The sequence below is a fragment of the Brenneria izbisi genome (assembly GCF_025840185.1).
GTDB classification, from domain to species: Bacteria; Pseudomonadota; Gammaproteobacteria; order Enterobacterales; family Enterobacteriaceae; genus Brenneria; species Brenneria izbisi.
The window spans coordinates 57,672-115,342 of sequence record NZ_JAMPJU010000012.1 but is presented as its reverse complement, the minus strand read 5'-3'; the positions used below and the strand labels follow the sequence as shown (position 1 = coordinate 115,342).

Genomic DNA, 57,671 nt, shown 5'->3' with positions numbered 1-57,671 from the left:
CGTCTATTTTGGTAGCGCGGGCAGTGATGAACTGTATGGCGGCAGCGGCAATGACCAGTTGTTTGGCGGTCAGGGCAACGATACTCTGGTTGGCGGCGATGGCGACGATATCCTGATTGGCGGTGCGGGGGCGGATACCTTTAAATGGCAGTCTGGCGACATTGGCCATGATGTGATCAAGGATTTCAACGCCAGCGAAGGTGACCGGATCGATTTGAGCGATCTGGTCGGCGAACTTGAAGAAGGAACCGATATCAGCCGTTACATTCGCATTCAGGATAACAACGGTTCGCCAACCATCGAAGTCAGTACGGAAGGTAATTTTACCGCGGATAACGGCGGCACGGTCGCGGTATCCATTACGCTTGATCAATACAATGGCGCACTGCCGTCGCTTGAGAGTTTGATCAGCAAACCAGAACATGCGGAAAGCTGATAGGGGCTGAGGTAAGCAGTCCCCGCCAGTCTGGGGTAATAGCAGTAAAAACGGGGCTTTCAAAGGATTCTGTCGGCTTCATGTTTCTTTAAGAACACTTAAAAAGGCCTCTGAATATGTTTTATATCCAGCGCGATAGTGATGGTTACCTGCTCAAGGTTGATGAGAGTCCTTTTCCCGAAATGAATGGCGAATTGCCTGACGATTCCGCAGAAGCACTGGAATGGCTCAACAGCCATGAGGTTACGCAGGCCAGTTTGCAGCAACTGCGCCAAAGCGATCTGGAAATGGTGCGTGTACTTGAGGATTTGATTCAGGTTTTGATGCAAAAAGGACTCATCAACATTACCGATTTCCCGCCAGCGGCTCAGCTTAAGTTGATCAGTCGTACTCAAGCGCGTGAAGCGTTGAACGGCAGTTTGAACAAATTGATTGGCGATGATGAAGACGGGATGTTCTGATGGTGACTGAGATAAGAGCGCGTTTTTTGCTGAGCGCGTTCCGACATCCTGCTTATTCCCCGGCAAGCGCGCCGGGGATTTTTTGCGGCTTTATTCTAAGGTTGACTGGCGCGCGGCTTCGCTATGGCGGCGGCTGGCACCGGTTCGCCTAGCAGACGGCCCATTGCGCCTTGCAACCCCATTTCCTGAAGAACGTTCAATTCTCCGACGGTTTCCACGCGTTCGGCAATCAGCGGCAGCGCAATACTGTTGGTGGCGCGATATAACGCTTCAATAAACATCTTTTTATCCGCTTCCTGATCGATATTGCGAATATAGCTGCCATCAACTTTCAGGTAGGCCAGTCCCCATTGGGATAAATTACCGATCATATTAAACCGACCGCCGAAGTGTTGCAGCCCCAATGTGCAGCCGTGTTCATTGAGCAGTTTGATTAATGCCTCAAGCTGTGCGGTGTCCGGCAACTGGTTTTCATCCAGTTCCAGGATCAGCCGTTGCGCCAGCGCGGGTTGATGTTTTAGCGGCGCAAGCAACTGTGCCATTAACGGCAGATCAAGAACGGTATTGCCGGACAGACTGAGCGCCAGATTGCCAGGGTATTGGCGTAAATACGCCAATACCTGTTGCAGCATGATCTGATCCAGACGGGTATGCCAGCCAAAGCGTTGCACCCAGGGAAGGAAACGCCCTGCGGCAATGCTGTTGCCTTGTTCATCCTTGATTCTTGCCAGCACTTTATGATGCAGGATCTGTTCAGGTGCAAGACAATCCACGACGGGTTGCAGGAATAGTTGTAAACGGCCTTGTTCGAGGATCGGATCCAGTCGGTTGAACCACATATGCCGATCGGCTTCCACCTGAGAGGAGAGCAGATGAGATTCATCAGACATGGTGGTGTCGGAATCGCTTTCGGCTCTGGTAAGCGCCTGATCGCCCTGAATCAGCAACGATGACGCAGAATCGCCGGCGCGAAATGGCACCATGGCGAATCTGGCTATCGGCGATACGTCAGTTTCTCCGGTGTGGTACAAGGTTTCGATATTGCGCGACAAGTCGCCAATCAGCGCGTAAGCTTCTTTATCCACCAGACCGGGACACAGCATGGCGAATTCCCCACCGCGGATACGCGCCAGAATACTTTCCGCTTCGCTATGCTGCTTTTGGATGTTACGCATAATCTGACCAATCGAAGCCAGCAGCGCATCGGTGCGCTGACCGCCCAGCCGTTGATTCATGCCAGAGAGATCCTGTATGCGGATCATAATAAGAAAACCGGGCGCGGTTTCTTCATCTTCGAGCTTGTCATTGAACTGCATATCGAAAGCACGACGATTGGCCAGCCCGGTCTGCGGATCCTGGTAGGCGTCCTGACGTAAGCGCTCGCTGCGTTCCGCTTCCTCTTCAAACAGGGTTTTGAGTTGGCTGACCATCTGGTTCATGGCTTGCGCCACCCGGCGGAATTCCGGGGTATTGGGTAGATTCGGCTGACTAAGGAATTCCCGGCGCGTAATCGCCAGCGATTGCTCAACAATATAATCCAGAGGACGAAGCTGGCGGCGCAGTAGAACGGCGCCGATCAATACTCCCAGCGAACCGCAGCCAAGCAACCACAGGAGCGTGGCTGAACTACTCTTCCACAAGCGGGTGACGGCGAACATGGGATGACTGACCACCTCCACCTTGGCCGCCTGTTCCCATCCCCGCATGATGATGGCTTCGCCCGCGCCGGGCTGGAGATTAACCAGCCGGACAAACCAGGCGGGGATATTCGGTATTTCCGGCGAAGATTGACGCGTCAGCATGATTTTACCGGTTTTTAAATCCCGAATACGTATGCTGGAGAAATAACCGCTGTCGAAAATGGAACTGACCATCAGTTCCACCATCGCCGGATCGTCAATATTGGGGGTCAGAGACAAGCCGAGTGCGGTCGCCGCATCCTGCGCGTGGGATTGCAGCTGGTTATTGGAGTGTTCACGGGAGTTTTCCAGACTGACGAAAAAACTTCCGCTGAAGATAATCAGCACGAACAGGCAGATGGCTATCAGTAATTGTTTGTATAGAGACATAGCCTCATCCTACTCCTCAATTGAAAATCCTTCGGCACGCATTTTGGTTAACAAATCCTGCCAGCGTGAAAGTCGTTTACTGTCGCCCACACGTTTATTGCCGTTTGCTCCCGGCAACCATACACCTGCGCCGTTGAAGGAATAGACCGGCAGCAAATCATCGCGCTGCGTCGCTGGTTGGATCTTATCCGTCAGATTATCCAGCACCAGCGGAATGGCGGTTGGCGTTGAATAATAGGTAAGCACCATATGAGCTTTATTCAGGCGTAATGCTTTAACGTAAGTAATGCGCAGTTTTTCGCCGGACACCCCTAGTTGACGCAGGGTAAAGTATTTGGCGATGGCGAAGTCTTCACAGTCCGCCGCGCCTTTACGCAGCGTTTGGATCGGGCTTGCCCAGTAGTCTTCCTGATTCCAGATGACGATATCATCCCGAAACAGCAAGTGGTCATTAAAAAAACGGTTTACGGTTTCCAGCAGCTTTTTTTCTTCGGTATTACGCGGCGTCGCCAGTAAGGTCTGCCATCCTTTAATCCGCGAGTCAGCGCCCGGCGGCATTGGGCCATAAAGTTTCTCGGTGCGTTGGGCGATAGTAACAAAGTTCCAGTCGGCGCGCAGGGAACCTGCCAGCAGAAACAGCAGACAGCAGATAAAAAATAGTTTGCAATAGGATGCTTTAGTCCCGTGATATCGCACTGATGTTTCTCTATTTGCCCACCGGGCATGTTTTCGCTGTGTAAAGACGGAATAAATTAAGTTATACAGACTGTTGCAGAGTAGCTTACTTTTATAATAGCAAAAAGAGATTACTATGATCGTCAGACAATGATCGCCAGAAACCGGCACAATAAAACCGACGAAAATGATGAGGTAAGCAGGATGAAGGCAGACGCAATGAATTCAGGCGATCTCCGTTTGGGCGCACTGGTATCTGAAACCCGTAACCCCGCCACGATGATGTTGGATACGTTGTCTACTCTGGACATGATGCGCGCGTTTAATCAGGAAGATCAGAAAGTGCCGGCAGCCGTTGGGCGGGTGTTGCCGGCGATTGCCGAGGCGGTCGATCGGGCAACAGATGCGCTTAAAGCAGGCGGTCGGCTGATTTATCTTGGCGCGGGAACCAGCGGACGGCTTGGCGTGCTGGATGCTTCTGAGTGTCCGCCGACTTTCGGTGTCCCGCATGGGCTGGTGATCGGTCTGATAGCGGGAGGGCCGGGCGCGCTGCTCAAGGCGGTGGAAGGCGCGGAGGATGATCCGCAATTAGGCGAAGCGGATCTGAACGCTCTTGACCTGACGCCTGATGATATGGTTATCGGGCTGGCGGCATCGGGCAGAACGCCTTATGTTATCGGCGCGCTGCGCTATGCCCGGCGCATGGGTTGCCGTACCGCGGCGATATCCTGCAATCCTGATTCACCGATTGCGCAGGAAGCGCAGATCGCGATTTCTCCTGTTGTCGGGCCGGAAGCGTTAACGGGTTCGACCCGGCTGAAATCGGGAACGGCGCAAAAACTGGTGCTGAATATGATTTCCACCGGCGTGATGGTAAAGCTGGGAAAGGTGTATCAGAATCTGATGGTGGATGTGAAAGCAACCAACGTCAAATTGCTTGATCGTGCCTGCCGCATTGTGATGGAAGCGACAGGAGCGCAGCCGGATATCGCGCGGCAGGCGCTATTGCAGACCGAAAACGAGGTCAAGCCGGCGATTCTGATGATCCTGAGCGGACTGGACGCGGAGCAGGCGCGTCAGCGGCTGGCGCAGCGTGGTGGTTATCTGCGCGAGGCGCTGATGGGCTGATTTTATGATGGCGTGGTTATTTGTCAGTTGAAAAAGTCTTTTTCTATGCTTTGACCAAGGAGTGATGTTGTGAGCGATAAGCGAAGTCCGCGAGTGGTGTTTTTTGATCTGGATGGCACGTTGCATCAGGAAGATATGTTTGGCAGCTTCCTGCGTTTTTTGCTCCGTCGCCTGCCGCTCAACAGCGTTCTGGTTATTCCGCTCCTGCCGGTGATTATTCTGGGATTGCTGCTACAGGGACGCGCCGTGCGCTGGCCGATGAGTTGGCTTTTGTGGGCGATAACCTTCGGGCGCAGCGAAGCCCATTTGAACAGCCTGGAAAAGCAGTTTGTCAGTGACTTCCGGCGTCAGGTTACGCCTTTTCCTGAAGTTCAGGCGCGGCTTACGACGTATCTACAGGATACGGATGCGCAGGTTTGGCTGGTCACCGGATCGCCCCAGCGTCTGGTCGAACAGGTTTATCATGATTCGCCTTTTCTGCCGGGGGTGCGACTAATGGGAAGCCAGATGACACGCCGTTATGGTGGCTGGGTGTTGACTTTGCGCTGTCTGGGGCGGGAGAAGGTTATTCAGATGGAGCGGCAACTCGGCGCGCCGCTAAAACTTTACAGCGGCTACAGCGACAGCAAACAGGATAACCCGCTGCTCTATTTTTGCGAGCACCGCTGGCGTGTGACGCCAAACGGCAGTCTGCAACAACTGGAGTAATACAACTGGCGTAATGTCCCTCCGGGTTGTCCCGGCTTATCCTATCGCTATAATGTTCGCCGCAACACGTTACCGAGAAGAGAACGAGGACATGGTGAGCCACGTACCGGATGATGAATATTGGATGCGCCATGCGCTGACGTTGGCACGGCGTGCTCAGGATGAAGGGGAAGTACCGGTCGGCGCGGTATTGGTTCTGGATAATCAGGCGATTGGCGAAGGTTGGAACCGTCCGATAGGGCATCACGACCCGACAGCCCATGCCGAGGTTATGGCGCTGCGTCAGGGGGGGCGGGTGTTGCAGAACTATCGCCTGTTGAACACCACGCTTTATGTAACGCTGGAGCCGTGCATCATGTGTGCGGGGGCGATGATCCACAGCCGCATTGGGCGGTTGGTTTATGGCGCGGCGGATGAAAAAACCGGTGCGGCGGGGTCACTGGTGGATATTCTGCGTCATCCGGGGATGAATCATCAGATCACCATTGAGGCAGGCCTGCTGGCCGATGAGTGTTCGGCCATGCTCAGCGCCTTTTTCCGTATGCGGCGTGATCAGCACAAAGCGCGTCGGGAAGCGGATAAAAAAGCCGCAGGTTAATCGCGGCTTATTCCGACAGTTTATCGGCTGGCACCGCCGGATAAGCCTGGGCAGCAAGTTGCTGTTGCTTCGCGTTGTGCTCTTTTTCCGTCAGATACCCTTCCAGACTTACCATATAGCGGCGAATATTCTCCACATAATTATAAGCCTGGTGTCCGCGTGCGTAGCCATAAGTGGTTTGCGTGTAGTAGCGCTTCTGACTCAGCATCGGCAGACGCATTTTTACGTCCACCCAACTGTCGGGATTGCCTTGCTGTTTTTCGGTCAGCTTTCTGGCATCCAGCAAATGCGCGTATCCCATATTGTATGACGCCAGCGCAAACCAGATTTTCTCATCTTCAGGAATGGTGTCCGGCATCTTTTGCATCATATGGGACATATATTGAGCGCCGCCACGAATGCTCTGTTCAGGATCAAGGCGATCGGTCACGTCGAGACTTTCAGCCGTATTCCTGGTTAACATCATAAGGCCGCGAACGCCGGTCGGCGAGGTGGCCAGCGGATTCCAGTGCGATTCCTGATAGGAGATGGCCGCCAGCAATTTCCAGTCGATTTCGGTCGCATACTTTTCAAACAGCGGCCTGAATGCGGGTAGTGTTTCATCAATCGCGTTCAGAAATGTCGTGGTGTCCACGTAATCAAATTCACCAACATGGCCGAGGTACTTTTCCTCCAGACGAGCGAGCGTACCGTCTTCAACCATCTGGCTGAAAAAATCCAGCAGCGCCGCTGAAAGACTATCGTCATGGGAGCGCCGCATATACCAGGTGACCGGTTCTTCATCACTCAGATCGAAGGCGACGGCAAGTTGCGGATGGATACGTTGCATTAACCCGATAGTCACGGAATCGGCGATGGTGTAGTCCAGATTGCCGTCCGCAACCTGTTTCAACAGATCATTCGAGGTCAGTTCAGAGGCCGGCTCCCAGTCGAGTTGGGGATATTTTTCGTCTTTCAGTTCGCGCAGGGTGGCGATGTGGGCCGAGCCTGAAGTGACGGCCAGTCGCCCCGGCAGTTTTTCCATATTCCGGGGACGCGGCTTGCCCAGCCGATACACTAGTTGCTGTGAGACGGAATAATAAGAAGGGCCGACGCGGAAACGTCCCAGCCGTTCGTGGTTATATATCAAGCCGGCCGCCAGCAAATCCGCGTTATTATTATCCAGATCGTCAAACAGTTCATCCAGATTTTTACGCGCAGACACCACTAGTCTGACGTCGAGATAATCGGCGAAACGTTTTGCCAGTTCATAATCCAGACCGGCGGGATTGCCGTTATTGGTGTAGTAAGTCAGCGGGGAGTTGATGGTGCTGATGCGCAACTCCCCGCGTGAAAGAATCTGTTTAATCTGCGTATCCTGGCTGCTGCGCCAGGGGATCGACGGCCATAAGGCCAGCGCCAGCAGTAACGTGATAATCCCGATAAAAAAATAGTTTAATTTTAGAGGCTTCAAATAATTGTCTCTCAGCGGCTGAAGAGCCTGTCTGTCTGTAACGGCAGTTTTTTCAACGCGGGCGATTTATTCCGCCCGCCACCCTGTGGGCCGTCGCAAGCGACGTTAAAAACCGCGTCTGGCGTTTTTTTGTACATAAAGTCGCAGAGTCGGGGCATTTTGCGCAACAAAACGCCAGTGTGCAACTTTTATTGATTTGCTTAATGATTAACCGTGCTCGCCGTGCGATGTTCAATAATAGCCACGCAAACGGTTTCGTCCGGGGGCAGGATTCTCTATAATGACGCGCGTTTCCCCCCTGTAGCGCCCAACGACCGCACTATTAGTAAGTGCATCGAAGACGAGAGAACTTTAGATTATGGAAATACTGCGTGGTTCACCTGCTTTGTCGGCTTTTCGTATTAATAAATTGCTGGCCCGCTGCAAAGAGCACTTTTTGCCGGTTAGCGATATCTATGCCGAATACGTGCATTTTGCCGATGTCAGCGCGTCGTTGAACAACGATGAACAGGCCAAACTCACCCGTTTGCTGAAGTACGGTCCTTCTCTCGCTGAACACGAGCCGCAAGGCCGACTGTTGTTGGTGACGCCACGTCCCGGCACCATTTCTCCCTGGTCTTCCAAAGCGACCGATATCGCGCACAACTGTGGATTGAACAAGGTACTGCGTCTTGAGCGTGGCCTGGCATTCTATATCCATGCGCCAACGTTGAATGAGGCGCAATGGCGGCAATTGGGCGCTCTGCTGCATGACCGTATGATGGAAAGCGTATTTGACGATATGCGGCAGGCTGAGCAACTGTTTTCTCATCATCAGCCCGCGCCATTGAAACGTGTTGAAATCTTGTTACAGGGACGCCAGGCGCTGGAAGCGGCAAATATTCGTCTGGGGCTGGCATTGGCGGAAGACGAGATTGATTATTTGTTGGAGGCGTTCAAAAAGCTCGGTCGCAACCCGACGGATATTGAACTGTATATGTTCGCGCAGGCGAACTCCGAGCACTGCCGCCACAAAATTTTTAATGCTGACTGGGTGATTGATGGCGTTGAACAGCAGAAATCGCTGTTCAAGATGATCAAGAACACCTTTGAGCATACGCCGGACCATGTGTTGTCGGCTTACAAGGATAATGCCGCGGTGATGGAAGGTTCCGCCGTGGGCCGCTTCTATACCGATACGCATGGTCAATACGATTACCATCAGGAAGAGACGCATATCCTGATGAAAGTGGAAACGCATAACCATCCGACGGCGATTTCCCCGTGGCCGGGCGCGGCGACAGGTTCCGGCGGCGAGATCCGTGATGAAGGCGCAACCGGGCGGGGCGCCAAACCGAAAGCCGGGCTGGTGGGTTTCTCCGTTTCCAACCTGCGTATCCCTGGTTTTATTCAACCGTGGGAAACGGAAGAATTCGGCAAGCCCGATCGCATTGTCAGCGCGCTGGATATCATGACCGAAGGGCCGCTGGGCGGCGCGGCGTTCAACAATGAGTTCGGCCGTCCCGCGCTGACGGGGTATTTCCGTACCTATGAAGAGCGTGTCGATAGCCATAATGGTTGCGAACTGCGCGGCTACCATAAGCCAATCATGCTGGCGGGGGGGATCGGTAATATCCGTGCCGATCACGTCAGGAAAGGCGAGATCGGCGTCGGCGCCAAGCTGATCGTCTTGGGCGGGCCGTCCATGAATATCGGTCTGGGCGGTGGGGCGGCCTCATCAATGGCGTCCGGCCAGTCCGATGCCGATCTGGATTTTGCCTCTGTTCAGCGGGATAACCCGGAAATGGAGCGCCGTTGTCAGGAAGTGATCGATCGCTGCTGGCAATTGGGTGAAGCGAACCCGATTCTGTTTATCCACGATGTGGGCGCGGGCGGATTATCCAATGCCATGCCGGAACTGGTGAGCGATGGCGGACGCGGCGGACGTTTTGAGTTGCGCGACATCCTGAATGATGAACCGGGTATGAGTCCGCTGGAAGTGTGGTGCAATGAATCGCAAGAGCGTTATGTGCTGGCTGTCGCGCCGGAGCAACTGGCCTGTTTCGATGACATCTGCCGCCGTGAGCGCGCCCCTTATGCAGTGATCGGCGAAGCGACGGAAGAATTACACCTGACGCTCAATGACCGTCATTTTAACAATCAGCCGATCGATCTGCCGCTGGATGTTTTACTGGGCAAAACGCCGAAAATGCTGCGTGATGTTGAACGTAAGCAGGTGGCAGGCACGCCGCTCAATCGTGAGGGTATTTATCTGGCCGAAGCGGTGGAGCGTGTGCTGCATTTGCCGGTAGTGGCGGAAAAAACCTTCCTGATTACCATCGGCGACCGCACTGTAACCGGGATGGTCGCGCGTGACCAAATGGTCGGGCCGTGGCAGGTGCCGGTGGCGGATTGCGCGGTCACCACCGCCAGCCTGGACAGCTACCACGGCGAAGCGATGTCGATTGGCGAACGCGCGCCTGTTGCGCTGCGTGATTTCGCCGCTTCCGCGCGTCTGGCGGTGGGCGAAGCCCTGACCAATATTGCCGCGACCCATATTGGCCCTCTGACTCGCGTGAAATTGTCTGCAAACTGGATGGCGGCGGCAGGGCATCCCGGTGAAGATGCCGGTCTTTATGACGCGGTGAAAGCCATTGGCGAAGAGCTCTGTCCAACGCTGGGGCTGACCATACCGGTCGGCAAGGACTCCATGTCGATGAAGACGCGCTGGCAGGAGGGCGGAGAAGAACGCGCCATGACATCGCCGATGTCGCTGGTGATCTCGGCGTTTGCCAGGGTGGAAGATGTGCGCCGTACGGTCACTCCGCAATTGCGTGTTGGGCAGGATAATGCCTTGTTGCTGATAGATCTGGGCGCCGGCCACAAGGCGCTGGGCGCCACGGCGCTGGCTCAGGTTTATCGCCAGTTGGGGCGAACAACCGCGGATGTCCGCAACGCGACGCAACTGGCCGGCTTCTTTAATGCCATCCAGCAATTGGTCGCGGACAACGTCCTGCTGGCGTATCACGACCGCTCTGACGGCGGTTTGCTGGCGACGCTGGCGGAGATGGCGTTCGCCGGACACTGTGGCATGAACGTCGATATCGCCACGCAGGGTGAAGACGTCCTGGCGACCTTGTTTAATGAAGAACTAGGCGCGGTGATTCAGATCCCCGCGTCACGTCGCGCCGAGGCGGAAAGCGTCCTGGCTCTGCATGGTCTGGCGGAATGCGTTCACTATCTCGGTCAGGCTGAAACCGGTTCCCGCTTCATGATTAAATGCGGCGAAGACGTGGTATACCACGAGAACCGCATCACGATGCGTAACTGGTGGGCGGAAACCACCTGGCAGATGCAGCGCCTGCGTGATAACCCGCAATGCGCCGATCAAGAGCACTCCGCCAAACAGGATGATAACGATCCAGGCCTGAATGTGGCGTTGACTTTTGATCTCCAGGAGGATATCGCCGCGCCGTATATTGCCCGTCAGGTTCGTCCTAAAGTCGCGATATTGCGCGAGCAGGGCGTCAACTCCCATGTGGAAATGGCGGCGGCCTTCCATCGTGCGGGCTTTGATGCCATTGATATTCATATGAGCGATTTGCTGGCTGGACGCCGTGATCTGCAAGACTTCCAGGCGCTGGTGGCTTGCGGCGGCTTTTCGTATGGCGACGTGCTGGGCGCGGGTGAAGGCTGGGCGAAATCCATTCTGTTTAATTCACGCGTGCGTGATGAATTTGCCGCGTTCTTCCAGCGTCCGCAGACGCTGGCGCTGGGCGTGTGTAACGGCTGCCAGATGATGTCGAACCTACGTGAACTGATTCCGGGCGCCGACTTGTGGCCGCGATTTGTTCGCAATAAATCTGATCGCTTTGAGGCCCGCTTCAGTCTGGTTGAAGTTGAAAAGAGTCCGTCGCTGTTCATGAATGACATGGCCGGTTCACGTATGCCTATTGCGGTTTCTCATGGCGAAGGCCGTGTTGAGGTTCGTGATGATGCTCACCTGAGCGCGCTGGAACAGCACCACCTGGTCGCCTTGCGTTATGTGAATAACTACGGGCAGGTGACGGAAAATTATCCAGCCAACCCGAATGGTTCGCCAAACGGCATCACCGCGCTAACCAGCGCCGATGGTCGCGCAACCGTAATGATGCCGCACCCGGAACGTGTATTCCGCACGGTCAGCAATTCCTGGCACCCGCAAGAGTGGGGCGAGGATAGCCCGTGGATGCGTATGTTCCGCAATGCGCGCAGACAACTGGGGTGAGCGTGGGTTAATCATAACGTCGGTTGATCATAAAAAGGAGCTTCGGCTCCTTTTTATGATCTGCGATTAATGCGTGTAACGGCGAAATAAGCAATAAAATCCAGCTGTTGATGAAACTGTCGTGTTTTTGCGACAAACGTAATAATCGATGTCGCTAATTGATGACACTTAACCTTATGATTTATATAGGCAGAGATGAATTGCAGCAAAGCTGTCGGTTTTTGACGACATAAATGGCGGCTTTTAGTGGGAAGGCGAGCGTCATCTACAGATTTTAAGCAAGCCGAAATAAATAAATGATTAAAAATCATTGTATTAAAAATTTTATTGAAAACTGGCATGAACTCTGCATAATACACAGCGTTGCTCATTCAACTGGTTATGATTGCACTGCCGACGGGCAGAATTCTCGCTCATAACACCCGGAATGACGCCAAAAGAAAGGGTGCCTATCGTCCACCAGACCGATAATATTTTATCAAGCATCGGACGACACGTTGAGTGAGGCACCGCCTATTCAGTTACGCGGCCAGCGGGAGCGATTCTTCTGGCCGCGTAATGCTAATGTCAGATCGCCGCGCGCTCCTTTCCCGTTGATGAACATCCTGATTATTCCCGGTGATAGTTATTCCTGTTGATAAAAACGTTCCTGACGTTTTTATCGGATTCAGTTAGCATCAAGTATGGGTTGGCAGGTAGCGAGATGATTTCTTTGAAACGATGGCGTTTGTTTCCGCGTTCTCTGCGGCAGCTGGTTATCATGGCTTTTTTACTGGTGCTGCTGCCTTTATTAGTGTTGGCTTATCAGGCTTATCAAAGTCTGGATACGCTGAGTGAACAGGCGGCGGAGATTAACCGCACCACCTTGAGGGACGCTCGACGCAGCGAAGCGATGACCAGCGTCGCGCTGGCGATGGAGCGCAGCTATCGTCAGTATTGCGTACTGGACGATCAAACGCTGGCGACGCTGTATCAAAATCAGCGTAAGCAATATTCTCAAATCCTCGATGCTCATGCGCCGGTTCTGCCGGATCAACGCGACTATCAAACATTGCGTCAGTATTTAACCCAACTTGCGGAGTTGCGCTGCGATAATAGCGGCCCGGATCACAATGCCTCCGGGCTGCTGGAACGCTTTTCCCAGGCGAACGGACAGATGGTGCAGATGACGCGCGACGTGGTGTTTTCCCGCGGTCAACAGCTACAACAGGCGATTGCCGAACGTGGACAGTTCTTTGGCTGGCAGGCGCTGTTGCTTTTTCTGGTCAGCGTAATACTGGTTATGTTGTTTACCCGGATGATTATCGGCCCGGTCAATGGGGTCGAGCGCATGATTAATCGCTTGGGCGAGGGCCGCTCGTTGGGGAATACCAGTACCTTTAAAGGGCCGCGTGAAATTCGATCGCTGGCGCAGCGTATCATCTGGTTGAGTGAACGGCTCTCCTGGCTGGAGTCGCAACGTCATGAATTTCTGCGTCACATCTCCCATGAGTTGAAAACGCCGCTGGCCAGCCTGCGTGAAGGCGCAGAGTTATTGGCCGATGAGGTGGCGGGGCCATTGACCGCCGATCAAAAAGAGGTGGTTGCTATTCTGGACAGTAGCAGCCGACACCTACTGCAATTGATCGATCAACTGTTGGACTACAACCGTAAGCTCGCTGATACCCCCACGGAAATGGAATCGGTGGAGATTGAGGAAATCGTCGAGATTGTGGTGTCGTCCCATAGCCTGCCCGCACGGGCAAAAATGCTGCATACCGAGGTCAAACTGGATATTGAGCACTGCTGGGCGGAAACCACGCTCTTGATGCGTGTGCTTGATAATCTCTATTCCAATGCGGTGCACTATGGTAAGGAATCCGGTAACATTTGGATCGCGAGTCGTCAGAGTGGTAATCGGGTACAGATTGATGTTGCGAATAACGGCACGCCTATCCCTGATGCGGAGCGCGGCATGATTTTTGAACCTTTTTATCAGGGAAGTCATCAGCGCAAAGGCGCCGTCAAAGGCAGCGGTCTGGGGTTAAGCATTGCCCGTGATTGTATTCGCCGTATGCAGGGCGAACTCAGCCTGATCACCGTTGACTATGCTGATGTCTGTTTTCGTATTGAATTGCCTTTAACGTCTGAGAATAAATAATGAATGCATGGTTTGCCCGTCCTTGTCCGCAGCGCATTCTGTCTGTTGTGTCTTCGCGCCGCGTGCTAAAAGCCGTGGTGGTGTTATCCCCGTTGCTGCTGGCTGCCTGTAATAGCCATGTAAACCGCGGCATATCGTTGCTGGACAAGGACAGCCCGACGCCGAAAGAGCAGGTGACCGATTACCGCATCGCACAATGTGAGCGCCTGTGGCAAGTGGACGATCGTGAAGCGATGAATAATGCGCTCTACTGGCTGCGTGCAATGGATTGCGCCGGACGTTTGACGCCCTTTCAGGCGCGCGAAGAAGCGCTGCGGTTGGAGGAAGGGCGTTGGGAGAATGCCTTCAAGCAGGGGATTCTGCTGGACAACGCCGGCATAACCCAGACAGAACGGCATCAGATGCTGGAACAACTCAATCTGTACCGTCTGGATTTTCCGTCGTCATTGAGATCATTGGTGAAAACCTGGCGCGATCGACAAACCCTGTTGCTGGCGTTGTCTGATGAACGCTTGCGTTATAAACGCTTGCAGGAATCCAGCGATAAGCAATTGGATACCTTGCGCATCCAGCAAAATCATCTGCAATATCAACTGGAAACCACCACCCGGAAATTGGAGAACCTGACGGATATTGAGCGTCAGCTTTCATCTCGTAAACAACTATCGGGCGAGTTGCCGGGAAATGATGTCGAATACCGTAGTAATTTGGGTATAAACCGTAAAACTCGCGGCGCCGCGCAAAACTCAACGGTCACGCCGACCAAAGCAGAAGATACTTATTCACCGCCGGTGGAACCAGAAAGCACGAATAAGGAGCCGAACACCCCATGACAGCCCGTAAACCGGCGAATTTATTGCTGGTGGATGATGATCCCAGCTTATTGAAGCTGTTGGGAATGCGTCTGACCAGCGAAGGCTACGGCGTGATGACGGCGGAAAGCGGTCATGAAGCGTTAAAACTGCTGACCAGAGAACAATTTGATCTGGTTATCAGCGATCTGCGCATGGATGAGATGGACGGCATGGCGCTGTTTTCGGAAATTCAGCGCTATCAACCCGGTATGCCGGTCATAATTCTGACGGCGCACGGTTCGATCCCGGATGCTGTGGCGGCAACGCAACAAGGCGTATTCAGTTTTCTTACCAAGCCGGTTGATCGTGATGCGTTGTATAAGGCGATTGATGAAGCAATGGCGCTTTCCGCGCCAGCGGGCGATGAAAGCTGGCGTGAAAACATCGTCACGCGCAGCCCGCTGATGCTACGTCTGCTGGAACAGGCCAGCATGGTGGCGCAGTCAGATGTCAGCGTGTTGATTAACGGCCAGAGCGGAACCGGAAAAGAGGTGCTGGCGCAGGCGATTCACGCTGCCAGCCCGCGAGCGAAAAAGGCCTTCATCGCCATTAACTGCGGCGCATTGCCGGAACCATTGCTTGAGTCGGAACTGTTCGGTCATGCGAAAGGCGCGTTTACGGGCGCCGTCAGCAGCCGTGAAGGACTTTTTCAGGCGGCGGAAGGCGGAACGCTGTTTCTGGATGAAATCGGCGATATGCCGCTGTCGTTGCAGGTTAAACTGCTGCGTGTGCTACAGGAGCGCAAGGTTCGTCCGCTGGGCAGTAACCGCGATCTGGATATTAATGTGCGGATCATTTCCGCGACTCACCGTGATTTGCCAAAAGCGATGGAGAAAGGCGAGTTTCGTGAGGATCTGTACTATCGCCTGAATGTGGTGAATATGAAATTACCTGCCCTGTATGAACGGGCTGAGGATATCCCGCTGCTGGCTAATCATCTGTTGCGTGAGTCGGCAACCCGGCATAAACCCTTTGTGCGCACTTTCTCAACGGATGCCATGAAACGGTTGATGACGGCGAGTTGGCCGGGTAACGTGAGGCAATTGGTTAACGTAATTGAACAGTGTGTGGCGTTGACCAGCGCGCCGGTTATCAGTGAAGCGCTGGTTGAGCAGGCGCTGGAAGGTGAAAATACGGCGTTGCCGACGTTTGTCGAGGCTCGCCATCAGTTCGAGTTGAATTACTTGCGCAAACTGTTGCAGATAGCGAAAGGCAATGTCACGCAGGCCGCGCGGATGGCGGGTCGTAACCGGACGGAATTTTATAAACTGTTGGGGCGTCATGAGTTAGACGCTAACGATTTTAAGGAATAATGCTAATAGCTTGTCAGACGGGAATCTGACAAGTTGATTGTTCGCTGATGCCCGGCTTTGGCCGCAACATAGGTAATAAAAAGGTTCTTCGATGAAAAAAATTGATGCGATTATCAAGCCGTTCAAACTGGACGATGTACGTGAAGCGTTAGCTGAAGTGGGCATCACAGGGATGACGGTAACGGAAGTAAAAGGTTTTGGTCGTCAGAAAGGCCACACGGAACTGTATCGTGGCGCTGAGTACATGGTTGATTTTTTGCCCAAAGTGAAAATTGAGATCGTGGTTGCCGATGATATCGTTGATACCTGTGTGGAAACGATCATGCAGACGGCGCAGACCGGCAAAATTGGCGACGGTAAAATCTTTGTCTTTGATGTGGCGCGGGTGGTGCGTATCCGTACCGGTGAAGAAGACGAAGAAGCGATTTAATCACCGGGACGTGGATTGACGACGCGTTGCGTCTGATCGCGCGCGTCTTCTGCAACGGCGTTGTCTGCAAGCCAGTTCTCTTCGGGCTGGCTTGTTTGTTTCCTTATTTTGACTGGTGTTCGCTGACCAGGTTGTCGGCCAGCGTTTGCAACTCAGGTGCTTGCCGAATGGCTTCGGCGACGATTTTCGCAACGGCGATCGCCCCTTTTTTCTGGAAGTGCGTGGTATCCGGGGTGGTCAGGCTGCCCGTCTGATTGCGATAGAAAGGATATTTCTTCGGGTCCGCCGCCAGCCAGTATTGTTTCCAGTGATTACTGCCTCCCTGGTTCGCCAGCGCAAGCGTGGCGGGTTCGATATCCAGCAGAATGACGTTATTGGCCGTTGCCGTGTTTTTGATGGTTTGGCTGTAGTCGCCGACAAAGGCATATCCGCCTTCGCTATTTTGCCGCGTAAAGTGGCTGTGTACCGCGGGTATGCCTTTTTTACCCTCCGCCGTGCGTACACGCGCGGTGGGGGTCAGCAGTACGGGCGTCATTTGATACTGGCGGGCAAAATTGAGGTAACGTTCCAGTGATGTCTGGAATGACATATCCGGTTTACCATGCGTAGCCTGACGTTCACCTTGCGCATTGTTGGGATAGGTGCACAGGTTGGCGACATCGGCAGCGCCGCGTACCGGTCTGGCGCTGTTGCAGTTTTGGTCGTTATGTCCCATTTGGATGAACAGGAAATCACCCGCTTTCATCAGCGGTTGTATCTGGCGGAACCAGCCTTCATGGAAATAATCGCGTGAACTGCGACCAGAGCGGGCGGCATTGACGATTTTTACCCCGCTATTCTTTCTGAACTGTTGTTCGAAAACCTGTCCCCAGCCCATGCGCGGGAAACGGGCTTTTTCATAGGTTGCCGCAGTAGAATCGCCAACGATAAAAATACGGATTTTGGCCTTTTGCATCTCATCCAGACGCTGGCGGGCGAACTTGTAATCCAATGGTTCATAATTGCCCTGAGCGTTCAGACCGACGATCGGGCGAAAATTGCTATCGGTCAGCACCGTATGCCCGGAATAACCGGTGTTGTTGTCATAATTACGGTTATGATTAATGACCTTGATGATATTGGTCAGGGCTTCCTGCTGGGTGGATGGATAGGTCATCGGATCAAATCGTGCGGGGGCGGCGATACCCGCCTGCTTCAATGCCGCGTTAAACCCGGCGTGAAAAACGTCGTAAGCCTTTTCCCATGCCGCGGTATCCAGTGTCGGCGACGCGCCATCATCAGCCAGTTGTTGCGGTCCGATATAGCCTGCTGCGACGGCGACATCGGAAAGGATACGATCGGTTAACGGATTGATGTTGACGATATTCTCTTTGCCCGATTGTAATGATGGCGCCAATGCTGTCAGACAGATCGCTCGTGGAAGGTAATTAATCAAGCAATTATTGCCGCCGGATTCGATGGCCGACAGCCGCAATGGGGCCGTTAACATTGAAACGTCGAGGTGATAATTCCCTTGCTCATCCGTTTGCGTTTGCCTGCGCTGCCCTTGCTGATCCCGGATAATGATGGTGGCGGGGAGATGGATTTCACGGTGCGTCAGACGGCCCATGAGGGTGGTGTTTTCGCCCAGACTGGCGCTGGGCATGGCCGCAATGTCGGCGGACGGGTTGGCGTGACGGGCGGCATCGGGTAATTTGGCGTGGACCATCATCCAGGGAGAGGAAAACAGGATGGCGCAGGCCATCTCCGTGGAAAAACGTTTTAGCATGGTTAAACATATCCCTTGTCGTATGAGTGGAAAAAGTGTTGAAAACGGGTTGCGCCTATTGTCGAACAGATCGCGTGGATTTTTATAGATTCAGTCATTTAAAAAGTGCTGTTTTTTATTTTTTACTCATCTGCAACGGCATGGTCGGAAAATGCGGGCTGACGAGTCAATATGAAAAACATACAGCTTGAAATGAAGAAATCTCTGCTTCCCGTTGCGGGTCATAAATCCTCTCAAGCCTTGTGCCGCCTGTGGCTAATCGTTTGCGTAAAAACCTCTGTCAAGGCCTATCTTCAACAGCAATAAACGGTTTACACTATAGGCCAGTACCCAAACGGGTGATTGTTTCCCAGTATATTTAAGTTAGCTGAGTCAGGAGATGCGGATGTTAAAGCGTGAAATGAACATTGCCGATTATGATGCCGAACTGTGGCAAGCAATGGAGCAGGAAGTGGTGCGTCAGGAAGAGCATATTGAACTGATTGCGTCCGAAAACTATACCAGCCCGCGCGTCATGCAGGCGCAAGGTTCTCAACTCACTAACAAATATGCTGAAGGCTATCCGGGTAAACGCTATTACGGCGGTTGCGAGTATGTGGATGTGGTTGAGCAACTGGCTATCGATCGCGCCAAAGCGCTGTTCGGCGCGGATTATGCCAATGTCCAGCCTCACTCTGGTTCTCAGGCTAACTTTGCCGTCTATACCGCGCTGTTGCAGCCGGGCGATACCATTCTGGGTATGAACCTGGCGCACGGCGGCCACCTGACTCACGGTTCCCCGGTTAACCTGTCTGGTAAACTCTACAACGTGATCCCTTACGGCATTGATGAAAGCGGCAAGATCGATTACGAAGAAATGGCGCAACTGGCCCGCACCCACAAGCCAAAAATGATCATTGGCGGTTTCTCTGCTTACTCTGGTGTGGTGGACTGGGCAAAAATGCGTGAAATCGCCGACAGCATCGGCGCTTATCTGTTTGTTGATATGGCGCACGTCGCCGGTCTGGTTGCCGCAGACGTGTACCCGAATCCGGTTCCTCATGCCCACATCGTGACCACCACCACCCACAAAACGTTGGCAGGCCCGCGCGGTGGTCTGATTCTGGCGCAAGGCGGCGACGAGGAACTGTATAAAAAACTGAACTCCGCGGTATTCCCTGGTGGTCAGGGCGGCCCGCTGATGCATGTTATCGCCGGTAAAGCCGTCGCGCTGAAAGAAGCGATGGAGCCTGAATTCAAGGTTTACCAGCAGCAAGTGGCGAAAAACGCCAAAGCGATGGTCGAGGTATTCCTGTCGCGTGGTTATAACGTGGTTTCCGGCGGCACCAGCAACCACTTGTTCCTGTTGGATCTGGTGAGCAAAAATATCACCGGTAAAGAAGCGGACGCCGCATTGGGCCGTGCCAATATCACGGTTAATAAAAACAGCGTGCCTAACGATCCGAAGAGTCCGTTCGTGACTTCTGGCGTACGTATCGGTACGCCAGCCGCCACGCGCCGAGGTTTTAAAGAAGCGGAAGTGCGTGAACTGGCTGGTTGGATCTGTGATGTGCTGGATAACATCAACGACGAAGCCACGATTGAGCGCGTTAAACAAAAAGTGCTGGATGTCTGCGCCCGTTTCCCGGTTTACGCTTAATCTCAATCTTGCCCCTGATATCGTTTTTAGCTGAGAAAGTGTTTTGGCTTTCTTCCAGACGCCAGCCAACGTGCTGGCGTTTTTCATCATTTTTATCAATCCCGTTAGCGCGGTCATTGAAGGATGAATAACGCGTTGCGCCAGCGTATGTACTCTGCCAGAGTAGCCTGCGGGAAAGGGGAGGCGTCATGGTTCTGCAATCAACGCGTTGGCTGGCGTTAAGTTATTTCACCTACTTTTTTTGTTATGGCATTTTTCTGCCGTTCTGGGGCAGGTGGTTAAAAGGCGAAGGCTTGTCCGCGGAGTCGATTGGCATATTGCTGGGAGCAGGGCTGGTCGCTCGTTTTGTCGGCAGTCTGGTGATTACACCCAGCGTCAAAGATCCGTCGAAGCTGATTACGGCGCTGCGAGCGTTGGCGCTGGCGGCGTTGGCGTTTTTCGTCGGGTTCTGGCTGGGCAATGCCTGGCTATGGCTGATGTTGGTCATGATCGGTTTCAACCTGTTTTTTGCGCCGCTGGTGCCGCTAACCGATGCGCTGGCCGCAACCTGGCAGCGCCAAATTGTGATGGATTACGGCAAGGTACGCGTCTGGGGTTCGATTGCTTTCGTTATTGCCTCCGCGGTGACCGGCGAATTGGTGGCGGTCTGGGGGCATACGGCAATTCTGGCGATCCTGAGCGCGGGCCTGCTTGCCATGTTGCTGGGGTTGCTGTTGCGCCCCAGCGTGATGCCGCAAGCGGCGACCGCTTCAACCTTGTCCGCAACGGTGACGCCGTGGAAAGCCCTGCTCAGTGAACCGGCGGTATGGCGCTTCCTGGTCTGCGTTTCGCTTTTGCAGGGCGCGCACGCGGCCTATTATGGTTTCAGCGTGATTTATTGGCTGGATTCCGGCTATTCCGCCTCAATCATCGGCTATTTGTGGTCATTGGGCGTGGTAGCGGAGATTGTCATCTTTATTTTCAGCCAGCGTTTGTTCGGGCGCTGGAACGCCAGACAACTGTTGCTGCTCTCTGCCGTGTGCGGCGTGGTGCGCTGGGGATTGATGGGCGCGACCGTGGCGCTGCCGTGGTTGATAGTGATGCAGATATTGCATTGCGCGACCTTCACTGTATGTCATCTGGCGGCGATGCGTTTTATCGCGGCGCGCACCGGCGGCGACGTGCTGCGCTTGCAGGCCGTATATTCCTCACTGGCGATGGGCGGCAGCATTGCCGTCATGACGATGGTATCCGGCTTCCTGTTTGAGTCTTTGCAGGGAGGAACATTCTGGGTGATGGCGCTGTTGGCTGTTCCGGCGTTGTTTATTCGTCCCACTCTCAGCCACAGCACCACCTGAAACAGGGGGACGTCCATAAACGCGATCTATTTTTGTTTGTATACGTTATGTGTACTACGTCGTGGGTTCGCTGACCAGCCCATCGATAATCACCTGCGCGACGCCCTGCGAGCAGCGCTCGATGCGTCCTCGCACGCCGTAAACCGCAGACAGGCTTTCCGGGCTGATCACGTCGGCGGGAGCGCCGTCCGCGATCAGGTTGCCGTTTTGCAGCATCAAGACATGATCGCCGTGACGTAACGCGATGTTGATGTCATGCACCACGACAACGGTAATGATATTCCGCTTACGGGTTTCCTTGCGCACCAGATCCATCACATGGAACTGGTAGTTGAGATCCAACGCGCTGAGCGGTTCATCCAGTAGCAATAACGAGGGTTGACGAATCAACGATTGCGCCAGTCCCACCAGCTGCTTTTGTCCGCCGGACAGCTGATCAAGGTAGCTCAAGGCCAGATGTTCAATACCCAGTTGTCGTAACAGTGTCATGACTTCGGCCTGCTGAACCGCGGTATGCAGGCCGCCGGAGGCGCGCTGCGCGACGATAATCGATTCCAGTACATGCAGATGTACGCCCGCTGGCAGCGATTGCGGCAGATAAACCACTTTTTCGGCCCGTTGCGCGAAAGGCAACTGCATCAGGTTGCTGTCATCCAGCCACAGTTCGCCTTCGCACGGATTCAGCCCGGCCATCGCGCGCAGCAAGGTCGATTTACCGCTGCCGTTGGGACCCAGCAGAATGGTGATTTTCCCGCGAGGCAACAGTGGAACTGACAGATCGCGAATAACCTGATGTTTAGGATAGCCCGCGCGAAAGTGCGAAAGTCGTAATCCTTGCTGGCTCATACATTTCCCCTATGGCGCAGAATAATACTCAGGAAGAACGGCACCCCGACCAGTGAGGTGACGATACCGACCGGAATGATCACGCCGGGGATCAGGTTCTTCGAGGCGACAGAGGCCAGCGACAGCACCAACGCGCCGGTCAGCGCGCTCGCTGGCAGGTAAAAGCGATGATCTTCACCAAATATCATGCGCGCAATGTGCGGCGCGACCAGACCGATAAACCCGATGGGGCCGACAAACGCCACTGAGATAGCCGACAGAATGCTGATGCGCAGCAAGCTCGCCAAACGCAAACGCCGCACGTTGATGCCAAAGCTGACGGCGCGATCTTCACCTAATCGCAAGGCGGTGAGTTTCCACGAACTCATCAGCGACAGCGGCATGACCACGACGAGCACCAGCAACAGGATGCCCAGCTTCTCCCACGATGCCCGCGCCAGACTGCCCATCGTCCAGAACACCAGACCTTGCAGCGTATCTTCGTTGGCAACGAACTGAAGCATGGAAACCAACGCATTGAACGTGAACACCAGTGCGATACCGAACAGCACCACACCGGACGTGGCGACCTGCGTCCAGCGGGTGATAGCGTCAAGCAGTAGGGCGGCGAGCAGGGCGAACAGAAACGCATTGGCGGAGATAAACCACTGATCGGGAATACCGGGGAAGCCAATTCCTAATACGATGGCCAGCGCCGCGCCGAACGCTGCGGCAGAGGAAACGCCCAGCGTAAACGGGCTGGCCAGCGGATTATTCAGGATGGTTTGCATCTCCGCCCCGGCCAGCCCCAGCGCCATGCCGACAACCACCGCCATCAGCGCGTAAGGCAGGCGAATATCCCAGACGATAACGCGCGTCCCGGCATCCACGCTGGCCGGATCGGTCAGCGCCTGCCAGAGCGCATCCAGCTTCAACCCTGAGGGACCCATCGTGAAATCCAGCAATAGCGAGCCGATGATTACCAGCAGCAGCATTGTCATGATACTCACGCGGCGTCGGATGATGCCGCGATAGTTGTCCATTACAGCGCTGTCATCCAGAGCGGTAGGTTCAGTGGTTGTACTCATTAATGCTTACTCACCTTCTTTCCAGGCAAAGATAAAATCATTATCAGGCAGCGAGGTAAAGTTTTTGATGATATGACGATAGCTATCGTCAGGATTCAGATCGGCGAATGTCTGCGGATAAATGGCTTTCGCCAGATATTCCATCCCGACAATGTTGTAAGGATGGTTGTAGAACGGATGATAGACGCCAAATACCTGTTTTTGCTTCACCGCGGGGATTTGGTTCACCCCCTGGCGAGACACCAGTTTCTGTGTTTTTGCGGCAATGTCGGATTTATCGGCATTGTAGCCCAGCGGCAGCGTAATGCTGGTGCTGGAGTTGCGTTTGGCGCCGGTCATGATGTAAACGTCGGGTTTCATGCTGATGAGTTTTTCCAGCGAAACATAGCCGTTGGCGCCTGGCAGTAGTTCTGAACCAATATTATTGGCGCCCACCGCTTCGACCATGCCGCCCCAACCGTTGTGCGCATGGCTGAAGCAGCAACTTTCCGAGCGTCCGGCCCAGGCTTCAACAAATACATTGGCTTTTTTGGTAAGCGTTGCGGTTTTCTGCTGAATAGCGGCCAGATGCTGGCGATAGAATGTGGTGTAGGCTTTGGCGTTGTCTTCTTTATCCAATACTTTGCCCAGCAAATCGACGCTATCCGCGGTATTTTTCATCGGATTAACTTCTGAGTCGATAAAGATGACCGGAATACTGAGCGCCTTGAGTTTATCCAACACGCCGTTATCAGTCAGTGACGGCTTAGCGCGTAATTGCGCCACCATCAAATCCGGTTGTTTGGACAGTAAGGTTTCCAGTTCAATCGCGCCGTTATCGCCGGATTTCATATCCAGCACGTTTTCAGCCTGCGGCCATTTGCCTTTCAGCATGTTCCAGGTCGCGATATCGGATTTTTTGGGAATGTTGTTCCAGGCGACCAGACGTTGAAACGGATTCTCCCGATCCAACAGCGCCAGGGTCATGATGTCCCGCCCGTCTTGTATCACGATACGCTGAGGACGCTGTTTTACTTCGACTTGCCGTCCATCCATATCGGTGACGGTTAAAGGATACTGAGTGGCGTAACTGGCGAATGAAACGCATAGCGCCGTGGCCAGCAACAACGATGTGAAAGGTTTTTTAAACATAATCATTTCCTGAACGTCTCTCCATTGAAGGAAAATGATTTTAATAACTATTATCAACACAGGGTAGTGCGGATAAGAGCATTAATGGGCAATTCGGTAATGCGTAACTAAAAAAACAACACGCCAGCCCAAGGCTGGCGTGGAGGTCTAAGATATTGTCAGAAAATGTATCAGCGTTTCAGCGCATCGCTCAGTTCATCACGCATCGTTGCCAGCAGACATTTCACGACGCGTGGGTTGCCCGCCACCAGATTACCCGAAGTAAGGTAATTATGACCGCCGACAAAATCGGTCACGACGCCGCCGGCTTCACGCACCAACAGTTCGCCGCCAGCGAAATCCCAGGGTTTAAGACCGATTTCAAAGAACCCGTCAACACGACCGGCGGCGACATAGGCCAGATCAAGCGCCGCGGAGCCGGTGCGACGGAAATCCGCGCACTGCGTAAACAACGCGGCGACAATGTTGAGATAGCTTTTGGCATGTTGCTTCGCTTTGAATGGGAATCCGGTAGCCAGCACGGTGCCATCCAGATCGCGTGCGTTGCTGCTGCGCAGACGATAACCATTCAACTGCGCGCCTTGACCACGGGTGGCGGTGAACAGTTCGTTTCGCATCGGATCATAAACAACGGCAACTTCGGTGCGGCCTTTAATGCGCACTGCAATGGAAACAGCGAAATGGGGGAGACGCTTAATAAAGTTGGTGGTGCCATCCAGTGGATCGATAACCCATTGTACAGCCTGATCTTCGCCAACCAACTCACCGCATTCTTCACCAATAATGGTGTGTTGCGGATAAGATTTACGGATGACTTCAATGATCAGACGTTCTGCATCCCGATCGACGTTGGTGACAAAATCGTTGCTGCCTTTTTGACTGGCTTCCACGGCGTCAGGGGTTTCGTAATTTTTAGCAATTAAATTACCGCCTTTACGCGCAGCGCGTATAGCGATGTTGAGCATCGGATGCATGGTATCGTCCACTAGAATGTTAAAGAACAGAAAGCGGCGCGTATTATAGCAGGGGAAAAGGAAAATATCTAAGTCTGTGTTAGAATATTCCGATTTCCTTTTCGCATGATAGAGTTCGCATGTTAGACAATATTCGCATTGTTCTGGTTGAAACATCCCACACTGGCAATATGGGTTCCGTTGCCAGAGCGATGAAAACCATGGGATTAAGCAAGCTGTATCTGGTTAATCCGCTGGTAAAACCCGATTCCCAAGCCATCGCGCTGGCGGCGGGCGCCAGCGATGTTATTGGCGACGCCGCGCTGGTGGATACGCTGGATCAGGCGCTTGAAGGGTGTAGTCTGGTGGTGGGAACCAGCGCCCGTTCCCGTACCTTGCCCTGGCCGATGCTGGAACCGCGCGAGTGCGGCGTGCGCGCCGCGCAGGAAGCCGAGCATGCGCCGGTGGCGCTGGTTTTCGGTCGTGAGCGCGTCGGTTTGACGAATGACGAATTGCAGAAATGCCATTATCATGTCGCTATCCCGGCCAACCCTGAATACAGTTCGTTAAATCTGGCGATGGCTGTGCAGATTCTGGCTTATGAAGTGCGGGTCGCCCATCTGGATCGTCTTGCCGCCGGTAAGGAAGTCCACGGCGAGACGCCTTATCCGCGGGTGGATGATCTGGAGCGTTTTTATCAGCACCTTGAAAAGACATTGATGGAAACCGGTTTTATCCGGCAGGCGCATCAGGGGCAGGTGATGAACAAATTGCGTCGGTTGTTTACGCGGGCCAGGCCGGAAAGTCAGGAACTGAATATTCTGCGCGGGATATTGAGTTCGATTCAAAAGAATAACGATGCGTAATGGATGAATAATACTTGAGTGAATTACTTGGTTAAATAGTTGACTGTAACACTCGGGAATGTCAGACTCAGGCTATGTTCTGCCAATACATGTTTTCATAATACATGTTTTATCTACAGGTATCACTATCATGAGATTGACATCTAAAGGCCGTTATGCGGTTACCGCCATGCTTGATGTGGCGCTGCATTCTAAAGAAGGCCCGGTTCCGTTGGCTGACATTTCCGAGCGTCAGGGTATTTCACTTTCCTATTTGGAACAATTATTTTCACGCCTGCGTAAAAACGGTCTGGTCGCCAGCGTGCGTGGTCCGGGCGGCGGTTATTTGCTGGGCAAAAACGCTGATGAAATCGCGGTAGGCATGGTGATCTCGGCGGTAGATGAATCTGTTGACGCCACGCGTTGTCAGGGGCGTGAAAGTTGTCAGGGCGGCGATCGTTGTCTGACTCATACGCTGTGGCGTGATCTGAGCGACCGTATTACTGACTTTCTGAACAATATTACGTTGGACGAACTGGTCAACAATAAAGAAGTGCTGGATGTAGCGGACAGACAGGACACCGCCGATAGCCGTCGCACCGCCAACGGCCGGATTCAGGACACGATCAACGTGAATCTGCGCGCCTGAACATTCATTAGCGCTGGCGGATCGTTCGATCCGCCAAATTAAACCTTCCCGCCAGTCATTTTTTGTCATTGATTTTCAACAGCGCATGGCGTTGAACCGCAAGGCTGCGGGTAAACAGTCTGCCAATAAAACAAGACGCTTTGCACGTTTTGAAGTGATGTACGGAGTTTATGAGCAATGAAGTTACCGATTTATCTGGACTATTCAGCAACGACGCCGGTTGATCCGCGGGTAGCTGAAAAAATGATGCAATGCCTGACCCTGGACGGAACGTTCGGCAACCCCGCTTCCCGTTCCCACCGTTTCGGTTGGCAGGCGGAAGAAGCCGTCGATATCGCCCGTAATCAGATTGCTGAACTGGTGGGGGCCGACCCGCGAGAGATTGTCTTTACCTCCGGCGCGACAGAGTCGGATAACCTGGCGATTAAAGGCGCCGCCAACTTCTATCAGAAGAAAGGCAAACACATCATCACCAGCAAGACAGAACACAAAGCCGTGCTGGATACCTGCCGCCAGTTAGAGCGCGAAGGGTTCGACGTCACCTATCTGGCGCCGCAAAGCAACGGTATTATCGACCTGAAAGAACTGGCAGCCGCGATGCGTGATGACACCATTCTGATTTCCATCATGCATGTGAACAATGAAATCGGGGTGGTGCAGGATATCGCGACCATCGGCGAAATGTGCCGTGGCCGCGGGATCATCTTTCATGTCGATGCCACCCAGAGCGTGGGTAAATTGCCCATCGATCTGAGTCAGTTAAAAGTGGATCTGATGTCTTTCTCCGGCCATAAAATTTATGGACCGAAAGGCATCGGCGCGCTGTACGTTCGCCGCAAACCCCGTATTCGTATCGAAGCGCAGATGCACGGCGGCGGCCACGAGCGCGGTATGCGCTCCGGCACCTTGCCCGTTCATCAAATCGTCGGCATGGGTGAAGCGTACCGTATCGCTAAAGAAGAAATGGATGTGGAAGTGGCGCGCCTGCGCACGCTGCGCGATCGTCTGTGGCACGGGATAAATGATATTGAAGAAGTTTATCTGAATGGTGATATTGAACAGGGCGCGCCGAATATCCTCAACGTCAGTTTCAACTATGTTGAAGGTGAATCGCTGATTATGGCGCTCAAGGATCTGGCCGTTTCGTCCGGCTCCGCCTGTACCTCCGCCAGTCTTGAACCCTCTTATGTGTTACGTGCGTTGGGTATGAATGATGAACTGGCGCATAGTTCGATCCGTTTCTCTCTGGGACGTTTTACTACAGAAGAAGAGATCGACTACACCATCGAGTTGGTGCGTAAATCCATTGGCCGTCTGCGCGAGCTTTCTCCGCTGTGGGAAATGTTCAAGCAAGGCGTGGATATCAGCAGCATCGAATGGGCGCATCATTAATTCGCAGGAGAGGGGACGACGATTATGGCTTACAGCGAAAAAGTAATAGATCACTACGAAAATCCACGCAACGTTGGTTCATTTGATAACGCCGATCCCAGCATTGGCAGCGGCATGGTGGGCGCGCCTGCCTGCGGCGATGTGATGAAGTTGCAGATCAAGGTCAACGACGCCGGGATCATCGAAGACGCCCGCTTCAAGACTTATGGCTGCGGCTCCGCCATTGCGTCCAGTTCGCTGGTGACGGAGTGGGTAAAAGGCAAATCGCTTAACGAAGCGGAATCGATTAAAAACACGCAAATTGCGGAAGAGCTTGAACTCCCGCCGGTGAAAATTCACTGTTCCATTCTGGCGGAAGATGCCATTAAAGCCGCGATTGCCGATTACAAAAGTAAACGCGAAGCGAAATAGCTTGCCAGCTTAACAATGCCGAGGTTGTTGTATGTCGATTTCTCTGAGCGACAGCGCCGCACAGCGAGTTAATGCATTTATGTCCAACCGGGGTAAAGGCATTGGCCTGCGCCTGGGCGTGCGGACATCCGGTTGTTCCGGTATGGCGTATGTGCTGGAATTTGTTGATGATGTGAATGCGGATGACGTGGTATTCGAAGACAAAGGCGTCAAGGTTATTATTGATGGTAAAAGCCTGGTCTACCTGGACGGCGCCGAACTGGATTTCGTCAAGGAAGGGCTGAATGAAGGCTTCAAATTCAATAACCCCAACGTTTCAAGCGCATGCGGCTGCGGCGAAAGCTTTAACGTCTGACCAGCCAGTAAATGCGCTTTCCCTATTTCTTCCGGCGATTGGCCGGGAGAAACGGCGGCAAATCATCGTAATGACCCGGAAACCCTAGAGCACGTTTTATGGATTACTTTACTTTGTTCGGGCTGCCTGGTCGCTATGATGTGGATAGCGGTCTGCTGGTTTCCCGTTTTCAGGAACTGCAACGCCAGTTCCACCCGGATCGCTTTGCGACCCAGCCCGAAAGAGCGCGTATGCTGGCATTACAGCAGGCCGCCACCATCAATAGCGCCTATCAGACCCTGAAACATCCGCTGAAACGCGCGGAGTATATGTTATCTTTGCACGGTTTTGATTTAAGTAATGAGCAGCATACGTTACAGGACACCGCTTTTCTGATGGAACAGCTTGAGATGCGTGAGGAACTGGATGCCATTGCGCGCCGTGCCGATGTTGAAGCGGCGCTGGCTGAATTTGCCGGACGGTTACAGGCGATGCTCGCTAAACGGAGTGAGCAAATGCGTAACGAACTGGATAATGAGGCGTGGAATGATGCGGCTGACACCGTGCGTAAGCTGCGTTTTTTAGACAAGCTCCAGCAGCAGGTTGAACAACTCGAAGAACAATTGCTGGACAGTTAAGTGTTTAATTCGGCTGGGAGCGCCTTTCCCGCCAGCCAATTGATGGAAGCTCAATATGGCCTTATTACAAATTAGCGAACCCGGCCTCAGCGCGGCGCCGCATCAGCGGCGTCTGGCTGTCGGCATCGATCTGGGCACCACCCATTCTCTGGTTGCCGCCGTGCGCAGCGGCGCGGCGCAAACGCTGGCCGATCACGCGGGCCGCGATCTCCTGCCGTCCGTGGTCCATTACCGTGCCGAAGGGCATGCGGTAGGCTGGGAGGCGCGAGAAAATGCCGCCCTCGACCCAGCGAACACCATCAGTTCCGTCAAACGGATGATGGGCCGTTCGTTAGCGGATATTCAGCAGCGCTATCCCCATTTACCTTACCAATACCGCGCCAGCGATAACGGTTTGCCATTGATTCAGACCAGCGGCGGCGAATTGAACCCGGTGCGCGTGTCGGCCGATATCCTGTCGGCGCTGGCGCAACGTGCGCAGCAAGCGTTAGGCGGCATACCGGACGGCGTGGTGATTACGGTTCCGGCCTATTTCGACGATGCGCAGCGTCAAGGCACTAAAGACGCTGCTCGTCTGGCCGGTCTGCATGTCTTGCGTTTGCTCAATGAGCCAACCGCCGCGGCGATCGCTTATGGATTGGATTCCGCTCAGGAAGGGGTTATCGCCGTTTACGACCTGGGTGGCGGAACCTTTGATATTTCTGTGCTACGTCTGAGCCGCGGCGTGTTTGAAGTGCTGGCGACGGGCGGCGATTCCGCGCTGGGCGGCGATGATTTCGACAATCTGTTGGTCGAGTGGCTGCGCGGGCAGGCGGGTATCACCGCGCGTGACGATCACCAGTTACAACATGCGTTGCGTGAAGCGGCGATCCAGACCAAGATCGCATTGAGTCGCGCGGATTCGGCATCAATAGATGTTGCCGGTTGGCAGGGGGAGATAACCCGCGGCCAGTTCAATGGGCTGATTGCCGCGTTGGTGAAACGTACGCTGCTGGCTTGTCGTCGCACGTTGAGGGATGCCGGTGTGACGCCGAATGAAATACAGGAAGTCGTCATGGTTGGCGGTTCAACCCGCGTGCCGCTGGTGCGTGAACAGGTGGGCGAGTTCTTTGGCAGAGCGCCGCTGACCACCATCGACCCGGATAAGGTGGTGGCGATTGGCGCGGCAATCCAGGCGGATATTTTGGTGGGCAACAAACCGGATAGCGACATGCTGCTGCTGGATGTCATTCCGTTGTCGCTGGGTTTGGAAACCATGGGCGGACTGGTTGAGAAAATTATCCCGCGCAACACCACCATTCCGGTCGCCAGAGCACAGGAGTTCACTACTTTTAAAGACGGTCAGAACGGGATGATGATCCACGTTGTGCAGGGTGAACGCGAACTGGTGCAGGATTGCCGTTCTCTTGGACGTTTTACCCTGCGTGGTCTGCCGCCGTTACCCGCTGGCGGCGCACATATCCGCGTGACGTTTCAGGTGGATGCCGATGGTCTGCTCAACGTGACCGCAATGGAAAAATCGACCGGGATTGAAGCGGCCATACAGGTCAAACCGTCTTACGGACTGAGTGATGGTGAAATTGCGTCCATGATCACAGATGCCATGCGGAATGCACAGGACGATGTGGGCGCCAGAATGTTGGCGGAACAGCAAGTTGAGGCGGCGCGAGTGTTGGAAAGTCTTAACAGCGCGCTGGCGGCGGATGCCGACTTGCTGACTGATAATGAAAAAGCGTCAATTATCGCGGCAGCCGAAAACCTCGGACAACGGATGTCGGAAACCGACGCCGCGGCGATTGACGCCGCTATTAAAAACGTCGATCAACAAACCCAGGAATTCGCCGCCCGCCGCATGGATGCCTCTATTCGCCGTGCGTTGGCGGGCCATTCCGTGGACGAGGTGTAAACATGCCTAAGATTGTCTTTCTGCCGCATCAGGATCTGTGTCCTGAAGGGGCGGTGTTGGAAGCTGAGCGCGGGGAAAGTATTCTGAACGTCGCACTGCGCAACGGTATTGAAATTGAGCATGCCTGCGAGAAATCCTGCGCCTGTACGACTTGCCATTGCATCATCCGCGAAGGATTCGATGCGCTGGCGGAGAGTACGGAAGATGAAGATGATATGCTGGATAAAGCCTGGGGGCTGGAGCCGGAAAGCCGTTTAGGGTGTCAGGCGCGGGTAGCCGACGACGATCTGGTGGTGGAGATCCCGCGTTATACGATTAACCACGCTCGCGAACATTAATGGCAGGAGGCTTGCTATGGGATTGAAATGGACGGATAGCCGGGCGATCGGCGAAGCGCTTTACGATCAGTTTCCCGCGCTCGATCCAAAAACGGTGCGTTTTACCGATATGCACCAGTGGATCTGCGATCTGGAAGCGTTTGATGATGATCCTGGCGCATCCAATGAAAAAATTCTGGAGGCGATTCTGCTGGTCTGGTTAGACGAAGCGGAATAGTCATTGCTATGACGGGCTGCCCTGGGCGGCCCGCTCTATTTTTGTGCGATGACCCGCACATCGGGTTATCGGAAAAAACAGTCTGGAGCCGAATTATGACAAGCGAAGCGATGCTGATTTCACTCTCCACCCAACCTGCGGATGCGCGCTGGGGAGAGAAAGCGTCATTAAGTATGAATGAACACGGTTTTACCATTCATCTGAATGGGAAAGCTCCGTTGGCGACCATCCAACGCGCGGCCCGTAAAATTGACGGTCAGGGCATCAGGCACGTCAAACTGGTCGGTGTTGGTTGGGATCTGGCGAACAGTTGGGCATTCTGGCAAGGCTATCGTGCGCCGAAAGGCCCGCGGACGGTGGAATGGGCGGAACTGAATGAGGCTGACCGGAAAGAACTGGATGACCGCCTGAAGATTATTGACTGGGTGCGCGATACCATCAATCTGCCGGCGGAAGATCTGGGGCCTGAGCAACTGGCGACCCGTGCGATCGATCTGCTGTGTGATGTTGATTGCGATGCGGTCAGTTATCGCATCACCAAAGGCGATGATCTGCGCACGCAAAACTATGCCGGTATTTATACCGTTGGCCGGGGTTCCGATCGTGCGCCGGTACTGTTGGCGCTGGACTACAACCCGACCGGCAATCCCGATGCGCCGGTGTTCGCCTGTCTGGTGGGCAAGGGCATCACCTTTGATACCGGGGGCTACAGTCTGAAACCCAGCGGCTTTATGGATTCCATGAAATCGGACATGGGGGGCGCGGCGACCGTGGTGGGCGCGCTGGCGCTGGCCGCCTCGCGTGGGTTGAAGCAGCGGGTGAAGCTGTATCTGTGCTGTGCGGATAATATGGTCAGCGGTAATGCGTTCAAGCTGGGCGACATTATTCGTTACCGCAACGGCAAAAGCGTGGAAGTCATGAACACCGATGCGGAAGGGCGTCTGGTGCTGGCCGACGGCCTGATTGATGCGTCTGAACAGCATCCACAGTGGATCATTGATTGCGCCACGCTGACCGGTGCGGCAAAAACCGCATTGGGCAATGATTACCATGCCCTGTTCAGCTTTGATGATGAACTGGCGGCGGCATTACAGGCCAGCGCGAAACAGGAAGGCGAACCGTTCTGGCGTCTGCCGCTGGAAGAGTTCCACCGCAGTCAGCTACCTTCCAATTTTGCGGATTTGAATAATGTCGCCGGGGCCGCGCACAGCGCAGGCGCGAGTACGGCAGCGGCGTTTTTATCGCATTTTGTGAAGAATTATCAGCAAGGCTGGCTGCACATCGACTGTTCCGCCACCTACCGCAAGGGCGCGGTGGAGCAATGGTCACCGGGCGCCACCGGGCTGGGCGTTCGGACGCTGGCGAATTTGCTGTTGAGCAAAGCTGAATAGTCAGGATTCAGTTATCATTGCTGGAATGTGCTGTTTAGCGAAATCGGACCAGCCGTCTGGTTTTTAACGCAATCATGGGTTGAGGATAGCTATGGATTTTTCACCACAAAATAAACTGGAAGAGGTGCTGGTACTGGCCGCAACCGAGCCTGCGCATCGGCCTGAGTTTTTCAGCGAATTAATGGAGGCCACTGTCTTCGTTTTAGGCAGCAGCGATGAAAGTGAAGCGCGTGGTGAAAAGATCCTGCATGCGGGCAGCAACGTACAGATTCAGCATTGGGAAAAAGCCGACGGTTCTTCCGCTATTCCTTTTTTCTCGTCGCTGGCCGCCTTGCAACAAGTGATCACCGAAGAACAATCCTTTCTGGCATTACCAGCCCGTTCACTGTTTGAGATTACGTTGGGCGCTACCTTGTTTCTCAACCCCAAACTGCCGTATGGAAAAGAGTTTCTGCCGCAGGAAGTGGAGCACATGCTGTCCGGCGAAGGTAACGGATTTGTCGAGCAGCGCATCGTTGAAGAAGATACTCAGGTGGTGATTGGTCAGCCCGCCGAGATGCCGGTGCAAATGATTGATTCGCTTACCCAGTTGTTCACCAAATATCGGCATGTGCGCCGCGCATTTTTGGCGCAAATCCAGGAGCCGGATGAAAAAGCGCCGCATCTGCTCATCGGGATTGAAGCCGATCAACAGGTGGAAGAAATTATCCGTGCCGCAGGCAGCGTCGCCAGCGATACCTCACCGGATGAACGTCCGGTTGATCTTTGTGTGGTTAATGAAAATGAGCCAGGCATCAGTCACTACCTGCTCAAACATACCACGCCGTTTTATGAGCGCAAATGGGGCAGTTTCCTGCGCGATTTCAAGGATACCGGTCGCGCCTGAACCGGGTTTCGGCGCAGCGGCGGGTGATCAATCCGCCGTTGTCGCCTGGAGCAATAAGAGATCGATCAACATCACCAGATTCGATTCAAACGAACTGATCTCTCCCGCCTCAGCCGCATAATGCACCGCATCGTCATAGAGCCGGAAATGCAGATCGGCCTGCTCGCCTAATGAATTCAGCGATGCTCTGGTGAACGCAATCACCTTCATGCCGATATTGCGGGCAACTCGCGCCTTGTCCAGCACCTGCTCGGTTTCGCCACTACGGGAAATGGCGATGAACACCTGATATTTCGGTGCATTGTTGAGAAAAATGCCTTTGCTATCGCCCAACCCGGAAGAAAACGCGTCTTTACCCAAAACCTGAAGCTTTTTCGCCAGATATTCGGCAAACAGGTGGGAGAAACCAGCGCCATAGAGGAAAAAATGGCTTTCCTGACGCAAAATCTGGCTGAATGCGAGCATCTCTTGCGCGCTGATATAGGAAAAGGTGTGTCGGTAATTATCAACAAAGTGCTGAAACGCCGCCGGAAGGTGATTAACGGCAAAAGGTTCGGCCATTGGCGGCAAATGCGGCTGCGCCGTCAGTAATTGTTTACAGTGATAAATAAATTCGCTGTAACCGCTGAACCCGATTTTCTGACACAACCGCATGATGGTGGCGGTAGAAACATAGGTTTGTTGCGCCAGTTCGCGTACGGTAATTTTCCCCACCAGGGAAGCGTGTTCCGCGACAAAGGCCAGCACGCGATATTCCGCGCGCGTCAACGACTGACCACGTTGCATCAGCGATGCCAGTCGGTTATCCATAAGGTGCTCCTGAACCGTTGACGACAGCCGGGGAATCAATCAAGCGTGATGGGCAGGTCATTGCGGCTGCCCCAATCGCTCCATGCGCCATCGTAAAGCGTCACATTGGCGACATTCAGTACGTGCAACGCCAGAATAACCACGCAGGCGGTGACGCCGGAACCGCAACTGGCAACGACCGGACGACTGAAATCCACCCCATGCTTGTGCAGAATGGCGGCGAGTTCGACATTCGGTTTCAGCGCGCCGTTGGCGACCAGATCACCCCAGGGTACATTCAGGCTGCCGGGAATATGTCCGCGATGCAGGCCGGGACGCGGTTCGTCCATTTCACCATTAAAGCGGGCGGCAGGACGGGCATCAATAATCTGCGCGGAGTGATCACGGCTGATAGCCAACACCTCATCACGTTGACGGATCGCCTTTTCATTCGCTCTGGCGTCGAAAACCGCAGGCGCTCGCTCGACAGTGCCTTGTTCCAGCGGCAGGTTTTGATTTTTCCAGCCAGCCAGTCCGCCGGCGAGGATTGAGATCTTCTCAACGCCAAAGGTGTGCAGCATCCACCAGGCGCGCGGTGCCGAGAACAGATTGCCCTCATCGTAGATGACCAGGTGTTGCTGATGGCTGACGCCCAGCCCGCTCATGGCGCGGGAAAAATCATCGCTGTCCGGCATCATATGCGGCAGGTCGGTACGGTGATCGGACAAGGTTTCAATATTAAAAAATACCGCGCCGGGGATATGACCGGCGCGGTATTCCGCGTGGATATCGCGCGTCGTCTCGCCCGGCGGCAACATTCTGGCGTCAAGGAGCGTGATCGTGCTGTCGTCAAGGTGCTCGGCAAGCCAGGCGGCAGAAACAAACCATTCGTTAGAAACCAATGATGCAGAAGAAGATGCTGACATAATTCCCCCCAGGCAGGGCTGACGGTCAGTCAGTCCCGATGTAAAACCGTGGAGGCATTGTCAGCGATTTCTTCTGTTCCGACAAGTACGCGCTTACTGCGCGACGCCGTCTGTATAGGCTTGTTTTAGCTGCGGCCAGTATTCACGGTTAGCCTCAATCATATCGTCCAGAATCGCCTTCGCATGCTGCATGGTGGGTACTGTGCGGTTCAGGGTGAAGGCTTGCAACGCTTTTTCATAACTGCCTTCCAGCGTCGCCTCAACCAGCAGTTGTTCCGAGGCCAGTTGCTGTTCCAACAGCGCTCGATGGAACTGAGGCGCATTACCCATACGAACCGGTTCCGGCCCTTGCGCGGTAATGTAGGCGGGGACTTCCACCATGGCATCATAAGGCAGATTGGCTATCGCCCCTTTGTTTTCCACCATCACCAGATGGCGCTGGCGCAGATCGAAGGCGAGTGAGCAGGCGACGTCAACGATAAACTCACCATGTACGCCAACATGGAAGGCGTCTGACAGCACGCCGGTTTCCTGGTAGCGGGCCGCCGCCGCAAAGAGTTTCTTCTCGCGTCCGTCCATTACTTCATTGGCGCGGGTGTAGTCGGGGTTCTGATGTTCGACAATCTGATTCGGCATCAGGTAATACTGCAAATACGGGTTTGGCACAAACTCAGGGAAATGATCCATGATCGGCTTGATGTTGCGCCAGGTCTTAACCCAGGACGGATCGGCATGCTGCGGATCGGTATCGGCTGCGTCGGCGGTCAGCAAGCCGTAGCGGGCGATATGTTCGCGCAGTTCGGGCAGGCGATCGACGCCATCGACCAGCACGCGGGTAAACCAGCCAAAGTGGTTGAGGCCGAAATAATCCACCGTGATGTCGTGGCGGTCAACACCCAGCACCGCGGCGATATTACGCATCGCGGCGACCGGCATGTCACAGATATTCAGTACGCGAGCGTTGGGGCGCAGGCGACGAATACCTTCGGCCACGATAGCCGCCGGATTCGAATAATTGACGATCCAGGCGTCCTGATGAGCGTAACGCGCCACCAGATCGATCAGTTCGACCATCGGTAGAATGGTGCGTAAGCCGTAAGCCAATCCGCCGGGGCCGCAGGTTTCCTGTCCGACCACGCCGTGGCGTAGAGGAATTTTCTCATCCTGCTCGCGCATTTTGTATTGACCGACGCGCATCTGGGCGAACACAAAGTGCGCGCCGCTAAACGCGGTTTCCACATCGGTGGTGACGGTGAATCTAATCTCGCGGCTATGATCGCGGATGACTTTTTCGACCACGGGCGCAATGGTTTCCTGTCGCTGACCGTCAATGTCGTACAGACGGATTTCCGCCAGCGGAAAATCCGCGAGACGCACCATCAGACTTTTTACGATGCCCGGCGTATAGGTACTGCCGCCGCCGGCAATAGTCAGAATGAATGGGGGGTTCGTCATGGTCAATCTCCTGTTAAAGCGCGTTTTCAACTGCTTCGCGTATGGTTTTGACGTGAAGTCCGTATACCACCTGCACATTGTTACCCTGACGGATAACGGCTTTGGCGCCGGTGGTTTTGAGTTGTTGGTCATCAACTATCGTTGGGTCCAGCACGGTTACCCGCAGACGGGTGTAACAGTTATCCACTACTTCAATATTCGGTTTGCCGCCCAGTCCGGCAATGATGGTTGAGCCGACGAGGTGAGCATCGTTTTTGACCTGCTGCTGTGCTTTTGCCTGATATTCCGTTTTGGAGTACAACCGGGTGTCTTCTTCACTGGCTTCGCGTCCCGGCGTCGGCATATCGAAATAGAGGATCAGGAAACGGAAGACAAGGAAGTAAATTACCGACATGGTCAACCCGACGACGATGTACATCGGCCAATTGGATTTCTCAATGCCCAGCGGCAGATTATAAAGCAGGAAGTCAATGACGCCGTTGGCGCCAATGGCATGAACGCCCAGCACATAGAACAGCATCATGCCCAGGCCGGTCAGCACGGCGTGAACCACAAACAGCAACGGCGCGACGAACAGAAAAGAGAATTCCAGTGGTTCGGTTACGCCAAGCAGGAAAGAGGCAAAGGCGGCAGGGATCAGAATCGCTTTGGCCGCCATGCGTTTTTCTGGTTTGGCGGTCACATACATTGCCAGCGCCGCCGCGGTCAGACCGAACATTTTACTGATGCCGCGCGCATCCCATGCCACCGTCGGGCTAAGTTGTTTGACGCTTTGGCAAGCCATCTCAGCAAAGTAGATATTACGTGCGCCTTGATACAGGTTGCCGCACACCTCGGCCATCCCCCCCAGTTCGGTATACAGGAACGGGGTGTAGACCAGATGATGCAAACCGGTTGGGATCAGAATGCGTTCAAGAAAACCATAGATAGCGACGCCAAAGGGACCGGCGCCTTTAATAGCAAACGCCAGTTGGCTGATCCCCTGCTGAGCGAACGGCCAGATGGCGCTCATGACGAAACCGAGAGCAATGGCCAGCGGGATAACCAGAATGGCGACGAAGCAGTGACCGGAATAGATCGCCATCACGCCGTCGAATTGTTTGCCGGAATAGCGGTTATAAAGATAACCAGCCAGCGCGCCGATCAGAATACCGGCGAAAACGCCCATCTCAAGGACTTGAACGCCGAGCGCCATGCCTTGTCCGGCTGCGCGCATTTCGGCGACCGGCGCCAGTTTTCCTTGAAGCTGAAGGGTAATGTTCATCGCATTGATGAAGATGATAAACATCACCAGACCGATAAGCGCCGCGTAGCCCTTATCGCGTTTTGCCAGCCCGATAGGAATGCCGACAGCAAAAACCAGCGCCAGATTCGCCAGAATAGCAACCGCGGATTTGGAAACCAGTTGACCAAACCCCTGAATCAACGGGTGGTTAAGAAAAGGAATATATCCGGCCAGATTACCGTTGCCGAACACATTGCCAAAAGCGATGAACAGCCCGACAATCGGTAATATCAGCACCGGCCCGTACAGAGATTTACCAAAATTCTGTAATGCATTGACCGCGTTTTTCATTATCAGCCCTCTTGGTGGCCATTATTAGGGGGTACAGCGCAAGGCTAACAGCGCATGAAGTGTAATATCCAGTTATCTTATTGTTTTAAAAACAAATAACGCATAACGTTACAAGTAACGTTCAGAATTGTGATCGCCGCTGATTTGTTACATGATGTGCATGTTCCCGATTGAAACCGCACCGGACGTCAGCAATATCGATAGTGAGGTAGGGCAAAAGCTAATATTTTTTTAACAAAATGTTATTCCGCCGATAGGCAATAGCGCTTGCTGCCCCTATAATCTGCGCCACTTTCACTGGCTGGGAGTATCATTCCTCCAATCCGGCTGCTATCTGATAGTTATTTAATGAGGTCTATATGACGGTAGAACGTACCTTTTCCATCGTAAAACCCAATGCTGTCGCCAAGAATGCGATTGGGGCCATTTATGCACGTTTTGAAAGCGCGGGGTTTAAAATTGTTGCCGCCAAAATGCTGCAACTGACCCGTGAGCAGGCTGAAGGCTTTTATGCTGAGCATCAGGGAAAACCGTTTTTTGACGGCCTGGTCGAGTTCATGATTTCCGGCCCGATCATGGTTCAGGTACTGGAAGGTGAAAATGCGGTGCAGCGCAATCGTGACATCATGGGCGCCACCAACCCGGCGAACGCGCTGGCCGGTACGCTGCGTGCCGATTATGCCGACAGTTTTACTGAAAACGCCGTGCATGGTTCTGATTCCCTTGAGTCCGCTCAACGTGAAATCGCCTATTTCTTCAGCGCCGATGAAATTTGTCCGCGTAACCGGTAAACGCCGGCGCGAGGCCGCCGGGTGTTGGTTTGACGTTCGGCGCATAAAAAGTGCGGCGATGGTGGCTTCCCTGTTTTAAACTTTGTACAATGCCGCGCCCCGGATAAGCTTGCGCTTGTCCGGGGCGTTTCTTTATTATCCTTCTTTAGCGCCATAACGTGTAATAACGAGGCCTGGGTTCCTATGTCTGAACAAATCGTGTCTGAAAAAAACTTGTCTGAGCAAATCGTGTCCGAATTTTCACCGGCGTCTGCCGTCGCCTCTCAACCTGCCAAAACCAGTGCGGAAAAAGTCAATCTGCTGGATCTTAACCGTCAGCAAATGCGGGAGTTTTTTGCCTCGCTGGGAGAGAAACCTTTCCGCGCCGATCAGGTGATGAAGTGGATTTATCACTATTGTTGTGATGATTTCACCCAGATGACGGATATCAACAAAGCTTTCCGCGGCAAGTTACAGGAAGTCGCTGAGATCCGTGCGCCCGAAGTGGTGGACGAACAACGCTCGTCTGACGGCACCATCAAGTGGGCGATACTGGTCGGTGGTCAGCGTGTCGAGACGGTCTATATTCCCGAAGAAGATCGCGCCACGCTGTGTGTCTCTTCCCAGGTCGGCTGTGCGCTGGAGTGTAAATTCTGTTCCACCGCGCAGCAGGGTTTTAACCGCAACCTGCGGGTATCTGAAATCATCGGTCAGGTATGGCGGGCGGCCAAAATCATCGGCGCGTTCAAAGTTACCGGCCAGCGTCCCATCACCAACGTGGTGATGATGGGCATGGGCGAACCCTTGCTCAACCTGACCAATGTGGTGCCGGCGATGGAGATCATGCTGGATGATTTCGGTTTTGGTCTGTCGAAACGTCGCGTCACGCTGTCAACGTCCGGGGTGGTGCCGGCGCTGGACAAACTGGGCGACATGATCGACGTCGCGCTGGCGATCTCCCTGCACGCGCCAAACGATGAAATCCGTAACGAAATCATGCCGCTTAATAAGAAATATAACATCGAAACATTCCTGAGCGCGGTGCGGCGCTATCTGGCGAAATCCAATGCCAATCAGGGACGAGTGACGGTGGAGTATGTGATGCTGGATCATATCAACGACGGCACGGAACATGCCCATCAGTTAGCGGAATGTCTGAAAGATACTCCGTGCAAGATCAACCTGATCCCGTGGAACCCGTTCCCCGGCGCGCCTTATGGCCGTAGTTCGAACAGCCGTGTCGATCGCTTCTCCAAGGTGCTGATGGAATATGGTTTTACCACGATTGTGCGTAAAACCCGTGGCGATGATATTGATGCCGCCTGCGGTCAGCTTGCCGGCGAGGTGGTGGACAGAACCAAGCGCACGCTGAAGAAAAAAATGGCAGGTGAACCTATCACGGTTAAAACGGTCTGATACCTAATTGTCCTGGCCGTTAATGAGCGCGATAATATTTTGATGATGCGAGCCAGGCCGGGCGATGCCTGACGATGGACGCGGGATGGAATCGTAGGAAAAGGACGTCAGGGATGATGCGACAGTTAAGACAGAGAGCCGGTTGGCTGGTGGTGATCATGGCGGTTTTGTCTGCGGGATGCGGTAATCGTTCATCCGGTGAAAACGTCACTCCCATGATTGCGCAGACCCGTTTGCAACTGGGGCTGGAATATCTGGCCCGCAATAATCTGGATGCGGCGCGTCAGAATCTTGCAAAAGCGCTGGATGCCGCGCCGCGGGATTATCGCACCCAGTTGGGCATGGCGCTTTATGAGCAGCGTATTGGTGAAAATGAGTCCGTCGGGCGGCGTTATCAGCGCGCGTTTGCGCTGGCGCCGGAAAACGGCAGCGTGATGAATAATTACGGTGCGTTTCTGTGTAGTTTAGGGCAGTATGTAGCGGCGCAGCGACAGTTTAGTGCGGCGGCGCAACTCCCTGATTACAGTCAGGTTGCGGATGCGCTGGAAAACGCGGGGTATTGCTTTTTCAAAGCCGGACAGAATGATGAAGCGCGCAGTTTGTTAATCCGAGCTATAAAGTACGATCATGCCAAAGGCGCTATGCTGTTGGCAGAGGCTGATAAACAGTTTTCCAGCGGAAAACATGAGCAAGCCAAGCGGCTCCTGGACATTTATCAGCATATTCTTCCGGCCAGCGCCGAGAGTTTATGGTTACAGATTCGTTTCGCCGCGTTAGCAGGCTATGATGAGGATATTGAACGTTATGGCAAATCGCTGGCGCGAAGTTTTCCACAATCTAAACAGTACCAGCAATTCTTAGCTAATGAATACTGAAGCCACTCAAGATAATACAGAATCAACCCTTCCCGGCGAACGTTTACGTCAGGCGCGTGAGCGGCTGGGGTTGACTCAGCAGGCTGTTGCTGAGCGTTTGTGTCTTAAGCTTTCCACCGTTCGCGAGATAGAAGAAGGTAATACGCCAACGGGGTTGGCGCCGACGTTTTTACGCGGATATATCCGTTCTTATGCGAAACTGGTTCATTTGCCCGAAGATGAACTGTTGCCGATGCTAGATAAACATGTGGCGCCGAAGGTGTCGAATGTTGCTCCCATGCAGAGTTTCTCTCTGGGTAAAAGTCGCAAAAAACGCGACGGGTGGTTGATGACTTTCACCTGGCTGGTGGTGATTGTGGTACTGGGATTGACTGGCGCATGGTGGTGGCAGAACTATCAGGCGCAGCAGCAGGAAATCAACAGTATGGTGGACCATGCCAGTTCAATGCAGGCGCAGAGTGAAGGTCAGTCTGTGCCGCTGATGGATAACAGCGAACCGCTGGCGGAGACGGGGGGCGATTCGAGCGCTTCCACGTCGGTGGCGTTGCCTTTGCCGAGCGTGACGCCGCCTGAGTCGCCTGCTAATCCCGCGATGACTCCCCCTCAGCCCGCACCACCGCCTGTGGCCTCGCAACCGACCGCTCCCTTGCAGCCGGACAACAATAACGCCGCGTTGAGTTCAGACGAGGTTGCCCCGGCGACCGAGACGGCTTCGAGCGAAAATCCAACCCCGCCTGCGGCCAGCGGCAATGCGCTGGTCATGAATTTCAACGCGGATTGCTGGCTGGAAGTGATTGACGCCAGCGGTAAAAAACTGTTCAGCGGTATGCAGCGTAATGGCGGCTCACTGAATCTGAATGGTCAGGCGCCGTATAGACTCAAGATTGGCGCGCCCGCTGCGGTCCAGATCCAATTCCAGGGTAAACCCGTCGATTTGAGCCAGTTTGTGAGAAGCAATCAGGTGGCTCGTCTTACACTGGCCGCGGAATAACGTAACGTTTACGTGATGTTGCAATGTTGGAGAAGAAGTAATGCATAACGCAGCACCCATAACCCGTCGCAAATCAAAACGAATTTACGTCGGCAAGGTGCCTATTGGTGATGGTGCGCCGATCGCGGTGCAATCCATGACCAACACCCGAACCACCGATGTTGAAGCGACCGTTGGCCAAATCAGGTCACTGGAACGTGTTGGCGTTGATATTGTCCGCGTCTCCGTGCCAACCATGGAAGCGGCGGAAGCATTCAAACTGATCAAACAGCGAGTGAATGTTCCTCTGGTGGCGGATATTCATTTTGACTACCGCATTGCCCTGAAGGTGGCGGAGTACGGCGTTGACTGTCTGCGCATCAACCCCGGCAATATCGGCAATGAGGCGCGTATCCGTTCTGTTGTTGATTGCGCGCGGGATAAAAATATCCCGATCCGTATCGGTGTGAACGGCGGTTCGCTGGAAAAGGATTTGCAGGAAAAATATGGCGAGCCGACGCCGCAGGCGCTGCTGGAATCCGCGATGCGGCATGTTGATATTCTGGATCGCCTCAACTTTGATCAATTCAAAGTCAGCGTAAAGGCATCAGATGTGTTTCTGGCGGTGGAATCTTATCGTCTGTTGGCCGCGCGTATCGATCAACCGTTGCATCTGGGGATTACGGAAGCGGGCGGCGCACGCAGCGGCGCGGTCAAATCCGCTATCGGCCTTGGCTTGTTGCTGTCGGAAGGGATCGGCGACACGCTGCGTATCTCGCTGGCTGCCGATCCGATCGAGGAAGTGAAAGTCGGTTTCGATATTCTAAAATCACTACGCATTCGTTCCCGCGGTATCAACTTTATTGCCTGTCCAACCTGTTCCCGTCAGGAATTTGATGTGATTGGCACCGTCAATGCGCTGGAGCAGCGACTGGAAGATATCATCACGCCGATGGATGTTTCGATCATCGGTTGTGTGGTCAACGGGCCGGGCGAAGCGCTGGTTTCCACCATTGGCGTCACCGGCGGCCATAACAAGAGCGGTTTTTACGAAGATGGCGTTCGCCAGAAAGAGCGTTTTGACAACGAGCAGATGATTGATCAACTGGAGGCCAAAATTCGGGCCAAAGCCTCCATGATGGATGAAAACCAGCGCATCGCCGTTAATCTGGTCGATAAATAAACGGCGTTGGTGCGGATATATGCCATCACTCGCCTAATTTATCATTCCTAACCCGAGGAGGATCGGCCTGCATTGAAGATAGGTTGCAGATCCTCCTATAATCGGGTTTATTTTTGAAAAACGCATAGAGAACTGACGTGGCAAAAAATATTCAAGCCATTCGCGGCATGAACGATTACCTGCCAGCCGAAACGGCATTGTGGCAGCGTATTGAAACCAGTCTGAAGCAGGTGCTTGGCAGCTACGGCTACAGTGAAATCCGCACACCGATTGTTGAGCAAACTTCGCTGTTTAAACGTGCCATCGGTGAAGTGACCGATGTGGTTGAAAAAGAAATGTACACCTTCGAGGATCGCAACGGCGACAGCCTGACGTTGCGTCCTGAGAATACCGCGTCATGCGTTCGCGCCGGTATTGAGCACGGTATTCTTTATAATCAGGAGCAGCGTTTGTGGTATATGGGGCCGATGTTCCGCCACGAACGTCCGCAGAAAGGACGCTACCGTCAGTTTCATCAGTTGGGTTGTGAAGTTTTCGGGCTACAGGGGCCGGATATCGATGCCGAACTGATTCTGCTTACCGCTCGCTGGTGGCGAGTGTTGGGCATCGCCGAGCACGTCAAGCTGGAACTGAACTCGATTGGATCGCTGGAAGCCAGAGCGACTTACCGTGAAGCGCTGATTGCCTTTCTTGAGCAGCATAAAGATAAACTGGACGAAGATTGTCTGCGTCGCATGTATACCAATCCGTTGCGCGTGCTGGATTCAAAAAATCCGCAGGTGCAGACGTTACTCAACGATGCGCCGGTTCTGACGGATTATCTGGATGAAGAATCCCGCGCTCACTTTGTCGCGTTGGGTGAACTTTTAACGCAGGCGGGCATCCCATATACCGTTAATCCTCGTTTGGTTCGCGGCCTGGATTATTACAACCGTACTGTGTTCGAATGGGTCACCACCAGTCTGGGGGCGCAGGGAACGGTTTGCGCCGGCGGACGATATGATGGCATGGTTGAGCAGTTGGGCGGCCATGCGACGCCCGCGGTGGGGTTTGCGATGGGACTGGAGCGTCTGGTGCTGCTGGTGCAATCGGTTAATCCTGAGTTTAAGGCGCATCCAGGCGTGGATGTCTACCTGGTTTCTTCCGGCGCAGGTACGCAGGCGGCAGCGATGCAACTGGCCGAAAAGCTGCGTGATACGTTGCCGCAATTGAAACTGATGACCAACTATGGCGGCGGCAATTTTAAAAAGCAATTCGCCAGAGCCGACAAATCAGGCGCGCGCGTAGCGCTGGTTTTAGGTGAAAACGAAGTTGCGGCCGGTCAGGTTGTCGTCAAAAACCTGCGTAATGGCGAGCAGGATACCCTGGCGCAGACCGATGTCGCCGCGCGTCTGGCAATGTTACTGGATTGAGGAGAAAGACACCGTGGAAGTCTATACCACAGAGAATGAACAGGTTGATGCGTTACGTCGTTTTCTCGCGGAAAATGGCAAGGCGCTGGTGGTTGGCGTGGTGCTCGGTGTCGGAGCGCTGGTTGGCTGGCGTTTCTGGCAGAATAGCCAAAGCACCAATGCAATAGCAGCGTCTACGTCTTATCAGCAAATCACCGAACAATTGGCCGATGGCAAAACGGACGGCGTAGCGGCGGCTGAGAAGTTCAGCGCCGCGAATAAAAATAGTTATGGCGCACTGGCGTCACTGGAACTGGCGCGTCATTATGTCGATCAGAAAGATTTCGCCAAGGCGGAACAACAACTGGTGTTGGCCCAATCCCAGACCAAGGATGCCGACTTGCTTGCACTGGTGAATCTGCGTCTGGCGCGGATCCAACTGCAAGAGAAGAAAACGGACGAGGCGCTGAAAACCCTGGATGCCATTAAGCTTGATGGCTGGGTGGCGCTGGCGGCGGATGTCCGTGGCGATGTGCTGGTCGGCAAAGGGGATAATCAGGCGGCGCGCGACGCGTATAACAAAGGTTTGTCTGCTAACCCTCCGCAGGCATTGAAGGCATTGCTGACCATGAAACTGAACAATCTGTCCAGCTAAGAGGAATTCCATGCAATTGCGTAAAACACTTTTAGTAGGACTGGTTTCTGTTGCCCTGCTGAGCGGTTGTTCGCTGTTTAACAGCGAAGAAGATGTTGTCACTATGTCTCCACTGCCAAAGGTGGAGAATCAGTTTACTCCCACCAAAGTGTGGAGCCGTTCAGTCGGCAGCGGTATTGGGGAGTTTTACTCCAATCTTCATCCGGCATGGCAGGATAATCGCGTCTTTGCCGCCGATCGCCGGGGTACTGTCAAGGCGCTGGATCTGAATGACGGCAAAGAAATCTGGCGGGTTGATCTGTCTGAGAAAACCGGGTTTTTCTCCCGCAATAAACCCGCACTGTTGTCCGGCGGCGTGACCGTTTCCGGCCGTCATATCTATATCGGCAGCGAGCAGGCGCAGGTCTATGCGCTGAATGCGGATGATGGTGCGGTGGTATGGCAGACCGCTGTAGCGGGCGAAGCCATTTCCCGCCCGGTCGTCAGCGACGGCGTGGTGCTGATCCACACCAGCAACGGCATGTTGCAGGCGTTGGACGAAGCTAATGGCGCGGTTAGGTGGACCGTCAATCTGGATATGCCGACGCTTTCCCTACGCGGCGAATCCGCGCCAACGACGGCGTTCGGTGCGGCGATTGTCGGTGGGGATAACGGTCGCGTGAATGCGGTGATGATTAATCAGGGCCAGCTTATCTGGCAACAGCGCATTTCCCAGCCCAGCGGCGCGACGGAAATCGATCGCCTGAACGATGTCGATACCACGCCGGTTGTGATGGGTGAGGTGGTCTACGCGTTGGGTTATAATGGCAACATGACGGCGCTGGATTTGCGTTCAGGTCAGGTTCTGTGGAAACGCGAACTTGGTTCGGTACAGGATTTCATCATCGATGGCGACCGCATCTATCTGGTTGATCAGAATGACCGTATTGTGGCGCTGAATACCAATGGCGGCGTCAACCTGTGGCGTCAGAGCGATTTACTGCACCGTAATCTGACCGCGCCGGTGTTGTTCGACGGCTATCTGGTGGTGGGTGATACGGAAGGCTATTTGCATTGGCTGAATACAGCTGACGGGCGTTTTGTGGCTCAGCAGAAAGTGGATGGTTCAGGCTTCCTAAGCAAGCCGGTAATTGCCAGCGACAAGCTGCTTATCCAGGCGAAAAATGGCGATGTGTACGCTTTTACCCGCTAGTTAACGCCCCGCACGTTTGGGTCCCTGCCGGTTGGTAGAGACGAACCCGAAACGGCTCCTGACAGTATCAGGGGCCGTTTCGTCTTTTTATCGTCAGCGAGTATTATCGCTGTAACGTATTGAAATATAAGTAATGAGGTTGTAACAATGATACCTGTCGTCGCGCTGGTCGGACGTCCGAATGTGGGAAAGTCTACGCTGTTTAACCGTTTAACACGCACTCGTGATGCATTGGTGGCGGATTTCCCAGGGCTGACGCGTGACCGCAAGTATGGCCGCGCGGAAGTGGAAGGCCATGAATTTATTATCGTTGATACCGGTGGTATCGATGGTACGGAGGACGGCGTTGAAACACGCATGGCCGGTCAATCGCTGGTGGCGATTGAAGAAGCGGATATCGTCCTGTTTATGGTGGATGCCCGCGCCGGATTAATGCCGGCGGATGAAGGTATTGCCCAGCACCTGCGTAGCCGTCAAAAGACCACTGTTTTGGTCGCCAACAAAACCGATGGTCTTGATCCCGATACGGTGACGGCGGATTTTTACTCGCTCGGTATGGGCGAGATCCATGCGATTGCGGCCTCTCATGGCCGTGGCGTGACCTCGCTGCTTGAGAAGGTTTTGCTGCCGTTTGTGCAGGATGAGGTGACGGAACCGGTTGAGTTAACTGAGGAAGAAGCGAACGCGGCTTACTGGGCTGAGCAACTGGGTGAAAATGCATCTGAAGGCGAGATCGCGGAGGAAGATGACTTCAACCCGGAAGATCTACCGATAAAGCTGGCGATAGTCGGTCGCCCTAACGTGGGTAAGTCCACACTGACTAACCGGATTCTGGGTGAAGACCGGGTGGTGGTTTACGACATGCCCGGCACCACCCGCGATAGCATATACATACCGATGGTGCGTGATGAGCGTGAATATATATTGATCGATACCGCCGGCGTACGTAAGCGCGGCAAAGTCACCGAGACGGTGGAAAAATTCTCTGTGATCAAGACGCTGCAAGCCATTGAGGATGCCAACGTGGTTCTGTTGGTGATTGACGCTCGTGAAGGTATCTCCGATCAGGATCTCTCTCTGCTGGGTTTTATCCTCAATAGTGGGCGCTCATTGGTGATTGTGGTCAACAAGTGGGACGGATTGTCGCAGGAAGTGCGTGATGAAGTGAAGGAAACGCTGGATTTGCGTCTTGGCTTCATCGATTTTGCTCGTATTCACTTTATCTCCGCATTGCACGGCAGCGGCGTGGGCAACTTGTTCGAATCGGTGATGGAAGCTTACACCTGTGCGACTCGTCGCGTGGGTACTTCCATGCTGACCCGTATTATGCAAATGGCGGCCGATGATCATCAGCCGCCATTGGTGCGCGGTCGCCGGGTGAAACTGAAATATGCGCATGCGGGCGGCTATAACCCGCCGATTGTGGTGATCCACGGTAATCAGGTCAAAGATTTGCCTGACTCGTATAAGCGCTATCTGATGAATTACTATCGCCGCTCATTGAATGTCATGGGGACGCCGATCCGTATTCAGTTCAAAGAAGGCGAGAATCCCTTTGCCGATAAGCGCAACACATTGACGCCAAACCAGTTACGCAAGCGTAAGCGGTTGATGCAGCATCTTAAAAAAAGTAAATAATGTATTTGGCGGGGCGAAGGGTTCTTTTCGCCCCGCATTGTCGGAGACGAACGCGTTCAGCCAGAAGGGAAAGTCATGTCCTGGGAAACCTGGAGTTTTGCATTTCAAGTCACCATGCCCAATTTGTTGCTCCTGCTACTGGGTATGGGAATGCGTCGGCTGAATCTGTTGGATGACGGGTTCTGTGATTCGGCAATGAAACTGGTATTCAATCTGGCCTTACCCTGCCTGCTTTTTTTCAGTATCGCGACGAATCAACAGTCGATGGCCGATCATCTGCCGATGATGATTTACGGTACGTTGGGAACCCTTGCCACCTTTCTGTTATTGGAGTTTGTGGCTGTCTATCTGGTGAAAGATCCGCGAGAGCGGGGGATTTTCGTTCAGGGCGGCTTTCGTTCCAATACCGGCATCATGGGGTTGGCGTTTGCGATGAGCGCCTATGGTAGTGAAGGTGTGGCGGTAGGTTCGCTCTATCTGACGGTAACGGTGATCTTGTTCAATGTGCTGTCGGTGATTACGCTGACCCGCAGTTTGCGGCGCGACGAGCAGGGAGGGCAGATCAGCACAAAAGCGCTGCTGGTCAGTATCGTGACCAATCCGTTGATTATCGCTCTGGTGTTGGGGCTGCTCTATTCACGCAGTACGTTGCCGATGCCGGAAGTGATTAAGCAGACCGGACATCTGGTATCTGCCCTGGCGTTACCGCTGGCGCTGTTGTGCGCGGGAGCCAGTCTGGATATCCGCACTATGCTGCGAACATCCAATGTTGCGGCGCTTTCTTCTGTCGCCAAATTACTTGTGGTTCCCGGTTTGCTGACGCTGGGGGGGTGGATGGTCGGGTTTCGCGGCGTATCGCTTGGTGTTATTTTCCTGTTTTCAGCGACGCCGACCGCAGCCGGGAGCTATGCCATGACGCGCGCGATGGGCGGCAACGCGACGCTGGCGGCGAATATTATCGCGATGACCACCGTCGGTTCGTTTTTTGTGACGGCGATCGGCCTGTATTGCTTACGTTCGCTGGGCGTGATTTAACCGCAGCAGTGACATAAGGCTTATTCGCAAGGAGATGAAATGGACGCCATGTGTCCGCACTGCAATAACCCGCTGGTCTGGCAAGACGGCGATACATTTCAGTGCGGCGCCTGCCGGCAGCGTTATCGTCGGGAAGCCCGTTGCCCTGAATGTAAGCACTTGCTTGACATGTTGAGGGCCTGCGGCGCGGTGAATTATCTGTGTCGGCAACACGGCTTGATCTCAAAAAAGCGCGTGTTGTTAAACGCTCTTCCCGCTGACTAATCCTGCTTACGGCTGCACGCCGTTACGCCATAGCTCCGTCAGTTCCGGCGGCGCGCTGTCTTCGGGGATCAACAGGATGGCTTCGGCGTATTGCTGATGCGGGTGACCGTAGCTGATATGAATCCGGTAATAAAATTGATCGCCGCGTCCAGGGCCATCTGGCTCGCCGGGTTCACGGGCTTGCGGCAGCGCGTTGAGGATCGCCCGGCAGATTCTCTCTCGTTCTGATACCGGCACACTGGCGAGGACGAAACGGCGCAGGCCCGCCAGCTTGGGGATCCAGGCAAGCCCGCCTTCGCGGGCTAATTCGATAACCGCATCGTCGTTAAGTTCCGGCAACGTTTTCATAAAAGCTCCTGTCTCACCTCCACACCCACCGTTTCCCATGCTTGCCGAATGGTATCGGCAACGCTTTGGTTGAATCGTTTGGCCGCATGACGAATGGTATAACGGGCGAATATTTCGAAATCCGCATTCTGCGGCAGCGATTCATCGCACACGGTGTCATACCAGACTCTACCGGCTTTTTCCCATGAATAGCCGCCCAGTGCGGTGGCCGCCAGATAGAAGGCGCGATTGGGGATACCGGAGTTCAGGTGTACGCCGCCGTTGTCTTCGCGCGTGTTGACATAGTCATGCATATGGGAAGGTTGCGGATCGACGCCTAACAGCAGGTCATCATAGGCTGTCCCCGGATGTGACATGGAGCGCAATCCCATACCGTGAATACCTTCGGCCAGCAAGCCAGCTCCGATGATCCAGTCCGCCTGTTCGGTGGTTTGTCCCAGATGAAACTGTTTTACCATCGTGCCAAAAACATCGGACAGGGATTCGTTCAACGCCCCGGATTGTCGGAAATAAATCAGTCCCGCTTCATTTTCGACAATGCCATGAGACAATTCATGGGCGACCACATCAATCGCAATAGTGAAGCGATTGAATATTTTACCATCGCCGTCACCGAATACCATTTGTTGTCCGTTCCAGAATGCATTCTGATAATCCTTACCGTAATGCACCGTACCGGCCAGCGTTAGCCCTTCGTCATCAAGCGAATTACGCTGAAAAATCCGCCAGAAGAAATCGTAGGTAACGCCAAGATAGTCGTAGGCTTCATCAACGGCGACATCGCCATTACTGGCTTGCCCTTCTGCGCGAACCAGTGTGCCCGGTAGCTGTTGCTGATTTTCAGCGTCGAAAATTTCACGATGCACTTGTCCGGCGGACTGCTGCGCATGGGGTTGTGGCCGGGGATGGTGGCTTACCATCAATGACTGGACATGCATCAACGTCTGTTGGGCGCAGTGACGCTGGTCTTCCGAACCATTGGAGATAATACGATGCAGGATATAGGGGGGGATCACGCCATAAATCGGTCTGGACTTCATACCTTATCTCCTTGGAAAGGCGATCATCGGGTAACGCAGACGATCAACAAAAACGCATGCATTCTTACATTCACCATAAGAATTTAGTCGGCTGGAGATCAGTATAGTTCAGAAGTTGAGGCGGATGACGGGGACAATCATCAGTTTTAGGATAAATCCCTACGGCGATTAAGACTTGTTACGTCGCCTTTTGGCGGGCGCGGCGGCGGGAGTGTGCGGCACGAGCGCGGTGACCTGACTTTCAACCCATCCATCCTGCAACCGGGTTTTCAATGTTGCGCCCGGCGAGATTTGGGCGACGTTTTTCAGCACTTCGCCATCCGGCGTCGTGGTGACGTTATAGCCGCGCGCCAGCGTTGCCAGCGGGCTGACGCCTTCCAGACGCGAACAGGCGACACCCAACCGTTGTTGTTGCTTATTCAGGTTACGCTCAACGGCATTCTGCATCTGATAGCGCAATTGCTGTAAACGCTGCTGCGCACGCTGAATTGTCGGCAAGGGTTGCTGCTGAAACAAACGCTGTTCCATGCGTTCGCGGCGGCGCAAAGTCTGGCGCAACTGTAGCTGCATGGCATCATCCAGCCGCTGGCGAAGTTTCACCAACTGAGCCTGCTGACGCGCCAGCCGCAACTGCGGATGCTGTTGTTGCAAGCGATGATGCCAGCGCGTGAATACCTGATGACGCTGAGCAAGATAGTAATCCATCGCCATTTCCAGACGCTGGCGCTGGGATTGTATCTGACGCAGCAATTCAAGCTGATTACGGCTGACTAACTCTGCCGCGGCGGAAGGCGTCGGCGCACGCACATCACCGACGAAATCTGCAATGGTCACATCGGTTTCATGACCCACAGCACTGACGATGGGGATCCGGCTGGCAAAAATGGCCCGCGCGACACGCTCATCATTGAAGCTCCACAAATCTTCCAGCGAACCGCCGCCGCGACCGACAATCAGTACATCACATTCGTTGCGCAGGTTGGCCAGTTCAATGGCGCGCACAATCTGTAACGGCGCTTCATTGCCTTGTACGGCAGTGGGATACACCACCACGGGCAGTGAAGGATCGCGGCGCTGCAATACGTTTAAAATATCGTGCAGGGCGGCGCCGCTGGCGGAAGTGATTACGCCGACCTGTCTGGCCGGGGAGGGAAGCGCCTGTTTGAACTGCTGATCGAACACCCCTTCGGCTGCAAGACGCTGCTTCAACTGTTCAAACTGCTGTTGCAACAGACCATCTCCGGCAGGCTGCATACTTTCCGCCAGCAACTGATAATCGCCACGCGGTTCATACAGCGTAATGCTGGCGCGTATCAGTACCTGCTGACCGTTTTGCGGACGAAAGGCGACCCGACGGTTGCTGTTGCGGAACATGGCGCAGCGCACCTGAGCGCGTTCATCTTTCAGCGTGAAATACCAATGACCGGAAGATGGCTGCGAGAAGTTGGAGATTTCGCCGGAAAGCCAGATCTGCCCCATTTCCATTTCCAACAATTGTCTAACCGTCTGATTCAGGCGGCTAACGGTAAAAATAGCAGAGGCGGGAAATTGAGACATTGTGAGCTAGATCAAATTTTAAAACAGTGACTTCATTGATTGATACTACCTGCATGTGAAAGGTAATCAAGCTTTTTAGTAAAAAAATGCTGGAGGCAATCGATTACGCTCTGTATAATGCCACGGCAATATTTTATCCGTTCTTACACCCACCTTGGTGAGATATTGCCCATGCTACGTATCGCTAAAGAAGCACTGACGTTTGATGATGTTCTCCTTGTTCCTGCCCACTCCACTGTCTTGCCTAACACGGCTGATTTAACCACCCAACTGACGAAAAAAATTCGTCTGAATATCCCTATGCTGTCGGCTGCGATGGATACCGTCACCGAATCTGGTCTGGCGATCGCGCTGGCTCAGGAAGGTGGCTTGGGCTTTATTCATAAAAATATGTCGATTGAGCGTCAGGCGGAAGAAGTCAGCCGCGTAAAAAAACATGAAAGCGGGGTGGTCGTTGATCCACAAACCGTTACGCCAAATACCACATTGCGTCAGGTAAAAGAATTGACCGAACGTAATGGTTTCGCCGGTTATCCGGTTGTGGCCGAAGGCAATGAACTGGTGGGAATTATTACCGGTCGTGACGTGCGCTTTGTGACCGATCTGGATCTACCGGTCAGCGCCGTGATGACGCCGAAAGCGCGTCTGGTTACGGTAAAAGACGCGGAAGCGCGTGAAGTCGTTCTGCAAAAAATGCATGAAAAACGCGTGGAAAAAGCGCTGGTGGTGGACGAGCAATTCCGTCTGCTCGGCATGATTACCGTTAAAGATTTTCAGAAAGCAGAGCGTAAACCCAACGCTTGTAAAGATGAGCACGGCCGCCTGCGTGTCGGCGCGGCGGTTGGCGCGGGCGCGGGTAATGAAGAGCGTATCGATGCGCTGGTCGCGGCGGGGGTGGATGTGTTGCTGATTGACTCTTCCCACGGTCATTCCGAAGGCGTGTTGCAACGTATTCGTGAAACCCGCGCCAAATACCCTGATCTGGAAATCATCGGCGGCAACGTGGCAACGGGCGCAGGCGCCATAGCGTTGGCGGAGGCTGGCGTCAGCGCAGTGAAAGTCGGCATCGGCCCTGGTTCCATTTGTACCACCCGTATCGTGACCGGTGTCGGGGTTCCTCAGATCACCGCTATTTCCGATGCGGTTGAAGCATTGGAAGGCATCGGTATTCCGGTTATCGCCGATGGCGGTATTCGTTTCTCCGGCGACATCGCCAAAGCCATTGCAGCGGGCGCCGCTTGCGTCATGGTAGGCTCAATGCTGGCGGGGACGGAAGAATCTCCGGGCGAAATCGAACTGTATCAGGGGCGTTCTTTCAAATCTTACCGTGGTATGGGCTCACTGGGCGCGATGTCCAAAGGATCTTCCGACCGCTATTTTCAAAGCGATAACGCCGCGGACAAACTGGTGCCGGAAGGCATTGAAGGCCGCGTGGCCTATAAAGGCCGCCTGAAAGAGATCGTTCACCAGCAAATGGGCGGTCTGCGCTCCTGTATGGGGCTGACCGGCTGCGGCACTATCGACGAACTGCGCACCAAAGCGGAATTCGTACGTATCAGCGGCGCCGGTATTCAGGAAAGCCATGTTCACGACGTGACCATCACCAAGGAGTCACCGAACTACCGTATGGGTTCATAAGGTGATTTGCAGGCTGATTTAACCCGTTAAACCCGGTAACATTGCCGGGTTTAATCACTTTTGCTTTTTCGTATTTTGGAATACGCCTCTCATGACAGAAAACATTCATCAACACCGCATTCTCATTCTGGATTTCGGCTCGCAATATACGCAGTTAGTAGCACGACGCGTTCGTGAATTGGGCGTTTATTGTGAACTTTGGGCATGGGACGTCACTGAAGCGCAGATCCGTGAATTCAATCCTAACGGGATTATCCTTTCCGGCGGCCCGGAAAGTACCACTGAATTTGATAGCCCACGCGCGCCGGAATACGTATTCCAGGCTGGCGTACCGGTTTTAGGCGTTTGCTACGGTATGCAGACTATGGCGATGCAACTGGGTGGTCATGTGGAAGGCTCCAGCGAACGCGAGTTCGGCTATGCGCAGGTGGAGGTGAAAACGGACAGCGCGCTGGTTCGTGATATTCAGGATGCGTTGAGCGCCGCAGGCGCGCCGCTGCTGGATGTATGGATGAGCCACGGCGATAAAGTCACCGCCATCCCTGAGGGGTTTGTGACCGTCGCCAGCACGGATACTTGCCCGTTCGCGATCATGGCAAACGAAGAAAAACGTTTTTACGGCGTGCAGTTTCACCCGGAAGTCACCCACACTCGTCAGGGACAACGCATGTTGGAGCGTTTTGTACGTGATATCTGTGAGTGCGAAGCGCTGTGGACGCCAGCCAAAATTATTGATGATGCGGTAGCGCGTATTCGTCAGCAGGTCGGTGACGATCAGGTGATCCTCGGTTTGTCCGGCGGTGTGGATTCCTCCGTAACGGCGATGCTGTTGCACCGCGCGATTGGCGAACGCTTGACCTGCGTATTCGTGGATAACGGCTTGCTGCGTTTGAACGAAGCGGATCAGGTGCTGGAAATGTTTGGCGACCACTTCGGCCTGAACATTGTTCATGTCCCGGCGGAAGCGCGCTTCCTGAACGCGCTGGCGGGCGTGGACGAACCGGAAGCGAAACGTAAAATCATCGGGCGGGTGTTTGTTGAAGTCTTCGACGAAGAAGCCAGCAAGCAGTCTGAAGTGAAATGGCTGGCGCAAGGCACCATTTACCCTGACGTTATCGAATCCGCCGCTTCCGCAACAGGCAAGGCGCACGTCATCAAATCTCACCACAATGTCGGCGGATTGCCGAAAGAGATGAAGCTGGGTCTGGTTGAACCGCTGAAAGAATTGTTCAAGGATGAAGTCCGCAAGATCGGTCTGGAACTGGGTCTGCCGTACAACATGCTGTACCGCCATCCCTTCCCTGGACCGGGACTGGGCGTGCGTGTGTTGGGCGAAGTGAAGAAAGAGTATTGCGACCTGCTGCGTCGTGCCGATGCGATCTTCATTGAAGAACTGCACAAAGCCGATCTGTACAACAAAGTCAGCCAGGCTTTCACCGTCTTCCTGCCGGTTCGTTCCGTTGGCGTAATGGGCGATGGCCGTAAATATGATTGGGTCGTCGCACTGCGCGCCGTTGAAACCATCGACTTTATGACCGCGCACTGGGCGCACCTGCCGTATGAATTCCTTGGCCGCGTATCGAATCGCATTATCAACGAAGTGGACGGTATCTCGCGCGTGGTTTACGACGTGTCCGGTAAGCCGCCGGCGACGATTGAGTGGGAATGATCCCTCATCTGGAAACACACCTGCCTGATGGTGGCAAATAAGACTAAGCCCGCGTAAATGCGGGTTTTTTTGCGTCTTTATTGGATGCTGTCGGGCAAATAAAAACCGGGAATAAAAACATCCCCGGATTTTTATGCACATTTCTCAGGCTATTGATCGTGCCGGTATCGCGGGGCCGACCTTATTTTTTTCGATAGAAAACCATGCCGCCGTGGTGCAACTCATCATGATTTACAAAGACGCCATCGGCGCTAAAGCCACTATCGTCCCAATAGTCAATGCGATTACCTGTTATTTCGTAACGGCCTTGATAAGCGCTTTGGCGGTTGCCCCGCGCTTCGTCGTAACGCCCGTTGGGTAAAAACGCCTGACGGATGTGTCCATCCGCCGTGATCCACATGCCGATATAGGGGTGGTGCTGCATCTTCTTCTCCGTTTGATGGGCAAGGAGCATGACATTTCGCAACCCGCGCGAGATATCGTCCAGGGGAAATCTGTCCGCTGGCAGGGCGCTGCTGGTTGCGCAAACCAGCGTCAGAAGGGCAAGTGCTGTCATCCTGAGCACTGTCATGGCGCAACGTCCCGCAACAAAGAAGTGCGATTGCCGCCGCCGAACATGATATGCCGCGCCATAGGACGGTCCATAAAGCGAGCCGGAAAGATCGGTTCGGGCGTGCTCGCCAAATCGAGTCGTTGTCGCTGCGCGGCGGTCAGGGAAACGCCGGGAGCGCCGAAATTATCCTCGGCCTGCGCCAGTGTCCGCGCGCCTATTATCGGCGAGACCACCGCGGGATTCAGCAGCGTCCATGCCAGAGCGACCTGCGAGCGGGTGGCGCCGACCTCATCGGCGATTTCACCGACAACGTCGGCGATGGCGAACGCCCGCTCACTCAGATGCCCGGATGAGGCGATGACTCTCTTGCGGTTATCGGAAATCTGGGCCTCGCTTTCCTGCGTCAGATCGGCACGATGGTACTTCCCGGTGAGGAGCCCCCCGGCCAACGGCGACCACGGCAAGACGCCGA

At 54.0% G+C, this 57,671-nt stretch carries 53 protein-coding genes (2 of these 53 cut by a window edge); 36 read left to right on the top strand and 17 right to left on the bottom strand.

Going from position 1 to position 57,671, the window contains the following annotated elements; all coding sequences use genetic code 11:
• Nucleotides 1-436, top strand: the final stretch of a protein-coding gene (locus NC856_RS14680; RefSeq protein WP_264091188.1) for an immunoglobulin-like domain-containing protein. The gene continues 9,929 nt to the left of window position 1, outside the view; only the last 436 of its 10,365 coding nucleotides appear in the window; its start codon lies beyond the left edge, outside the window; its stop codon occupies nt 434-436.
• Nucleotides 437-552: 116 nt separating this feature from the next.
• The gene (locus NC856_RS14675) at nt 553-897 is read left to right on the top strand and encodes a tryptophan synthase subunit beta (protein ID WP_264091187.1); all 345 of its coding nucleotides are present in this window, start codon (nt 553-555) and stop codon (nt 895-897) included.
• Nucleotides 898-992: 95 nt separating this feature from the next.
• Here NC856_RS14675 and lapD read toward each other — a convergent pair whose 3' ends face one another.
• Nucleotides 993-2,966: a cyclic di-GMP receptor LapD gene (gene lapD / locus NC856_RS14670; RefSeq protein WP_264091186.1), complete on the bottom strand. Its 1,974-nt coding sequence runs from the start codon at nt 2,964-2,966 to the stop codon at nt 993-995.
• A gap of 9 nt (nt 2,967-2,975) precedes the next feature.
• Nucleotides 2,976-3,662 carry a cysteine protease LapG gene (gene lapG / locus NC856_RS14665; protein WP_264091185.1) on the bottom strand — a complete coding sequence of 229 codons (687 nt, stop codon included), beginning with the start codon at nt 3,660-3,662 and terminating at the stop codon, nt 2,976-2,978.
• A gap of 183 nt (nt 3,663-3,845) precedes the next feature.
• Here lapG and murQ point away from each other — a divergent pair, with 183 nt between their 5' ends.
• The 3 genes from murQ to tadA all read left to right on the top strand — a co-directional run bounded on the left by murQ (nt 3,846) and on the right by tadA (nt 6,075).
• Nucleotides 3,846-4,769, top strand: a complete 924-nt coding sequence (gene murQ, locus NC856_RS14660) for an N-acetylmuramic acid 6-phosphate etherase (RefSeq protein WP_264091184.1) — start codon at nt 3,846-3,848, stop codon at nt 4,767-4,769.
• A gap of 69 nt (nt 4,770-4,838) precedes the next feature.
• Entirely contained in the window at nt 4,839-5,477 is a 639-nt protein-coding gene (gene yfhb / locus NC856_RS14655; RefSeq protein WP_264091183.1) for a phosphatidylglycerophosphatase C, read from the top strand.
• A 91-nt stretch (nt 5,478-5,568) separates the two neighbouring features.
• Nucleotides 5,569-6,075 (top strand): tRNA adenosine(34) deaminase TadA, encoded by a 507-nt coding sequence (gene tadA, locus NC856_RS14650; protein WP_264091182.1) that lies wholly within the window; start codon nt 5,569-5,571, stop codon nt 6,073-6,075.
• A 7-nt stretch (nt 6,076-6,082) separates the two neighbouring features.
• Here tadA and mltF read toward each other — a convergent pair whose 3' ends face one another.
• Nucleotides 6,083-7,528 (bottom strand): membrane-bound lytic murein transglycosylase MltF, encoded by a 1,446-nt coding sequence (mltF, locus tag NC856_RS14645; RefSeq protein ID WP_264091181.1) that lies wholly within the window; start codon nt 7,526-7,528, stop codon nt 6,083-6,085.
• A 358-nt stretch (nt 7,529-7,886) separates the two neighbouring features.
• On the opposite strand from mltF, the gene purL reads away from it, so the two are divergent.
• The 5 genes from purL (at nt 7,887) to glnB (ending at nt 16,511) form a co-directional block, all read left to right on the top strand.
• On the top strand, nt 7,887-11,774 hold the full coding sequence (gene purL / locus NC856_RS14640; protein ID WP_264091180.1) for a phosphoribosylformylglycinamidine synthase: 3,888 nt from the start codon (nt 7,887-7,889) through the stop codon (nt 11,772-11,774).
• A 703-nt stretch (nt 11,775-12,477) separates the two neighbouring features.
• Nucleotides 12,478-13,914: a sensor histidine kinase gene (locus tag NC856_RS14635; protein ID WP_264091179.1), complete on the top strand. Its 1,437-nt coding sequence runs from the start codon at nt 12,478-12,480 to the stop codon at nt 13,912-13,914.
• Complete coding sequence (gene qseG, locus NC856_RS14630; RefSeq protein WP_264091178.1) at nt 13,914-14,747, top strand: two-component system QseEF-associated lipoprotein QseG; 834 nt, start codon at nt 13,914-13,916, stop codon at nt 14,745-14,747. The genes NC856_RS14635 and qseG overlap by 1 nt, the downstream gene beginning before the upstream one ends.
• Nucleotides 14,744-16,081: a two-component system response regulator GlrR gene (gene glrR / locus NC856_RS14625; RefSeq protein ID WP_264091177.1), complete on the top strand. Its 1,338-nt coding sequence runs from the start codon at nt 14,744-14,746 to the stop codon at nt 16,079-16,081. Before qseG ends, glrR begins: the two co-directional genes overlap by 4 nt.
• Nucleotides 16,082-16,172: 91 nt before the next feature.
• Nucleotides 16,173-16,511 (top strand): nitrogen regulatory protein P-II, encoded by a 339-nt coding sequence (glnB, locus tag NC856_RS14620; RefSeq protein WP_052901288.1) that lies wholly within the window; start codon nt 16,173-16,175, stop codon nt 16,509-16,511.
• 103 nt (nt 16,512-16,614) lie between these two features.
• Here the strand turns inward: glnB and paeY are convergent, their stop codons facing one another.
• Nucleotides 16,615-18,279: a pectin acetylesterase PaeY gene (gene paeY, locus NC856_RS14615; RefSeq protein ID WP_264091176.1), complete on the bottom strand. Its 1,665-nt coding sequence runs from the start codon at nt 18,277-18,279 to the stop codon at nt 16,615-16,617.
• Nucleotides 18,280-18,664: 385 nt separating this feature from the next.
• On the opposite strand from paeY, the gene glyA reads away from it, so the two are divergent.
• Nucleotides 18,665-19,918 (top strand): serine hydroxymethyltransferase, encoded by a 1,254-nt coding sequence (glyA, locus tag NC856_RS14610; RefSeq protein ID WP_264091175.1) that lies wholly within the window; start codon nt 18,665-18,667, stop codon nt 19,916-19,918.
• A 188-nt stretch (nt 19,919-20,106) separates the two neighbouring features.
• On the top strand, nt 20,107-21,255 hold the full coding sequence (locus NC856_RS14605; protein ID WP_264091174.1) for a 3-phenylpropionate MFS transporter: 1,149 nt from the start codon (nt 20,107-20,109) through the stop codon (nt 21,253-21,255).
• Nucleotides 21,256-21,309: 54 nt separating this feature from the next.
• On the opposite strand, the gene NC856_RS14600 is transcribed toward NC856_RS14605, so the two are convergent.
• The 4 genes from NC856_RS14600 to suhB all read right to left on the bottom strand — a co-directional run bounded on the left by NC856_RS14600 (nt 21,310) and on the right by suhB (nt 25,273).
• Complete coding sequence (locus NC856_RS14600) at nt 21,310-22,101, bottom strand: ABC transporter ATP-binding protein (RefSeq protein WP_264091173.1); 792 nt, start codon at nt 22,099-22,101, stop codon at nt 21,310-21,312.
• Complete coding sequence (locus NC856_RS14595) at nt 22,098-23,168, bottom strand: FecCD family ABC transporter permease (RefSeq protein ID WP_264091172.1); 1,071 nt, start codon at nt 23,166-23,168, stop codon at nt 22,098-22,100. Before NC856_RS14595 ends, NC856_RS14600 begins: the two co-directional genes overlap by 4 nt.
• A 6-nt stretch (nt 23,169-23,174) precedes the next feature.
• Nucleotides 23,175-24,299 carry an ABC transporter substrate-binding protein gene (locus NC856_RS14590; RefSeq protein WP_264091171.1) on the bottom strand — a complete coding sequence of 375 codons (1,125 nt, stop codon included), beginning with the start codon at nt 24,297-24,299 and terminating at the stop codon, nt 23,175-23,177.
• A 170-nt stretch (nt 24,300-24,469) separates the two neighbouring features.
• Complete coding sequence (suhB, locus tag NC856_RS14585) at nt 24,470-25,273, bottom strand: inositol-1-monophosphatase (protein ID WP_264091170.1); 804 nt, start codon at nt 25,271-25,273, stop codon at nt 24,470-24,472.
• Between the two features lie 119 nt (nt 25,274-25,392).
• Between suhB and trmJ the strand changes: the two genes are divergently transcribed.
• The 11 genes from trmJ (at nt 25,393) to sseB (ending at nt 34,259) form a co-directional block, all read left to right on the top strand.
• Nucleotides 25,393-26,118, top strand: coding sequence for a tRNA (cytosine(32)/uridine(32)-2'-O)-methyltransferase TrmJ (gene trmJ / locus NC856_RS14580; protein WP_264091169.1), 726 nt, complete (start codon nt 25,393-25,395; stop codon nt 26,116-26,118).
• Nucleotides 26,119-26,248: 130 nt separating this feature from the next.
• On the top strand, nt 26,249-26,746 hold the full coding sequence (iscR, locus tag NC856_RS14575; protein ID WP_264091168.1) for a Fe-S cluster assembly transcriptional regulator IscR: 498 nt from the start codon (nt 26,249-26,251) through the stop codon (nt 26,744-26,746).
• 177 nt (nt 26,747-26,923) lie between these two features.
• The gene (locus NC856_RS14570) at nt 26,924-28,138 is read left to right on the top strand and encodes an IscS subfamily cysteine desulfurase (protein WP_264091167.1); all 1,215 of its coding nucleotides are present in this window, start codon (nt 26,924-26,926) and stop codon (nt 28,136-28,138) included.
• A 24-nt stretch (nt 28,139-28,162) separates the two neighbouring features.
• Nucleotides 28,163-28,549 carry a Fe-S cluster assembly scaffold IscU gene (gene iscU, locus NC856_RS14565; RefSeq protein ID WP_264091166.1) on the top strand — a complete coding sequence of 129 codons (387 nt, stop codon included), beginning with the start codon at nt 28,163-28,165 and terminating at the stop codon, nt 28,547-28,549.
• 31 nt (nt 28,550-28,580) lie between these two features.
• Nucleotides 28,581-28,904: an iron-sulfur cluster assembly protein IscA gene (gene iscA / locus NC856_RS14560; RefSeq protein ID WP_264091165.1), complete on the top strand. Its 324-nt coding sequence runs from the start codon at nt 28,581-28,583 to the stop codon at nt 28,902-28,904.
• Nucleotides 28,905-29,002: 98 nt separating this feature from the next.
• On the top strand, nt 29,003-29,521 hold the full coding sequence (hscB, locus tag NC856_RS14555; protein ID WP_264091164.1) for a co-chaperone HscB: 519 nt from the start codon (nt 29,003-29,005) through the stop codon (nt 29,519-29,521).
• A 55-nt stretch (nt 29,522-29,576) separates the two neighbouring features.
• Nucleotides 29,577-31,427 carry a Fe-S protein assembly chaperone HscA gene (gene hscA / locus NC856_RS14550; protein WP_264091163.1) on the top strand — a complete coding sequence of 617 codons (1,851 nt, stop codon included), beginning with the start codon at nt 29,577-29,579 and terminating at the stop codon, nt 31,425-31,427.
• Nucleotides 31,428-31,429: 2 nt separating this feature from the next.
• The gene (gene fdx, locus NC856_RS14545; RefSeq protein WP_264091162.1) at nt 31,430-31,765 is read left to right on the top strand and encodes an ISC system 2Fe-2S type ferredoxin; all 336 of its coding nucleotides are present in this window, start codon (nt 31,430-31,432) and stop codon (nt 31,763-31,765) included.
• A gap of 16 nt (nt 31,766-31,781) precedes the next feature.
• Nucleotides 31,782-31,982 (top strand): Fe-S cluster assembly protein IscX, encoded by a 201-nt coding sequence (gene iscX, locus NC856_RS14540; protein WP_264091161.1) that lies wholly within the window; start codon nt 31,782-31,784, stop codon nt 31,980-31,982.
• Between the two features lie 95 nt (nt 31,983-32,077).
• Nucleotides 32,078-33,373: an aminopeptidase PepB gene (gene pepB, locus NC856_RS14535; protein WP_264091160.1), complete on the top strand. Its 1,296-nt coding sequence runs from the start codon at nt 32,078-32,080 to the stop codon at nt 33,371-33,373.
• A gap of 91 nt (nt 33,374-33,464) precedes the next feature.
• Nucleotides 33,465-34,259, top strand: coding sequence for an enhanced serine sensitivity protein SseB (gene sseB / locus NC856_RS14530; RefSeq protein WP_264091159.1), 795 nt, complete (start codon nt 33,465-33,467; stop codon nt 34,257-34,259).
• Nucleotides 34,260-34,286: 27 nt separating this feature from the next.
• On the opposite strand, the gene NC856_RS14525 is transcribed toward sseB, so the two are convergent.
• The 4 genes from NC856_RS14525 to NC856_RS14510 form a co-directional block, all read right to left on the bottom strand.
• A complete protein-coding gene (locus NC856_RS14525) occupies nt 34,287-35,069 on the bottom strand; it encodes a MurR/RpiR family transcriptional regulator (RefSeq protein WP_264091158.1) in 783 nt (260 codons plus the stop codon).
• Nucleotides 35,070-35,104: 35 nt separating this feature from the next.
• Nucleotides 35,105-35,974, bottom strand: coding sequence for a 3-mercaptopyruvate sulfurtransferase (gene sseA / locus NC856_RS14520; protein ID WP_264091157.1), 870 nt, complete (start codon nt 35,972-35,974; stop codon nt 35,105-35,107).
• A gap of 93 nt (nt 35,975-36,067) precedes the next feature.
• Nucleotides 36,068-37,429: a 6-phospho-alpha-glucosidase gene (locus tag NC856_RS14515; protein ID WP_264091156.1), complete on the bottom strand. Its 1,362-nt coding sequence runs from the start codon at nt 37,427-37,429 to the stop codon at nt 36,068-36,070.
• 13 nt (nt 37,430-37,442) lie between these two features.
• The gene (locus NC856_RS14510; RefSeq protein WP_264091155.1) at nt 37,443-39,005 is read right to left on the bottom strand and encodes a PTS transporter subunit EIIC; all 1,563 of its coding nucleotides are present in this window, start codon (nt 39,003-39,005) and stop codon (nt 37,443-37,445) included.
• Nucleotides 39,006-39,364: 359 nt separating this feature from the next.
• Here NC856_RS14510 and ndk point away from each other — a divergent pair, with 359 nt between their 5' ends.
• The 11 genes from ndk to NC856_RS14455 all read left to right on the top strand — a co-directional run bounded on the left by ndk (nt 39,365) and on the right by NC856_RS14455 (nt 50,394).
• A complete protein-coding gene (ndk, locus tag NC856_RS14505; protein WP_264091154.1) occupies nt 39,365-39,796 on the top strand; it encodes a nucleoside-diphosphate kinase in 432 nt (143 codons plus the stop codon).
• Nucleotides 39,797-39,979: 183 nt separating this feature from the next.
• On the top strand, nt 39,980-41,191 hold the full coding sequence (locus tag NC856_RS14500; RefSeq protein WP_264091153.1) for a bifunctional tRNA (adenosine(37)-C2)-methyltransferase TrmG/ribosomal RNA large subunit methyltransferase RlmN: 1,212 nt from the start codon (nt 39,980-39,982) through the stop codon (nt 41,189-41,191).
• A gap of 113 nt (nt 41,192-41,304) precedes the next feature.
• Nucleotides 41,305-42,066 carry a type IV pilus biogenesis/stability protein PilW gene (gene pilW / locus NC856_RS14495; protein ID WP_264091151.1) on the top strand — a complete coding sequence of 254 codons (762 nt, stop codon included), beginning with the start codon at nt 41,305-41,307 and terminating at the stop codon, nt 42,064-42,066.
• Complete coding sequence (rodZ, locus tag NC856_RS14490) at nt 42,056-43,057, top strand: cytoskeleton protein RodZ (protein WP_264091150.1); 1,002 nt, start codon at nt 42,056-42,058, stop codon at nt 43,055-43,057. The genes pilW and rodZ overlap by 11 nt, the downstream gene beginning before the upstream one ends.
• Nucleotides 43,058-43,097: 40 nt before the next feature.
• A complete protein-coding gene (gene ispG, locus NC856_RS14485; protein ID WP_264091149.1) occupies nt 43,098-44,219 on the top strand; it encodes a flavodoxin-dependent (E)-4-hydroxy-3-methylbut-2-enyl-diphosphate synthase in 1,122 nt (373 codons plus the stop codon).
• A 137-nt stretch (nt 44,220-44,356) separates the two neighbouring features.
• On the top strand, nt 44,357-45,631 hold the full coding sequence (gene hisS, locus NC856_RS14480; protein ID WP_264091147.1) for a histidine--tRNA ligase: 1,275 nt from the start codon (nt 44,357-44,359) through the stop codon (nt 45,629-45,631).
• 13 nt (nt 45,632-45,644) lie between these two features.
• Nucleotides 45,645-46,265 carry a YfgM family protein gene (locus NC856_RS14475; protein WP_264091190.1) on the top strand — a complete coding sequence of 207 codons (621 nt, stop codon included), beginning with the start codon at nt 45,645-45,647 and terminating at the stop codon, nt 46,263-46,265.
• A 10-nt stretch (nt 46,266-46,275) separates the two neighbouring features.
• Nucleotides 46,276-47,457 carry an outer membrane protein assembly factor BamB gene (bamB, locus tag NC856_RS14470; protein ID WP_264091146.1) on the top strand — a complete coding sequence of 394 codons (1,182 nt, stop codon included), beginning with the start codon at nt 46,276-46,278 and terminating at the stop codon, nt 47,455-47,457.
• 147 nt (nt 47,458-47,604) lie between these two features.
• A complete protein-coding gene (gene der / locus NC856_RS14465) occupies nt 47,605-49,095 on the top strand; it encodes a ribosome biogenesis GTPase Der (RefSeq protein ID WP_264091144.1) in 1,491 nt (496 codons plus the stop codon).
• A 75-nt stretch (nt 49,096-49,170) separates the two neighbouring features.
• Nucleotides 49,171-50,130 carry an AEC family transporter gene (locus NC856_RS14460; protein ID WP_264091143.1) on the top strand — a complete coding sequence of 320 codons (960 nt, stop codon included), beginning with the start codon at nt 49,171-49,173 and terminating at the stop codon, nt 50,128-50,130.
• A gap of 39 nt (nt 50,131-50,169) precedes the next feature.
• Nucleotides 50,170-50,394, top strand: coding sequence for a zinc ribbon domain-containing protein (locus tag NC856_RS14455; RefSeq protein WP_264091142.1), 225 nt, complete (start codon nt 50,170-50,172; stop codon nt 50,392-50,394).
• A 6-nt stretch (nt 50,395-50,400) separates the two neighbouring features.
• On the opposite strand, the gene NC856_RS14450 is transcribed toward NC856_RS14455, so the two are convergent.
• From NC856_RS14450 to xseA, 3 genes are all read right to left on the bottom strand, one after another.
• Nucleotides 50,401-50,742, bottom strand: a complete 342-nt coding sequence (locus tag NC856_RS14450) for a protealysin inhibitor emfourin (RefSeq protein WP_264091141.1) — start codon at nt 50,740-50,742, stop codon at nt 50,401-50,403.
• Nucleotides 50,739-51,782 carry a M4 family metallopeptidase gene (locus NC856_RS14445; protein WP_264091140.1) on the bottom strand — a complete coding sequence of 348 codons (1,044 nt, stop codon included), beginning with the start codon at nt 51,780-51,782 and terminating at the stop codon, nt 50,739-50,741. Before NC856_RS14445 ends, NC856_RS14450 begins: the two co-directional genes overlap by 4 nt.
• 168 nt (nt 51,783-51,950) lie before the next feature.
• Nucleotides 51,951-53,339 carry an exodeoxyribonuclease VII large subunit gene (xseA, locus tag NC856_RS14440; RefSeq protein ID WP_264091139.1) on the bottom strand — a complete coding sequence of 463 codons (1,389 nt, stop codon included), beginning with the start codon at nt 53,337-53,339 and terminating at the stop codon, nt 51,951-51,953.
• A gap of 171 nt (nt 53,340-53,510) precedes the next feature.
• Between xseA and guaB the strand changes: the two genes are divergently transcribed.
• Complete coding sequence (gene guaB, locus NC856_RS14435) at nt 53,511-54,977, top strand: IMP dehydrogenase (RefSeq protein WP_264091138.1); 1,467 nt, start codon at nt 53,511-53,513, stop codon at nt 54,975-54,977.
• 91 nt (nt 54,978-55,068) lie between these two features.
• Complete coding sequence (gene guaA / locus NC856_RS14430; protein ID WP_264091137.1) at nt 55,069-56,646, top strand: glutamine-hydrolyzing GMP synthase; 1,578 nt, start codon at nt 55,069-55,071, stop codon at nt 56,644-56,646.
• Nucleotides 56,647-56,827: 181 nt separating this feature from the next.
• On the opposite strand, the gene NC856_RS14425 is transcribed toward guaA, so the two are convergent.
• Both NC856_RS14425 and NC856_RS14420 read right to left on the bottom strand, forming a co-directional pair.
• Nucleotides 56,828-57,202: an Atu4866 domain-containing protein gene (locus NC856_RS14425; protein WP_264091136.1), complete on the bottom strand. Its 375-nt coding sequence runs from the start codon at nt 57,200-57,202 to the stop codon at nt 56,828-56,830.
• Between the two features lie 11 nt (nt 57,203-57,213).
• Nucleotides 57,214-57,671: the 3' end of an aldo/keto reductase gene (locus NC856_RS14420; RefSeq protein ID WP_264091135.1), read on the bottom strand. Its footprint extends 628 nt past the window's final position; 458 of the gene's 1,086 nt are visible here — the last part of the coding sequence; its start codon lies beyond the right edge, outside the window; the stop codon is at nt 57,214-57,216.

Bases quoted from the DNA above. Each gene is read 5' to 3' on its own strand.
- NC856_RS14675 (WP_264091187.1), top strand. From the start codon at position 553: ATGTTTTATATCCAGCGCGATAGTGATGGTTACCTGCTCAAGGTTGAT.
- lapD (WP_264091186.1), bottom strand. From the start codon at position 2,966: ATGTCTCTATACAAACAATTACTGATAGCCATCTGCCTGTTCGTGCTG.
- murQ (WP_264091184.1), top strand. From the start codon at position 3,846: ATGAAGGCAGACGCAATGAATTCAGGCGATCTCCGTTTGGGCGCACTG.
- tadA (WP_264091182.1), top strand. From the start codon at position 5,569: ATGGTGAGCCACGTACCGGATGATGAATATTGGATGCGCCATGCGCTG.
- purL (WP_264091180.1), top strand. From the start codon at position 7,887: ATGGAAATACTGCGTGGTTCACCTGCTTTGTCGGCTTTTCGTATTAAT.
- NC856_RS14635 (WP_264091179.1), top strand. From the start codon at position 12,478: ATGATTTCTTTGAAACGATGGCGTTTGTTTCCGCGTTCTCTGCGGCAG.
- qseG (WP_264091178.1), top strand. From the start codon at position 13,914: ATGAATGCATGGTTTGCCCGTCCTTGTCCGCAGCGCATTCTGTCTGTT.
- glrR (WP_264091177.1), top strand. From the start codon at position 14,744: ATGACAGCCCGTAAACCGGCGAATTTATTGCTGGTGGATGATGATCCC.
- glnB (WP_052901288.1), top strand. From the start codon at position 16,173: ATGAAAAAAATTGATGCGATTATCAAGCCGTTCAAACTGGACGATGTA.
- paeY (WP_264091176.1), bottom strand. From the start codon at position 18,279: ATGCTAAAACGTTTTTCCACGGAGATGGCCTGCGCCATCCTGTTTTCC.
- glyA (WP_264091175.1), top strand. From the start codon at position 18,665: ATGTTAAAGCGTGAAATGAACATTGCCGATTATGATGCCGAACTGTGG.
- NC856_RS14605 (WP_264091174.1), top strand. From the start codon at position 20,107: ATGGTTCTGCAATCAACGCGTTGGCTGGCGTTAAGTTATTTCACCTAC.
- NC856_RS14600 (WP_264091173.1), bottom strand. From the start codon at position 22,101: ATGAGCCAGCAAGGATTACGACTTTCGCACTTTCGCGCGGGCTATCCT.
- NC856_RS14595 (WP_264091172.1), bottom strand. From the start codon at position 23,168: ATGAGTACAACCACTGAACCTACCGCTCTGGATGACAGCGCTGTAATG.
- NC856_RS14590 (WP_264091171.1), bottom strand. From the start codon at position 24,299: ATGTTTAAAAAACCTTTCACATCGTTGTTGCTGGCCACGGCGCTATGC.
- suhB (WP_264091170.1), bottom strand. From the start codon at position 25,273: ATGCATCCGATGCTCAACATCGCTATACGCGCTGCGCGTAAAGGCGGT.
- trmJ (WP_264091169.1), top strand. From the start codon at position 25,393: ATGTTAGACAATATTCGCATTGTTCTGGTTGAAACATCCCACACTGGC.
- iscR (WP_264091168.1), top strand. From the start codon at position 26,249: ATGAGATTGACATCTAAAGGCCGTTATGCGGTTACCGCCATGCTTGAT.
- NC856_RS14570 (WP_264091167.1), top strand. From the start codon at position 26,924: ATGAAGTTACCGATTTATCTGGACTATTCAGCAACGACGCCGGTTGAT.
- iscU (WP_264091166.1), top strand. From the start codon at position 28,163: ATGGCTTACAGCGAAAAAGTAATAGATCACTACGAAAATCCACGCAAC.
- iscA (WP_264091165.1), top strand. From the start codon at position 28,581: ATGTCGATTTCTCTGAGCGACAGCGCCGCACAGCGAGTTAATGCATTT.
- hscB (WP_264091164.1), top strand. From the start codon at position 29,003: ATGGATTACTTTACTTTGTTCGGGCTGCCTGGTCGCTATGATGTGGAT.
- hscA (WP_264091163.1), top strand. From the start codon at position 29,577: ATGGCCTTATTACAAATTAGCGAACCCGGCCTCAGCGCGGCGCCGCAT.
- fdx (WP_264091162.1), top strand. From the start codon at position 31,430: ATGCCTAAGATTGTCTTTCTGCCGCATCAGGATCTGTGTCCTGAAGGG.
- iscX (WP_264091161.1), top strand. From the start codon at position 31,782: ATGGGATTGAAATGGACGGATAGCCGGGCGATCGGCGAAGCGCTTTAC.
- pepB (WP_264091160.1), top strand. From the start codon at position 32,078: ATGACAAGCGAAGCGATGCTGATTTCACTCTCCACCCAACCTGCGGAT.
- sseB (WP_264091159.1), top strand. From the start codon at position 33,465: ATGGATTTTTCACCACAAAATAAACTGGAAGAGGTGCTGGTACTGGCC.
- NC856_RS14525 (WP_264091158.1), bottom strand. From the start codon at position 35,069: ATGGATAACCGACTGGCATCGCTGATGCAACGTGGTCAGTCGTTGACG.
- sseA (WP_264091157.1), bottom strand. From the start codon at position 35,974: ATGTCAGCATCTTCTTCTGCATCATTGGTTTCTAACGAATGGTTTGTT.
- NC856_RS14515 (WP_264091156.1), bottom strand. From the start codon at position 37,429: ATGACGAACCCCCCATTCATTCTGACTATTGCCGGCGGCGGCAGTACC.
- NC856_RS14510 (WP_264091155.1), bottom strand. From the start codon at position 39,005: ATGAAAAACGCGGTCAATGCATTACAGAATTTTGGTAAATCTCTGTAC.
- ndk (WP_264091154.1), top strand. From the start codon at position 39,365: ATGACGGTAGAACGTACCTTTTCCATCGTAAAACCCAATGCTGTCGCC.
- NC856_RS14500 (WP_264091153.1), top strand. From the start codon at position 39,980: ATGTCTGAACAAATCGTGTCTGAAAAAAACTTGTCTGAGCAAATCGTG.
- pilW (WP_264091151.1), top strand. From the start codon at position 41,305: ATGATGCGACAGTTAAGACAGAGAGCCGGTTGGCTGGTGGTGATCATG.
- rodZ (WP_264091150.1), top strand. From the start codon at position 42,056: ATGAATACTGAAGCCACTCAAGATAATACAGAATCAACCCTTCCCGGC.
- ispG (WP_264091149.1), top strand. From the start codon at position 43,098: ATGCATAACGCAGCACCCATAACCCGTCGCAAATCAAAACGAATTTAC.
- bamB (WP_264091146.1), top strand. From the start codon at position 46,276: ATGCAATTGCGTAAAACACTTTTAGTAGGACTGGTTTCTGTTGCCCTG.
- der (WP_264091144.1), top strand. From the start codon at position 47,605: ATGATACCTGTCGTCGCGCTGGTCGGACGTCCGAATGTGGGAAAGTCT.
- NC856_RS14460 (WP_264091143.1), top strand. From the start codon at position 49,171: ATGTCCTGGGAAACCTGGAGTTTTGCATTTCAAGTCACCATGCCCAAT.
- NC856_RS14455 (WP_264091142.1), top strand. From the start codon at position 50,170: ATGGACGCCATGTGTCCGCACTGCAATAACCCGCTGGTCTGGCAAGAC.
- NC856_RS14450 (WP_264091141.1), bottom strand. From the start codon at position 50,742: ATGAAAACGTTGCCGGAACTTAACGACGATGCGGTTATCGAATTAGCC.
- NC856_RS14445 (WP_264091140.1), bottom strand. From the start codon at position 51,782: ATGAAGTCCAGACCGATTTATGGCGTGATCCCCCCCTATATCCTGCAT.
- xseA (WP_264091139.1), bottom strand. From the start codon at position 53,339: ATGTCTCAATTTCCCGCCTCTGCTATTTTTACCGTTAGCCGCCTGAAT.
- guaB (WP_264091138.1), top strand. From the start codon at position 53,511: ATGCTACGTATCGCTAAAGAAGCACTGACGTTTGATGATGTTCTCCTT.
- guaA (WP_264091137.1), top strand. From the start codon at position 55,069: ATGACAGAAAACATTCATCAACACCGCATTCTCATTCTGGATTTCGGC.
- NC856_RS14425 (WP_264091136.1), bottom strand. From the start codon at position 57,202: ATGACAGCACTTGCCCTTCTGACGCTGGTTTGCGCAACCAGCAGCGCC.